We start from the raw sequence: 56,178 nt of genomic DNA, 5'->3' as shown, positions 1-56,178 counted from the left end.
CGCGCGCTTCCATGCCGCGTATTTGTCCTCGCGGGTGGCGTCGTCCATCGCAGGGTCGAACTGGCGCTCCAGCTCCCATGTCTTGGCGAAGCCGTCCATGTCCGGGTAAAGACCCGCCCGTTGGCCCGCCAGCCACGCCGCGCCCATGGCGGTGGTCTCCAGCACCTTGGGCCGGTCGACAGCCGCCCCGGTGATATCGGCAAGGAATTGCATGGCGAAATCGCTGGCGCTCATGCCGCCATCGACCCGCAGCGTGGGATCGTCGGCATCGGATGACCAGTCGGCGTGCATCGCATCCAGCAGATCGCGGGTCTGGTAGCCGACCGATTCCAGCGCGGCGCGGGCCATTTCGGCAGGGCCGCTGTTGCGGGTCAGGCCAAACACCGCCCCCCGGCATTCGGCGTTCCAGTAGGGCGCGCCAAGCCCGGTGAAGGCCGGCACCATGACAAGCGACTGCGACGGATCGGCGCTTTGCGCCAGCGGCTGGGATTCAGACGCGCTGCGGATGATCTTCAGCCCGTCGCGCAGCCATTGCACCACCGCGCCGGCAATAAAGATCGACCCTTCCAGAGCATAGGTCCGCTTGCCATCGAGCTGATAGGCGATGGTGGTCAGCAGCCGGTTCTTCGATGTCACCATCTCGTCCCCGGTATTGAGCAGCGCGAAACACCCCGTCCCATAGGTGGATTTGAGCATTCCGGGCCGGAAACACGCCTGCCCGATTGTCGCCGCCTGCTGATCGCCGGCGATGCCCAGAATCGGGATCTCGGCCCCGAACAGATCCGCCCGCGCCATGCCGAAATCGGCGGCGCAATCCTTGACCTCGGGCAGCATCGACATCGGGATGCCCAGCATCTCGCACATGGTCGAGGACCAGCGCCCGTGGCGAATGTCATACAGCATGGTGCGCGCGGCGTTGGTGGCATCGGTCACATGCACATGGCCTTCGGTGAGGTTCCAGACCAGCCACGAATCGACGGTGCCAAAGGCCAGCTCGCCCGCTTCGGCCCGCGCCCGCGCGCCCTCGACATTGTCGAGCAGCCAAGCAACCTTGGTGGCCGAGAAATACGGGTCGAGCAGCAGCCCGGTCTTGCGGGTCACCGTTTCCTCATGGCCCTGCGCCTTGAGCTTCTTGCAGAAATCGGAGGTCCGCCGATCCTGCCAGACGATGGCATTGTGGATTGGCTTGCCGGTCTTGCGATCCCAGACCAGCGTAGTTTCGCGCTGGTTGGTGATGCCGATGCCGGCAATGTCACGCGCTTTGACGCCATGCTTTTCCATCACCCCCCGGCAGGTGGCCGCCGTGCTGGTCCACAGATCCATGCAATCATGTTCGACCCAGCCTGAATCGGGGTAATGCTGGGTGAATTCTTCCTGACTGACGGCGGCGATCTTCAGAGTCTCGTCAAACAGGATCGCCCGGCTCGACGTGGTGCCTTGGTCGATGGCGAGTATATAGCTCATTGCGGTCTCCCCCCTTCAGACCCGTGCGCGACGGGCATCCATATAGTCCCCAAGCCGTGCCAGCCCCTCCTCGGGCATCGACAGGCCAAGCTTGGTGCGTCGCCACAGCACGTCCTGCGGCGTGCGGGCGTATTCGCGATCCATCAGCCAGTCTACCTCGGCGGCGGTCAGGGTGGCGCCGAAATCCTCTCCAAGCGCCTCGGCCCCGGTCGACACCCCAAGGATCGCCCGCGCGTCGGTGCCATAGGTTCGCATCAGCCGCCTCGCCCAGCGCTGATCAAGGAACGGATGTGCCTCGCGCAGCGATGCGATCAGCGCAGCCACCCCGTCGACCGGGAAATCGCCGCCGGGCATCGACGCCTCGGCGGTCCATTTTTCGGTGCTGCGCCCGAGCGCGGCGTCGATCTTGTCGAGCGCGCTTTCGGCAAGGCGGCGATAGGTGGTGATCTTGCCGCCAAACACGTTGAGCATCGGCGCGCCGCCGCTCGCCTCGACCTTGAGCGTGTAGTCCCGCGTCGCCGCCGTGGCGCTGCTGGCGCCGTCGTCATATAGCGGGCGCACGCCGGAATAGGTCCAGACCACATCCGCATCGCTCAGCTGCTGCTTGAAGTAATGATTGGCGAAATTGATCAGGTAGGATTGCTCTTCGGGGGTGCAGACCGGTGCCTCGTTGGCATCCGTGTGCTCGGCGTCGGTGGTGCCGATCAGGGTGAAATCCTGTTCATAAGGGATGGCAAAGATGATCCGCCCATCGGTGCCCTGAAAGAAATAGCACTTGTCGTGATCGTAAAGCTTACGCGTGACGATATGCGAGCCGCGCACCAGCCGTACGCCTTCGCGCACGTTCAGATGCACCTTTTCGTGAATGATGTCGCCAACCCACGGCCCGCCCGCGTTGATCAGCATCTTGGCATAGCGGGTCTGCGTCGCGCCAGTTTCTGTGTCCTGCAAGTCGATCCGCCACTGCCCGTCTTCGCGGGCGGCAGAGACCACCTTGGTGCGGGTCAGGATCTGCGCGCCCCGCGCTTCGGCGTCGCGGGCATTGAGCACCACGAGCCGCGAATCCTGTACCCAGCCATCGGAATATTCATAGGCCGTCTCGAACCGGTCCTGTAGCGGCGCGCCCTCGGGGGCGCTGCGCAGATCCAGCCGCGCCGTTCCGGGCAGGATCTTGCGCTTTCCCAGATCGAGATGGTCGTACATGAACAGCCCGAGCCGGATCAGCCACGCCGGGCGCCGCCCCTTCATCCACGGCATCACCGTGGTCAGCAGCTTTGAGGTGGGCGTGTCGTTTTCAAAGCGCATCGAGGGATGATAGGGCAGCACGAACCGCATCGGCCAGGCGATGTGAGGCATGGCGCGGATCAGCACCTCGCGTTCGGCCAGCGCTTCGTGCACGAGGCGGAATTCGAAATACTCCAGATAGCGCAGCCCGCCGTGGAACAGCTTTGTCGACGCCGACGAGGTCGCCGAGGCCAGATCGTTCATCTCGGCCAATGTCACGCTATAGCCGCGCCCGACCGCATCGCGGGCAATGCCGCAGCCATTGATGCCGCCACCGATGATGAAAAGATCGCTCGGATCCGTGGTCTGGACACTCACGCGCGCCTCCTTTCGATTGTTGCACATCCTTGATGCCAAGCGCGGGCGCCGGTCACAACTGCCGCACGCAGGATTTCGCAGGTTCGCGCCGCGATCTAGCCCGCAGCGCGCGACAATCGAGCCCTGCCGTCGCGACGGCATGCCACGCGGGCCTGTGTCTTGACACTCCGGGGCCTGCCGCCCATGAAGCCGAGGCGCATTTTGCGCATCAGACTGCGTGAAATCAGGGGCTGAGCTTCATGGCGAAAGAGAAAGAACAGGGCGGCATCGTCGAGACCATCAAGACGGTCGTCTATGCGCTGCTCATCGCAGGCATCTTCCGGACGCTGTTCTTTCAGCCCTTCTGGATTCCGTCCGGGTCGATGAAGGACACGCTGCTGATCGGCGATTTCCTGTTCGTCAACAAGATGACCTATGGCTATTCCTACGCCTCCTGCCCGTCGATCCGCCTACCGCAGATCGGCATCGACATCGACGCCAAGGACCTGTGCGGCTGGATGGGCGAAGACGGGCGGTTCCTTGGATCGGAGCCGGAGCGCGGCGATATCGTGGTGTTCCGCCACCCGGTGCACGGCTCGGATTTCATCAAGCGCCTGATCGGCCTGCCGGGAGACCGGATTCAGGTCAAGGAAGGGCTGCTCTATATCAATGACGAGCCGGTCAAGGTCGAGCCGAACGGCCTGTTCACCGAAACCGCCGCACCGCAGGGCCCGCAGCAGCTGCGCCCACGCTGCGCAAACGGGCCGGTCGGCACCGGCGGGCTGTGCGAAAAGGAACGCCTGACCGAAACCCTGCCCAACGGCGTCTCGCACGACATTCTGAACATCGCGATGCAGGGGTCGGACAATACCGGCGTCTATACCGTGCCCGCCGGCAAGTATTTCATGATGGGCGACAACCGCGACAATTCTTCCGACAGCCGCGTGCCCAATGCTGCGGGCGGCGTCGGCTTCGTGCCCGCCGCGAACCTGATCGGCAAGGCATCGCGCGTGATGTTCTCGTCTTCGGGCCGCTCGATGCTGTACTTCTGGACCTGGCGGGCTGACAGGTTCTTCCACAAGCTGCAATGAAACGATCCGCTGAAATTGCCGCGCTCGAAGAGCGTCTTGGCCACCGCTTCAAAGATCCCGAGCGGCTGCGCCGCGCGCTGACCCATTCGTCGATGTCCTCGCCCGGGCGCGAGGACAACCAGCGGCTGGAATTTCTTGGCGACCGGGTGCTGGGGCTGGTGATGGCCGAGGCGTTGCTGGGCTCGGATCGCCGCGCCTCCGAGGGCCAGCTTGCCCCGCGTTTCAACGCGCTGGTGCGCAAGGAAGCCTGCGCCGAGGTCGCGCGCGACGTCGATCTGGGCGCGGCGCTGAAACTGGGCCGCTCCGAGATGATGTCGGGCGGGCGGCGCAAGATGGCGCTGCTGGGCGATGCGATGGAGGCGGTGATCGCCGCCGTCTATCTCGATTCGGGCTTCGACAGTGCCAAGGCGCTGATTCTGCGACTCTGGGCCGACCGGATCGACCGGGTCGAAGATGACGCGCGCGATCCCAAGACCTCGCTTCAGGAATGGGCGCAGGCGCGTGGCATGCCGCCGCCTCAATATGTCGAGGTGTCCCGCTCGGGCCCCGATCACGCGCCGGTGTTTACCATCGAATCCCGACTGGCCACCGGCGAGAGCGCACAGGCCACCGCCGGCGCCAAGCGCAAGGCCGAGCAACAGGCCGCTGCGGCGCTGCTGGCCGTGGTAAACGGTGATTGACCGGCTGTCAGGCAATGCTCTGGGCGCACTGTTCATGTGCGTCTCGATGTTTCTGTTCGCGGTCGAGGACGCGCTGTTCAAATCCGTGACCCCCGGCCTGCCGCCGGGCGAAGCGACGCTGATCTTCGGCGTCACCGCGACGGCGATCTACATTGCGCTGACCCTACACGCGCGCGAGCCGGTGCTGCACCCGGCGATCTTGCGCCCGACACTGCTGATCCGCACCTTTTTCGAGATCATGGGCCGCCTGTTCTTTGCGTTGGCGCTGGCCTGGACGCCGCTGTCGGTGACCTCGGCCATTCTTCAGGCCGCGCCGCTGGTGGTCACGGCGGGGGCGGCGCTGTTGCTGGGTGAGCGGGTCGGCCCGGCGCGCTGGATCGCCATGGCGATCGGCTTTGCCGGGGTCATCCTGATCCTGCGCCCCACCCCCGATGCGTTCCGAATCGATGCGCTGCTGGCGCTTGCGGGCATGGTCGGCTTTGCCATGCGCGATCTGTTCACACGGGCGAGCCCTCCGGCGGTATCGGCGAACCAGCTTGGCGTCATCGGCTGTTCGGTGATCATCGTCGCCGGGCTGATCATGCTGCCGTTCGATCCAGCCCCGCCGCGGATGCCCGAGGCGGGCGAGCTGTTGCGTCTTGTGCTGACCGGCAGCGTCGGCGCCGCCGCCTATTTCGCGCTGACCCGCGCCATGCGCGCCGGAGAGGTGTCGGTGGTGGCCCCCTTCCGCTATTCGCGGCTTCTGGTGGCTCTCGGCTTTGCCTACGTGTTCTTTGGCGAGCGCCCCGACCTATGGACCCTCGCCGGCGGGCTGTTGATCGTAACCAGCGGGATTTACACGCTGCTGCGGGCGCGTCAGCCCTTGCCTTCGCAGATCACCTGAATGGCGTTGCCGCTGCCGGGCGCCGACATCGAATTGTCCGCCGCCTGAATCGCGGCGCGGTTCTTTTGAATCCAGCTGCGGGCCTGACGGTCGCAGGCGTCCCGGTCCATGCCATCCTCGGCGCCCTTGATCGGGTAGGACTTGTAGCTGCCATCCATCTGCCGCGCGTGGATGGTTGGCACAAAAAGATCCTGAGCCAAGGCCGCACCCGCCATGGTCACAAGAATTGCTGCTGTCAAAAGTGGTTTCATACCCGCGCTCCTTGCGCAAAATGCCCCCGGCCCGCTGATCAAACACGACTCGGGTCCGGAGCGTTCCTGCAGATATGGTGTTGCACCGCGAAAAGCACTATGTGCTGACGGATCTTTCAGCATCGGACCCATCACATGACCGAAACCACACAAACCCGCGCCGGATTCGTCGCCCTCATCGGCGAGCCGAATGCCGGCAAGTCGACGCTGACGAACCGCATGGTCGGCGCGAAGGTGTCGATCGTGACCCACAAGGTTCAAACCACCCGCACCCGCATTCGCGGCGTCGCGATGGAAGGCGACAGCCAGCTGGTGTTCGTCGACACGCCCGGCCTGTTCAAACCGCGCCGCAGGCTCGACCGCGCCATGGTCAAGGCCGCGTGGGGCGGCGCCGCCGATGCCGACATCACTGTTCTGCTGATCGAGGCGCATCGCGGCGTGACCGACGGGGTGAAAGCCATCCTCGAAGGACTGGGCGAACTGCCCAAGGGCAGCAAGGTCGCGCTGGCGATCAACAAGATCGACCGGGTCGAAGCCCCGCGCCTGCTGGCCCTGACCCAATCCCTGAACGAAGCCTACCCCTTTGCCGAGACCTTCATGATCTCTGCCGAAAAGGGCCATGGCGTTGAGCAGCTGCGCAAATGGCTGGCGCAAGCCGTGCCCGCCGGTCCGTGGCTTTACCCCGAAGACCAGATCGCCGATCTGCCCATGCGCATGATCGCCGCCGAGATGACCCGCGAAAAGCTGACCCTGCGCCTGCATCAGGAACTGCCCTACCAGCTGACCGTCGAAACCGAAGCGTGGGAGGAACGCGAAGACGGCTCCGCCCGCATCGACCAGATGATCTATGTGTCGCGCGATGGCCACAAGGGCATCGTTCTAGGCAAGAAGGGCGAGACGATCAAGGCGGTGTCGCAGGCCGCCCGCGCCGACATCGAGGAATTCCTTGGCCGCAAGGTGCACCTGTTCCTTCAGGTCAAGCTGCGCGAAAACTGGCTCGAAGAGGCCGAGCGCTATTCCGAGATGGGGCTCGATTTCAAGGACGGCAACTGATTGGCGCGCCTGACCACGCGGTTCTGGGTCGATGCCTATCTTGCGCGGCTGTCGCTGGCCCTGATCCCGGCCTACGTCACGGCCCATGGCGATGACACCGCGGGCGCGGTGCTGATCAAGCTCGCCACGCTTGACGGCAAGGCCCGCGCCTTCACCCGCGGCTTTGATCTGATGACCGGTGCGCGCAACTGGACAGAGCTTGCCAGCGGCGACGAGCGCGAGGTCGATGCGGCCATCGCGCGCCAGCGTGGCTTTGACACCGACCTGTGGGTGATCGAAGTCGAAGACCGCCAAGGTCGCCATCTGCTGAACGAAGACGGCCTGTCAGAGTAAGTTCGCCCAATTTTTAGGTGGCCTGAAAAGAATGCTTGCCCGACTCAGCCGTTGCGCGTAGGTAGCCCTTGCTGACCTCTATCTTTGTCGACCTCTGTCTCCCTTCAAACGGCGTTCAGGCTATCGATCCAGACTGACAATGCCAAGCTGCCGCATGTTGCGGGCAGACTACCAAGGAGACATCACATGGCCACTGGCACCGTGAAATGGTTCAACACCACCAAAGGCTTCGGCTTCATCGCACCCGACAACGGCGGCAAGGACGTGTTCGTGCACATCTCTGCTGTTGAGCGCGCTGGCCTGACCGGCCTGCGGGACGACCAGAAGGTGACCTTTGACATCGAATCCGGCCGTGACGGCCGTGAGTCGGCGTCGAACCTCGCCCTCGCCTAAGCCATTCCCGCCCCTCGGGGCATCGGAATTGATGAACGCGGCCTCCATTCGGGGCCGCGTTTTGCGTTTCAGCGCATAAGGCACGTAGAGCAGCGGCTAGACCACACCCCCAGCGCACCACCAAGGCGCAGCCCGTTCTTTGGCGCGGCGATCAGCCACCACGGCACCGTCAGCGCCGGGATCAGCGCGAACAGCCCCCAGTTGGCAATGGCATCAAGCCCGCTCAGCGGCTTGGCCAGCAGCAGCCAGTAGACAACGCCGACGATCCCGATCCACAACGCCAGACCGCCCTGCCAGAACGCGACGCCACCTCCCGAAGCCGGCCGCCACCATCGCATTGGTCAAAATGGTGAATTACCGCGCCATGCCCCCCCCTTACCCGCAGGGCCATCTCACCGGGATGATCCACCGATGTGGCAAGAGATTGCGCCGCCACCCCACCAAGGGCGGACAGGGAAACCATCGGGGCGACAAGGCCCACGACCGGCATCATCGCAAAACCTCGCCCCAACTTGCAGGGTCTCGCAAGGCAATGGATAACAGACCGATGGACTGGCGCGACACCGGCATTCTTCTCAAGGCCCGCAAGCATGGCGAGACCTCGGCCATCCTGGAGGTCTTCACCCCGCAGCATGGCCGCCACCTCGGGGTGCTGCGCGGCGGCACCTCGCGCCGCATTGCGCCCAGCCTGCAACCGGGCGCGCAGCTCGATCTGACATGGCGAGCCCGCCTCGAAGACCACATGGGCGCCTTCACCGTCGAACCCCAACGCAGCCGCGCTGCCACCGCCATGGCAGACCGGCGCGCCCTTGCCGGGCTGAACGCGGTCACCGAGCTGCTGTGCTTCTGCCTGCCCGAACGCGAACCCCACCCCGCACTCTATCGCCGCACCGAAGCGCTGCTCGACCTGCTCGGCGAACAATCGCTCTGGCCGTTGGGCTATCTGCGCTGGGAACTGGCGCTGCTCGAAGACATGGGTTTCGGCCTCGATCTCACCTCCTGTGCCGTGACCGGCGCCAGCACCGGCTTGGTCTACGTGTCCCCCCGCACCGGTCGCGCGGTCTCTGCCGAGGGCGCGGGCGCGTGGGCCGACCGGCTGCTGCCCCTGCCCGCTGTCCTGCTTGGCGAAGGCGAGGCCAGCGATGCCGACATCCTGATCGCGCTCACCACCACCGGCCATTTCCTGCACAGCCACCTCGCCCCCGCGCTGCGCGACAAGCCACTGCCCGCTGCCCGCGCGGCCTGGATCGACCGTCTCGCGCGGGCCTGATGCCCCGGTTTCTTCTGGCCCGAAATATCCCGGGGGGAGCGCGCCCCGGCGCGCGAGGGGGCAGCGCCCCGATCTTATCGCCGAGACCGCAGAACTATCGCGAAACCTGTCCTTCCCCCGCCCTGCAAACCGCGCTAACACTCTGGGCATGCGCTGGACCCTGCCAAATACCCTCACCGCACTCCGTCTGCTCGCCGCGCCCGGCGTGGCGGTGCTGTTCCTGTATTTCTCGCGACCACTCGCCGACTGGTTTGCCCTGCTGCTGTTCATCAGCGCAGCCGTCACCGATTGGTTCGATGGCTACATCGCTCGCACATGGGCGCTGGAATCAAAGCTCGGCGCCATGCTCGACCCGATCGCCGACAAGGCCATGGTGCTCATCGCGCTGATGGTCATCGTCGGCTATTCCTCGATGTCACCCTGGCTGGTGCTGCCCGCCACGATGATCCTCTTCCGCGAGGTCTTCGTCTCGGGGATGCGCGAATTCCTCGGCAGTGTGGCCGGCACCCTCAAGGTGACCCGGCTAGCGAAATGGAAGACCACCTTCCAGATGGTCGCCATCGCCGTGCTGTTCGCCCAAGGCGTGTTTGAACATTACCTAGCCGTCAGCATCGAAGGTCTGAACACGGAAACCGTCAGCGCCATTCTCAACCGCGAGTCTGCGGATCTGCACGGCTTGCTGTGGAAGCAGCAGGGCATGGTCTACGCTGGCCATCTCGGGCTGACGCTGCTGTGGATCGCGGCCCTGCTGACCCTCATCACCGGCTGGGACTATTTCAACAAGGCCCTGCCCCACCTGAAAGACGGCAAATGATCGACGTGCTGTATTTTGCCTGGGTGCGCGAGCGCATCGGCCTGCCGAAGGAACGGATCGAGACATCGGCCACCACTGTTGCCGATCTTGTCGCCGAACTGCGCGAGCGCGAAGAGCGCTACGAGGCCGCCTTTGCAGACCTGTCCGCTTTGCGCGTCGCGCTTGATCAAGAGTTGAGCGATTTCGATGCCCCGCTGGCTGACGTGCGCGAGGTCGCCTTCTTTCCGCCGATGACCGGAGGCTGACATGGCCATCGATGTGCGCGTGCAGGACGCCCCTTTCGATTTTGGTGCCGAGGCGGATTCCTTTGCCGCGGGCCGTAGCGATCTTGGCGCGGTGGTAACCTTCACCGGCATCGTGCGCGACACCGATGGCGCGCTTGATGGCATGGAAATCGAGCACTACCCCGGCATGACCGAAAAGGCGCTGCAAAAGATCGCCGCCGAGGCCGAAGCGCGCTGGTCGCTTGGAGAGGTGCTGGTGATCCACCGCTTCGGCAAGCTGGCGGCCGGCGAGCGGATCATGATGGTCGCCACCGCCTCGGCCCACCGCGCCCATGCCTTCGAGGCCGCAGAGTACCTGATGGATTACCTGAAATCCCGCGCGCCCTTCTGGAAGAAGGAACGTGCAGGCGGTGCAGAGTCGTGGGTCGCCGCAAAGGATGCGGACGAGACAGCCCTGAAGCGCTGGTAGGCTGGACGTTTCCGGGTTTTGGTCATATCATTTGACCAATTCACGCCAACTCGGAGCCCGACATGCCCTTTCGCCCCGTGCAATCCGAGAAACTTAGCGCCGCCGTGGTGCGTCAGGTCGAAGAGCTGATCCTGCGCGGCATCCTGCGCCCCGGCGAACGGCTGCCGTCAGAGCGCGAACTGTCTGATCGACTGGGCGTGTCGCGCCCCTCGCTGCGCGAGGCCGTTGCCGATCTGTCTGACCGGGGGCTTCTGGTCGCACGGGCCGGTGCGGGGATCTTTGTCACCGAGGCCTTGGGCTCGGCGTTTTCCGAAACGCTCGTGCAGCTGTTCGCGCGTCATGACGAGGCGGTGTTCGATTACCTCGATTTTCGACGCGACATGGAGGGGCTTGCCGCCGAACGCGCCGCCACGCTGGGCACCGACACCGACCTGAAGGTCATCGACGCCTTGTTTGCCCAGATGGAGGCGGCCCATGGCAAGCGCAATCCCAATGACGAAGCGCGGCTCGACGCGGAATTTCACCTTGCGATCATCGAAGCCAGCCACAACGTCATGATGCTGCACATGATGCGGTCGATGTATCAGCTGCTGCGCGAGGGGGTGTTCTACAACCGGCAAGTGATGTTCAAGCAGCGCACCACGCGCGAGGCCTTGCTGGACCAGCATCGCGCCATCAATGTCGCGCTGCAGACGCGCGACCCGATTGCTGCCCGCGCGGCTGTCGAGGCACATCTGGCCTATGTGGAAACCGCTCTGTCGGCGGATCGCCGGGCGGAGCGGGATGAGGACATCGCGCGACAGCGCTATGAGAGGGTCAGGAGCCGGAGCTGATCCTCCTCGCCGCCAGCATTTGCCAGATACGTGATGTTTCCCCGAAGAGGGGGCCAGCCCCCTCGGCCTTGCGGCCTCACCCCCGGAGTTTACCCGGCAAGATGAAGGGCGAGGCCGCGCCTTGCTTCGCGTGGATTCGGGCTGGGCAGCGCGCCGCGCTCTGAAGGCGCGGCGCGATTTTTCAGGGCAGTTTATAGGCGATCACCGCGTCTCCGACGGGCGTGTGCATGAAGTGATGACCGCCGGGGCCGATCAGCACATATTGCTCGCCATCCACTTCATAGATGATCGGATTGGCCTGACCGCCCTGATCCATCACGTCCGACCACAAGGTTTCGCCGGTGGTCATGTCGATGGCGCGGAACAGGTTGTCGGTGGCGGCGCCGATGAAGATCAGCCCGCTTTTGGTGATCGCCGATCCGCCATTGTTCGGCGTACCGATCTTGAGCGGCAGCATGGAGGGAATGCCGAACGGCCCGTTGCGGCGCGCGGTGCCGATGGGCGTGTCCCAGAGTTGCTCGCCGGTTTCGAGGTCGACGGCGGTGATCCCGCCATAGGGCGGCCGCGTGCAGGGCATCCCTGTCAGTTCCGACTGCCAGCCCGCGTTGACCTGGATGCCATAGGGCGCGCCGACCTGCGGATCGCCTGCGCCTTCAGCGCCACCGGAGCCTTCGTTTCCGGTCTCGTTGATCGGCTTCCAGCCTTGGGCGTCGGCAGTTTCACGCGGCACGAGACGGTTGTAGTTCGGCACGTCGTTATAATTCATGATCATCAGGCCGCGCTCGGGATCGATTGCAACCGATCCCCAGTCATTGCCGCCATTGTAGCCGGGGTACTGGATATACCAGTCGGTCGAGGGCGGCGTCAGGTAGCCATCGTAGCGCGCCTGCCGAAAGCGGATACGGCAGAAGAGCTGGTCAATCGGGGTGAAGCCCCACATGTCCTTTTCGGTCAGATCCGGCTTGCGGATGTTGAAGAACTCGGACACCGGCTGGCTGTCGGCGATGAAATCGGGTTCGATGTCGCCTTGGGGCGGATCGGTGATCTCGCCCACCGGGGTGATCGGCTCGCCGGTTTCGCGATTCAGGATGTAGACATCGCCTTGCTTGGACGCCAGCAGGATGGCCTTTTGCCCCTGATAGTCGAGCAGGCTCGCCTGACTGCCAAGGTCGTAATCCCACACGTCATTGCGCACGGTCTGGAAGGTCCAGCGTTCCTCGCCCGTGGTGGCATCCAGCGCGACCAGCGAGGTGGCGTAGGCGTTTTCAGCCTCGGAGCGGTTGGAGCCGTAGTAATCCACCGACGAATTGCCGAGCGGCAGATAGACCATGCCCAGCTCTTCGTCGCCGGTGGCGGTGGTCCACATGTTGGGAGTGCCGCGGGTGTAGGTTTCGCCTTCGGGCGGGCCGTTCCGCATTTCGTCGGGCGCGGCGAGATCCCACGCCCATGCCAGTTCGCCGCTGCGCGCATCATAGCCGCGGACCACGCCCGAGGGGGCGTCTTCGGCTTGACCGTCCTTGACCTGCGCGCCGGTGATGACCACGCCGCGCACGATGGCGGGGGGCGCCGTCACTGCGTACCAGCCGGGCACCTTGTCGCCGATGCCCTCCCACAGATCGACGTTGCCGTTGTCGCCGAAATCGGCGCAGGGTTCGCCGGTTTGGGTGTCGACAGCGATCAGGCGGGCATCGAGGGTCGCTTCGATGACGCGGGTGGCGCAGGCGTCGCCCTCGGCTTTCTCGGGATCGGTCCAGACCGATACCCCCCGGCAGGTGGCACCATAGGGGATCGCCTCATTGGGCACCTCGGGATTGTAGCGCCAGTTTTCCTCACCGGTTTTCGCGTCGATCGAGATCAGGATGTTCATCGCAGTGCACATCAGCAGGTCGTCACCGACCTTGACCGGGGTGTTCTCGGGCGAATATTTGCCGCTGGCGGTGCCGCTGGGCAAATCGCCGGTGTGGAATACCCAAGCCCGTTCGAGCGAGCCGACGTTTTCGGGGGTAATCTGTTCGAGCGGCGAATAGCGCTGCGCCTTTTCGTCACCGCCCCAAGCGGGCCAGTCGGCCCCGGTCTGCGCGATGGCAACCGGCGGCGCGGCATTGCTCGCCTCGGTGTCGTCGGTGTCATCAGGCGCGATCACCGGGGCATCGGGGCTGGCCGGCGCCTGCTCGGGCGAAACGGGGGTCTCTTGGGCAAAACCCGGCGCGGCGGCCAGCGCGGCGCAAAGAGCCAGCGCGGAAAGGTTTGGCGAAGAAAGCTGGGTCATCTTCTGTCTCCTGAAGCTCAGAGGGGGCGGCGCTGGACGCGGCGGATGTTCGGCAGGCACAGCAGCAGCAGCAGCAGGATCACCGTCGGCGCGACCATGCGCGGCACCTGCGCCCACCAATCCGCGCCGACCTCCCACCACGACCAGACCAGCGTGCCGGCCCAGATCAGCAGGTAAATCCAGAGCGCTGCGACCTTACCGTGGTTCAGCAGGATGCCTGTCACGATCAGCCCGGCCCCGGCGATGGCGTAATACCAGCTGCCGCCCAGAACGATCAGGTAGACGCCCCCCCCGAACAACACGAGCCCGAACAACACGCAGACCCAGCCCAGCAACAGGACGCCCCAGCCGGGTCGCGAAAGCCTCTCCTCGCCCGCGGCGGAACTGTCGCTGCGGGTGTCGAATGTCGTGGTGGCCATGGCGACCTCCTCTTGGTGATTTGCATGCGATGAAGGGCAGAAGAACTGCCCCACAGGAACAAAATGAAGCCAGCCGTCGGAAGGTTCCCGCCGACGGCCAACATTCGCGCGGATTTTACGAATAACCAAGGGAAGCGCGCCGATACCGGGCACGGAACACAAAAAACCCGGGCGCAAGCGCCCGGGCAGTTGGTCACGAAAGGCTGATAAGGAAGGAGGAAATCAGCCCTTGGAGAACTCGGGGTAGGCTTCCATGCCCAGCTCGCCCATGTCGAGGCCGGTCATTTCTTCTTCGGCGCTGACGCGGATGCCCATCACCAGCTTGAGAACAAGCCATGTCAGACCAGAGGCGACGATGGTGAAGATGCCAACCACGACGATGCCGTAGAGCTGCGTGCCGAAGGTCGCGTCACCGTTGGTGAAGGCCACCGCGATGGTGCCCCAGATGCCGCAGACGAGGTGAACCGGGATGGCACCGACGACGTCGTCGATCTTCATCTTGTCCAGCATCGGGACCACGAACACCACGATGATGCCGCCGATGGCGCCGATCAGGGTCGCTGCGCCCAGCGTCGGGGTCAGCGGTTCAGCGGTGATCGACACGAGGCCGGCCAGCGCGCCGTTCAGCACCATGGTCAGGTCGGGCTTCTTGTACATGATCTGCGTCAGGATCAGCGCCGCAAGCGCACCACCGGCAGCAGCCGTGTTGGTGTTGGCAAAGATGCGCGACACGTCGGCCACATCACCCACGGTGCCCATCGCAAGCTGCGAGGCGCCGTTGAAGCCGAACCAACCGAGCCACAGGATGAACGTGCCAAGCGTTGCAAGGGTCAGGTTCGAACCGGGCATCGGGACGGTCATGCCATCCTTGTACTTGCCGATACGCGGACCAAGGATCAGCGCGCCGGTCAGAGCCGCCCAGCCACCGACCGAGTGCACAACCGTGGAACCAGCGAAATCAAGGAAGCCAGCTTCGTCAAGGAAACCGCCGCCCCACTTCCAGGACGCCTGAAGCGGATAGATGATCGCGGTCAGCACGATCACGAAGATGAGGAACGGCCACAGCTTGATACGCTCGGCCAGAGTGCCCGAAACGATCGACGCGGTGGTGGCGCAGAACATCAGCTGGAAGAAGAAATCCGACCCGGTCGAGGCATAGCTGTAATCGTCGGCCGCATCTGCGGTCACGCCAACGGCTTCCAGCACGCCGGGGCCCCAGACGCCCGAAATCACGCCATCCATCGACCATGTGCCCAGCGGGTACATCAGGTTGTAACCGATCAGGTAGTAAAAGATCGCGGCCAGCGAAAACAGCGCGACGTTCTTCATGCACTGCATGGCAACGTTCTTGGAGCGCACGAGGCCCGCTTCGAGCATCGCGAAACCTGCCGCCATGAAGAAAACGAGGAAGCCGCCGACAAGAAAGAGAAGCGAATTGAGGATGAAGACTGTGTCGGTCGCCGCGTTCACGCCTGCGACGGGGGCGTCATCCTGTGCCAGGCCCAGTGTCGGCAGCGCGATCAGCGCGGCAACCGGGGCAAGTACCTTGAGAAATTTCATGTTCCTGATGTCCCTTGTATCCTGATGTCCCGAAGGATCAGATCGCGTCCGCGTCGGTCTCACCGGTGCGCACGCGTACCGCCTGTGCCACGTCCAGCACAAAGATCTTGCCGTCACCGATCTTGCCGGTTTGCGCGGTCTTGGTGATCGTCTCGACGACCTGATCGGCCATCGACGCGGCGACCACGATCTCAAGCTTGATCTTCGGCACGAAGTTCACCGCATATTCGGCGCCACGATAGATTTCGGTGTGACCGGACTGCGAGCCGAAGCCCTTGATTTCGGTCACCATCATGCCGCGAACCCCGATACCGGTGAGCGCCTCGCGCACCTCTTCGAGCTTGAACGGCTTGATCGTCGCAATGATCAGTTTCACCTTGGTCCCTTTCGTTTGGCAGACCGCTGCCTGCATCCCATGGGCAGAAAGACGCCGCGTCAGCGCGATTAGAAGTCGGGGGGGCTTGCAAGCCCCGCGACCCCACCCATGATGCACAAGATGTAACCAGAAAATCAGCAAACGCACAAAAATACAGCTTCCTAAAAAGACGATAATGTGACCCTTTCTGCGTCTACATCCCGACGCAAAACCGTTAACCTATGACAAAAGAGACAAGGCCGGGCAGGTACAGATGAGTGATTCAGGCCGGGGCAAGGGTCGGCTGGTGGCAGAGCGCCGATATTCCAGCAAAACAACCCAAAAGCCCCAGAAAACCGCAAAGAAACCCACGGCAAAGCGACGCCCCCGCAAGGCGGCGCCGCGACGGCGTGGCGGCATCTCGGGCTTCATTCTCGGCATCTTCCGCTGGGTCTTTGGCCTGATCTGGACCGTGGTCTGGCGGGTGACGGCGGTGATTGCCCTGCTTGTTGGGCTTGGCGTTGGCTATTTTTACAGCACCCTGCCACCGCTCGAGTCGCTGCTAGACGGGCGGGCGCGCGGGTCGGTCACCCTGCTCGACCGGCACGACCAGATCTTTGCATGGCGCGGCGATCAGTTCGGCGGGCCGGTGACGGCGGACAGCGTGTCGAAACATCTCAAGAATGCGGTGATCGCGACCGAGGACAAGCGGTTCTACCAGCATTTCGGTGTCTCGCCGCGCGGTGTCGCCGGGGCGATCCGCATCAACCTCTCCGAAGGGCGCGGGCCGCTGTCGGGCCATGGCGGCTCGACCATCACGCAACAGACCGCCAAGCTGCTCTGCGTCGGTCAGGAATACGATGCATCGGTCTGGAAGACCGAATCCGCCTACCTGTCGGATTGCCGTCAGGGATCGCTGGCGCGCAAGGGCAAGGAAGCGCTTTACGCCCTCGCGATGGAGCTGAAGTATTCCAAGGACGAGATCCTCTCGATCTATCTCAACCGCGCCTATATGGGCGGCGGCGCCTATGGGGCCGAGGCCGCATCCGAGCGCTATTTTTCGAAACACGCGGGCGAGCTGAATGCGCAGCAAGCGGCGATGCTGGCCGGCCTGCTGACCGCCCCGTCGACCTTGTCGCCGACCAACAACCTTGAACGCAGCCAAGGGCGCGCGGCCACCGTGCTGCGGCTGATGCGCGAACAGGGTTACCTGACCGCCGAACAGGAGGCCGCCGCGCAGGCAAACCCGGCCACCCTGTCGGACGAGGCCGAGCGCAAGCTGGGCGGCTATTTCGCCGACTGGGTGATCGACACGCTTCAGGACAACCCGATCACCGCCGACACCACCGAAGACGTGGTGATCAATACAACGCTCGACCCCAAGCTTCAGCGCGCCGCCGAGGCCGCAATGAACAAGGTCTACAGCGAAAAGGTGACCAAGCCCGGCTCGGTGGTCGAAGCGGCGATCGTGGTGATGTCGTCGGATGGCGCGGTGCGTGCCATGGTCGGCGGCAAGAAGACCGGCGTTTCGGGCGTGTTCAACCGCGCCACGCAGGCCAAGCGGCAGACCGGCTCCAGCTTCAAGCCGTTCATCTACGCCACCGCGCTCGACATCGGCTATTCGCCCTATGACACCGTCGTCGACGAGCCGTTCTGCATGAACATTCCCGGCTCGGGTCAATGGTGCCCCAAGAATTACACCAACAATTTCAAGGGCCGGGTGACGCTGACTCAGGCGCTGGAAAATTCGCTGAACATCCCGGCGGTGAAGATCTCGGAATCCGTCGGGCGCGATCTGGTGCAGAAGGTGGCGAACGGGTTCGGCATCCGCTCGGATCTCAACGACAGCCCGGCGATGGCACTTGGCACCTCCGAGGCGTCGCTGCTGGAAATGACCGGCGCCTATGCCGGGTTCCTCAACGGCGGGTCCGCCGTGCTGCCCTACGGGTTGCGCCAGTTGCGCCTGAAGGGCGACAACGAGGTGCTGGTGGGCTCGGGCGGCGGCATCCGCGAACGGGTGATCCAGCCCGAAGCGGCGGGCCAGCTGATCTGGATGATGGAAAAGGTGGTGAGCGAAGGCACCGGTCGCCGCGCCAAGCTGCCCGATGGGCGGCCTGCCGCGGGCAAGACCGGCACCTCGAACGATGCGCGTGATGCGTGGTTCATCGGCTTTACCGCCGATTACGTGGTCGGCGTCTGGATGGGCAACGATGACAACTCTCCGCTGTCCGGCGTTACCGGGGGCGGGCTGCCCGCCGATATCTGGCGCGAGACCATGACTCGCGTCTCCGAGGGGCTGCCGATCTCTCCGCTGCCCACGATCGCGCCCAAGGAGCCCGCGCCGCAGGTGGCGCAGCCCGCGCCCGCGCCGCAGCCGGCCCCCGCGCCAGAACGGCAGCGCCGCGACAACATCATCCAGCAGGTGCTGCGCGACCTGCTGGGCGGCGGCTGACGCCACGCTTGCGCGCGCGGGGGCTGGCATTCGCCGCCCTCGCGCGCTCTAATCACCCGTGACGCGGAGGAGCCCAGAGCATGAGCGTGAAAGAGATCTTCGAGACGATGGACTACGGCCCCGCCCCCGAATGCGCCGCCGAGGCCCTGACATGGCTGGTGGATCAGGGCGCCCGCTTTGGCCATTTCATCGACGGCAGCTTCACCGAGCCGGGCACCCTGTTCGACTCCCGCAACCCGGCGACGGGCGAGGTGCTCGCCTCGCTCACGCAGGCCACTCAGGATGATGTCGACAGCGCCGTCGCAGCCGCCCGTCAGGCGCAGCCCGGCTGGGAAGACATCGGCGGCGCGGCCCGCACCCGATTTATGTATGCGCTGGCGCGACTGTTGCAGAAACATGCCCGGCTACTGGCGGTTCTGGAGACGCTCGACAACGGCAAGCCGATCCGCGAATCGCGCGATATCGACGTGCCGCTGGCGGTGCGGCATTTCTACTACCACGCCGGCTCTGCCCAGCTGATGGACAGCGAAATGGACGGGCGCGCCGCCATGGGCGTCTGCGCCCAGATCGTGCCGTGGAATTTCCCGCTGCTGATGCTGGCATGGAAGGTCGCCCCGGCGCTGGCGATGGGCAACACCGTGGTGCTCAAACCCGCCGAATGGACCTCGTTGAGCGCGCTGCTGTTTGCCGATCTGTGCCGTCAGGCTGGGCTGCCCGATGGCGTGGTCAATATCGTCACCGGTGACGGCGCGGTGGGCGAGATGCTGGTGCGCGCCGACGTCGACAAGATCGCCTTTACCGGCTCGACCGAGGTTGGCCGCGCCATCCGCACCGCCACCGCGGGCAGCGGCAAGGCGCTGACGCTCGAGCTGGGCGGCAAATCTCCCTACATCGTGTTCGAGGACGCCGATCTGGACAGCGCCGTCGAAGGGCTGGTCGATGCGATCTGGCTCAATCAGGGGCAGGTCTGCTGCGCCGGTTCGCGCCTGCTGGTGCAGGAAGGCATCGCCGAGCGCTTTTACGCCAAGCTGCGCGCCCGGATGGATACGCTGCGCATCGGCAATCCGCTGGACAAATGCATCGACGTCGGCGCGATCATCGACCCCGAGCACCGCCAGCGCATCGCCCGGATGATCGGCAGCGAGGGCGACATCCATCAGACCCTCCCCTGCCCCGAGGGCTGCTATTTCCCGCCGACGCTGATCACCGGCCTCTCCTCCGCGCATCCGCTGATGCAGGACGAGATCTTTGGCCCGGTGCTGGTCGCCGCCACCTTCCGCACGCCCCAAGAGGCGGTGCAGCTGGCCAATGACACCCGCTATGGCCTTGCCGCCAGCATCTGGTCGGAGAACATCAACACCGCGCTGGATATCGCCCCAAAGCTGGCGGCGGGCGTGGTGTGGATCAACGGGTCCAACATGTTCGACGCCGCCGTGCCCTTTGGCGGGCTGCGCGAAAGCGGCTTCGGGCGCGAAGGCGGTCCCGAAGGGCTTGCCGCCTACACCCGCCCTGTGCGCACGCGCGAACCGCTGACGCCCATCGCGCCCTTTGCCGGCAGCAACGCCGACCCGCAGCCGGTGGACCGCACCGCCAAGCTGTATATCGGCGGCAAGCAGGTGCGCCCCGACGGTGGCCATGCGTCGGGTATCTACGATGCCGAAGGCCGCCTGATCGGTCAGGCCCCAATCGCCTCGCGCAAGGATATCCGCAACGCGGTCGAGGCGGCGCGCGGCGCCTCCGGCTGGGCCAACGCACCTGCGCACACCCGCGCGCAGGTGCTGTATTACATCGCGGAAAACCTGCAGGCACGCGCCGACGCCTTTGCCACGCTCAGCGACCGGCTGACCGGCATGGCGCGCGGCGCCGACGAGGTGTCGCTTGCGGTGGACCGGCTGTTCACCGCCGCCGCATGGGCCGACAAATATGACGGGCGCATCGCGCAGGCCCCTCTACGCGGCGCGGCGCTGGTGATGCGCCAGCCCTGCGGCGTCATCGGCGCGCTGTGCCCCGACGAGGCGCCGCTTCTGGGGCTGGTGTCGGTCATGGCGCCTGCCATCGCGATGGGCAACCGGGTGGTGCTTGTCGCCTCGCAGCCCTTCCCGCTGGCGGCACTGGAATTCACGCATATCCTCGAAGGCTCGGACGTGCCGGGCGGGGTGGTCAACATCCTCACCGGCCCGCATGCCGATCTTGCCCCCACGCTGGCGCAGCACATGGATATCGACGCGGTCTGGAGCTTTTCCGGCGCCGATGTCAGCCAGCCCATCGAACAGGGCGCGGCAGGCTCGCTCAAGCGCAGCTGGGTCAACGACGGGCGCGCCCGCGACTGGTGGGGCCCCGAAGGCACAGGCCCCGAATTCCTAGAACAGGCCACCGAGTGCAAATCGGTCTGGATTCCCTGGGGCGCGTAGGGTATGGCCCCGCAATCGGCGATGGACCGCCAAGACAGAAGCTCCTGACCTTGCGGCAGAATCGGGCAGATGCAACGCATTCTGCCTTTCCCGCAGGCGTGCGCTGGCCGGTCATCATTGAGAATTTACATCCGGGATGTTATCTTGTCCCTACGCCCGGCGCCGGGGTGACTTTCGGCGCTTGTCTAGAAGGAGGACGATGTCCTGTCACTTAACGCGAACGCGGCGCATGCCGCTGAGCCGGGGCTGGCGATGAACAGCGCGCCCCAATCCGAGGTCACCGGCGAGCAGATTCTCGCGGCGATCCTCACCAGTCTCGACGACATGAAGGCCGAGGAAATCGTGCAGATCGATCTGCGCGGCAAGACTGCTGTCTGTGATCAGATGGTGATCTGCTCGGGCCGATCGTCGCGCCAGGTCGCGGCCATCGCCGACAAGGTGGCCGAGGATCTCAAGCATCAGCTTGGCGTCATGTCCAAGATCGAGGGCCAGGACACCGGCGACTGGGTGCTGATCGACACGGGCGATGTCATCGTTCATGTCTTCCGCCCCGAGGTGCGGGAGTTCTATCAGCTTGAAAAGATGTGGGGTCCGCTCGGCCGCATCGCCAGCGCCTGATCGGCAAGACCTGAAAGGCCGCCCATGCGTGTGCATCTGTGCGTCGTGGGGCGGCTGCGGTCTGGCCCTGAAAAACCGCTGGTCGACGACTATCTCAAGCGCTTCGATCGAACCGGGCGCGCGTTGGGTCTTGGCCCGGCGCGCCTGATCGAAGTCGACGACCGCAAGGGCGGCGGCATGGCGGGCGAGGCCGAGCTGTTGCGCCGCGCCCTGCCGTCCGGCGCCCGGCTCTGCGTTCTTGATGAACGCGGCGCGGTGATGAGCTCGCCCGATTTCGCCCGAAAACTCGGCACTCTGCGCGACACCGGCACGCAGGATCTGGCCTTTGTCATCGGCGGGGCCGATGGTATCGACCCTGCGCTGCGTGCCGAATCGGATATGGCGCTGTCTTTCGGGCAAATGGTCTGGCCGCACATGCTGGTGCGGGTCATGTTGTGCGAACAATTGTACCGCGCTGCCTCGATTCTGGCCGGAAGCCCCTACCACCGCGCCTGAGGCGCAGCATTTCCCGGCCATTTTCCGCCGAAGCACAACCCTGTTTGGCGAAGTTCCGCCGCCGCCGGGCGCGCGGTATCTGGCCACCATTGCCACCGGCAATCCCCGTGATCTAGCTCTCATTTAGGGACGTGTCACGCTGCCCACGGGCGCGCTCCTCTGGTCCGGCAAGCCTGTCCCTATGCGGCCCGCCCGAGGCCGTTTACGGCCGGTTCAGATTCCACGCCCCGGAGAGCCACCCAACTCTCCGGGGTTTCTTTTTTCAGGTGTAGGCGTACCAGAGCAGGCCCGCCCCCAGCAGCACGCGGTAGATGACATAGGGCGTGAAGCTGACCGATTGCAGCAGCTTCATCATCAGCGTCAACGCCGCCAGTGCCGCGCCAAAGGCAAAGATCGCGCCGATCAGCCCGTCGATGGCCACCTGCGCATCGGCCTGTCCGGCCACATCCGCCGCCAGCAGCACGCCGGAGGCAAGGATCGTCGGGATCGACATCAGCATCGACAGCTTGGCCGCATCGTGCCGTGTGTAGCCCATGAAGCGCCCGCCGGTGATGCAGATGCCCGACCGCGACGTGCCGGGAATCAGCGCAAGCATCTGCCACAGACCCATTTTCAGCGCCTGCATCGGCGTCCAGTCGGCCTCGGTCCTGACCTCGGCGCCCTTCTGATCTGCCCACCAGAGTACCAGCCCGAAGCCCAGCATCGTCCAGCCGATCACCGCGACCGAGCGCAGCTGCTCGTCGAGGCCGGTGACCTTGAGCACCAGTCCGGCGATCACCACCGGGACGGTCGCGATCGCCAGACCGAGCGCCAGCTTTGCGCCCGGCGTTTCGCGGCGCCCACGCAGCAGATCGACAAGGCCCAACAGCGCCATCCGCACATCGGACCAGAAATACAGGATCACCGCCGCCAGCGTGCCCAGATGCACGGCAACATCGATGGCGAGACCCTGATCCGCCATGCCTGTCAGGCTTGGCAGCAGGATCAGATGCCCCGACGAAGAAATAGGCAAGAATTCGGTGATTCCCTGGATCAGCGCCAGTAGGATCAGTTGCAGCATTGGCATGGGGAGGTTCCTGCGACTAGGCTTTTTAAACTCTGTAAATCTGTGCGCAGTATCGCGACAGAAGGTCAATACCTCCGATCCGGACCTTTTTTCACCCGGTTTCGCGCCGAATTCACCTGCCCAAGGCAAAATAATGCGAATATAGGTCAGCACTTGTGACTTTTATTCCATTTCGCCTTTGTATATGACCCTCCTTGACCAAGGACTTGTTCGGAGACCCAGGAATATGGCGAAGCAGCCGATGCTCAAATTCGTGAAGATCTCGCGGGACATGCCCGAAAAGCGGGATGCAGAGGCCCGCAACACGGACTTCGACGAAATCTATGCCGGTTTCGCCGAGGCCAAGGCCGCAGAACAGGCCAGCCGCTGCTCGCAATGCGGCGTGCCCTATTGCCAGAGCCACTGCCCGCTGCACAACAACATCCCCGACTGGCTGAACCTGACCGCCACCGGACGCCTCGAAGAAGCGTACCAGCTGAGCCAGTCCACCAATACTTTCCCCGAGATCTGCGGCCGCATCTGCCCGCAGGATCGTCTGTGCGAAGGCAATTGCGTCATCGAGCAGTCGGGCCACGGCACCGTCACCATCGGCGCGGTTGAAAAATACATCACCGACACTGCGTGGGAAAAAGGCTGGGTCACCCCGGCCGCCCCGGCGGTCGAGCGCCGCGAGAGCATTGGCATCATCGGCGCGGGTCCGGGCGGGCTTGCGGCGGCGGATGTGCTGCGCCGGGCCGGTGTGCAGGTCACCGTCTATGACCGCTACGATCGTGGCGGCGGGCTGCTGACCTACGGCATCCCCGGCTTCAAGCTGGAAAAAGACGTGGTGATGCGCCGCATCAAGCAGCTTGAAGACGGCGGCGTGCGCTTTGTCTTTAACTGCAACGTCGGCGAGACCCTGTCCTTTGAGGATATTCGCGATCAGCACGATGGCGTGATCATCGCAACCGGTGTCTATAAATCGCGCGATCTGCGCGGTCCGGGCGCGGGCGCCAAGGGCATCGTCAAGGCGATCGACTATCTGACAGCGTCGAATCGCGCGTCGAATTTCGGCGACACCGTCCCCGAATTCGAAAGCGGCGAGCTGAATGCCAAGGGCAAGAAGGTTGTGGTGATCGGCGGTGGCGACACCGCGATGGATTGCGTGCGCACCGCGATCCGTCAGGGCGCGACCTCGGTCAAATGCCTGTACCGTCGTGACCGTGCCAATATGCCCGGCAGCCAGCGTGAAACCCAGAATGCCGAAGAAGAAGGCGTGATCTTCGAATGGCTGACCGCGCCGAAGGGCTTCAAGGGCGACACCGTCGAGGCGGTGATCGTCGAAAAGATGCGCCTCGGCCTGCCCGATGCCACCGGGCGCCAGTCGCCCGAGGTGATCGAAGGCTCGGATTATGAAGAACCCGCCGATCTGGTGATCAAGGCGCTGGGTTTCGAGCCCGAAGAGCTGCCGAGCCTCTGGGGCACACCCGAGCTGGAAGTGACCCGTTGGGGCACCATCAAGGCCGAGTTCACCAGCGGGCGCACCTCTCTGCCGGGCGTTTACGCGGTGGGTGACATCGTGCGTGGTGCCTCGCTCGTCGTCTGGGCGATCCGCGACGGGCGCGACTGTGCCGAGCATGTGCTGAGCGATCTCGACAAGCAGGCGGTGATCGCAGCGGAGTGACACCGGGCTGTCGCATCGCCCGCGCAGAGTTCGCCAGTTGAGCGCACCGCGCGCGGCGGATCAGGAGGCATCATGACGGAACGAACAGGCGGCTGCCTCTGCGGGGCGGTGCGATTCACGGCAAAATCACTGGGCGGTTTCGGCGTCTGTCATTGCGAGCAATGCCGCCGCTGGGCCGGATCGGCGCTGTTCGCCGCCACGGTGCCCGAAGCCGACATGATGATCGAGGACGTCCGATCGATCAGGACCTTCCGGTCATCGCCTTGGGCCAGCCGCGCGTTCTGCGGCACTTGCGGGTCGACGCTGTGGTATCGCTTTGATCACGGAGTCGATCGCAGCGGCAATTACGAGCTGGCCGTGGGGCTGCTTGACGATGCGAACGGGCTGACGCTTGAACGCGAGATTTTTTCCGACCAGCAGCCCGACTGCTGGCAGCTTGCCGGGGATCACCTGCGAATGACGCGGGCGCAGACCCTGGAAAAATATGGCGCTCAGCCCGAAACCGACTGAGCCCGCGCAACTTATCCGGACCCGTGCCGGACCCGAAGAATCCAGGCCGCAAGACGCGGCCCCGCATGGAGGTGCAATGCCATGACCAAGTATGATCAGACCTGGGCCACAGCCGAAGAAGCCAAGCGCAAGTGGATGGAAGAAAACGCGATGTTCCGCGAGGAGCACGAGCATTCCTCCTGCGGGGTCGGCCTTGTGGTCTCCATCAACGGCAAGCCGTCACGCAAGGTTGTCGAGGCGGGCATCACCGCGCTCAAGGCGATCTGGCACCGCGGTGCGGTCGACGCCGATGGCAAGACCGGCGACGGCGCTGGCATCCACGTACAGATCCCGGTCGATTTCTTCTATGACCAGATCGAGCGCACCGGCCACGCCCCCCGCAAGGGCGAGCTGATGGCCGTGGGTCAGGTGTTCCTGCCGCGCACCAACTTTGGCGCGCAGGAAACCTGCCGGACCATCGTGGAAACCGAAGTGCTGCGCATGGGCCATTACATCTATGGCTGGCGGCACGTTCCGGTGTCGGTCGACTGCCTTGGCGAAAAGGCCAACGCCACCCGCCCCGAAATCGAGCAGATCCTGATCTCCAACGCCAAGGGCGTCGACGAGGAAACCTTCGAGCGCGAGTTGTACGTCATTCGTCGCCGCATCGAAAAAGCCGCCGTCGCGGCAGGCATCAACGAGCTGTATATCGCGTCGCTGTCCTGCCGGTCGATCATCTACAAGGGCATGATGCTGGCGGAGCAGGTCAGCGAATTCTATCCCGACCTGCAGGACGAGCGCTTTGTTTCGGCCTTTGCGATCTATCACCAGCGCTATTCCACCAACACCTTCCCGCAGTGGTGGCTGGCCCAGCCCTTCCGGATGCTTGCCCATAACGGCGAGATCAACACCATCAAGGGCAACACCAACTGGATGAAAAGCCACGAGATCCGCATGGCATCCGCCACGTTCGGAGACATGGCCGAAGACATCAAGCCGATCATCGCCAACGGCGCATCGGACAGCGCCGCGCTGGATGCGGTGTTCGAGGTGCTGGTGCGCGCCGGGCGCAACGCGCCGATGGCCAAGACCATGCTGATCCCGGAATCCTGGTCGAACCAGGCGGTCGAGCTGCCGCAGGCGTGGCGCGACATGTATTCCTATGTCAACGCCGTGATGGAACCGTGGGATGGCCCCGCCGCGCTGGCGATGACCGATGGCCGCTGGGTCTGCGGCGGGCTTGACCGCAACGGCCTGCGCCCGATGCGCTATGTCATCACCGGAGACGATCTGCTGATCGCTGGCTCCGAGGCGGGCATGGTGCCCGTGGATGAGGCCACCGTGCGCGCCAAGGGCGCGCTTGGGCCGGGCCAGATGATTGCCGTCGACATGGAAGAGGGCAAGATCTACCGCGACACCGAGATCAAGAACCGCCTTGCCGCCTCGCAGCCGTTTGGCGAATGGGTTGGCAAGATCACCGATCTTGACGAGGCGCTGGCCGGGCTGTCGGAAAAGCCGATGTTCACCGGGACCGAGCTACGCAAGCGGCAGATGGCGGCGGGCTACACCATCGAAGAGCTCGAACAGGTGCTCTCGCCGATGGCCGAAGACGCCAAAGAGGCGCTGGCCTCGATGGGCGATGACACCCCGTCGGCAGTGCTGTCCAAGAAATACCGCCCGCTGAGCCATTTCTTTCGGCAGAACTTTAGCCAGGTGACCAACCCGCCGATCGACAGCCTGCGCGAATTCCGGGTGATGTCGCTGAAGACGCGGTTCGGCAACCTCAAGAACGTGCTGGATGAATCCAGTGCCCAGACCGAGATCCTCGTGCTGGACAGCCCCTTTGTTGGCAACGCCCAGTTCGACGAACTGGTGACGCATTTCAACGCCGATCTGGTCGAGATCGACTGCACCTTCCCGGCGGGCGCCGGCGAAGGCGCGCTGCGCGAGCATCTCGCCCGCATCCGCGCCGAGGCCGAGGATGCCGTGCGCTCTGGCGGTGGGCACATCGTGCTGACCGACCAGCACCAGTCGCTGGACAAGGTGGCGATGCCGATGATCCTTGCAACCAGCGCGGTGCATTCGTGGCTGACCAAGAAGGGCCTGCGCACCTTCTGTTCGCTGGGCATCCGCTCGGCGGAATGCATCGATCCGCATTACTTTGCCGTTCTCGTCGGCTGCGGCGCGACCATCGTGAACCCCTACCTCGCCGAAGACAGCCTTGCCGACCGCATCGAGCGCGGCCTGCTCGATGGCACCCTGACCGAGAACGTCCTGCGCTACCGCGAGGCGATCGATCAGGGCCTGCTGAAGATCATGGCCAAGATGGGCATCTCGGTGATCTCGTCCTATCGCGGCGGTCTCAACTTCGAGGCTGTCGGCCTGTCGCGCGCCATGGTTGCGGAATATTTCCCCGGTATGCTGAGCCGCATTTCCGGCATCGGTGTGCACGGCATCCAGCAAAAGGCCGAAGAAATCCACGCGCTTGGCTACAAGAGCAACCGGGATATCCTGCCGATTGGCGGCTTTTACAAGGCGCGCAAGTCGGGTGAGACCCATGCCTGGGGCGCGCAAACTATGCACCTGCTGCAGGCGGCCTGCAACAAGGCGTCTTACGAGCTGTGGAAGACCTATTCCAAGGCGATGCGGGCCAACCCGCCGATCCACCTGCGCGACCTGCTCGACATCAAGCCGATTGCCAAGGCGATCCCCATCGAAGAGGTGGAATCCATCACCTCGATCCGCAAGCGGTTCGTGACGCCGGGCATGTCGCTGGGGGCGCTGTCGCCCGAGGCGCACAAGACGCTGAACGTCGCGATGAACCGCATCGGCGCGAAATCCGACTCTGGCGAGGGCGGCGAGGATCCGGCACATTTCGTGCCCGAACCCAACGGCGACAACCCGTCGGCCAAGATCAAGCAGGTGGCCTCCGGGCGGTTCGGCGTCACGGCGGAATACCTTAACCATTGCGAAGAGCTTGAAATCAAGGTCGCGCAGGGTGCCAAGCCCGGCGAGGGTGGCCAGCTTCCGGGGATGAAGGTCACCGACCTGATCGCCCGCCTGCGCCATTCGACCAAAGGCGTGACGCTGATTTCGCCGCCGCCGCACCACGACATCTATTCCATCGAAGACCTTGCGCAGCTGATCTATGACCTCAAGCAGATCAACCCGCGCTGCAAGGTGACGGTGAAGCTGGTGGCCTCGTCCGGCGTCGGCACGATCGCTGCCGGTGTGGCCAAGGCCAAGGCGGATATCATCCTGATCTCGGGGCACAATGGTGGCACCGGGGCATCGCCCGCGACCTCGATCAAGCACGCCGGCCTCCCGTGGGAAATGGGCCTGACCGAGGCGCATCAGGTTCTGGCGATGAACAAGCTGCGCGACCGCGTGACGCTGCGCACCGATGGTGGCCTGCGCACCGGGCGTGACATCGTCATGGCCGCCATGCTGGGGGCCGAGGAATACGGCATCGGCACCGCGGCGCTGATCGCCATGGGCTGCATCATGGTGCGCCAGTGCCAGTCCAACACCTGCCCGGTGGGCGTGTGTACGCAGGACCCGGAACTGCGCGACAAGTTCACCGGCAACGCCGACAAGGTGGTGAACCTCATCACCTTCTACGCCACCGAAGTGCGCGAAATCCTCGCCTCGATCGGGGCGCGCAGCCTGAATGACGTGATCGGCCGCGCCGATCTGCTGCATCAGGTGTCGCGCGGCTCCGAGCATCTGGACGACCTCGATCTCAATCCGCTGCTGATCCGCGTGGATGGGGCCGACGACATCGTTTACGACCGCTACAAAGAGCGGAACCCGGTTCTGGATACGCTCGACGCCGAGATCGTCCGCGACGGCCACCGCTTCCTTGAAGACGGCGAAAAGATGCAGCTGTCCTATGCGGTGCAAAACACCCACCGCACCGTGGGCACGCGCACCTCTAGCCATATCGTCAGCAAGTTCGGCATGCGCAACGCGCTGCAACCCGACCACCTGCACGTCAAGCTGACGGGCAGCGCCGGGCAGTCGCTCGGGGCCTTCGCCGCGCCGGGGCTGAAGCTGGAAGTGTCCGGCGATGCCAATGACTATGTCGGCAAGGGTCTGTCGGGGGGCACCATCGTGGTGCGCCCGCCGATGATGTCGCCGCTCAAGGCCGAGACCAACACGATCATTGGCAACACCGTTCTTTACGGTGCGACCGATGGCTACCTGTTTGCCGCTGGCCGCGCCGGAGAGCGCTTCGCGGTGCGCAACTCGGGGGCCAAGGTCGTCGTCGAGGGCTGCGGCACCAATGGCTGCGAATACATGACCGGCGGCATCGCGGTGATCCTTGGCCCGATCGGGGCCAACTTCGGCGCGGGGATGACCGGCGGCATGGCCTATCTCTACGATCCCAAGGGCGAGGCCAATGACGTGATGAACCTTGAAAGCATCGTCACCTGCCCGGTCACCACCCCGCATTGGGAAACCGAGCTGAAGGGCCTGATCGAACGCCACGCCGCCGAAACCGGCAGCCGCAAGGCGCTCGACATTCTTCAGAACTGGGATCTGGAAAAGCAGAGCTTCCTTCAAGTCTGCCCGAAAGAGATGCTGAACAAGATCCCGCACCCGCTGGGCATCGATGAAGGTCTCGCCGTTCCCGCCGAGTGATCCACGCCCGGTCCGGCACAAAGACAAAGCGCCCGAGGGTTTCCCTCGGGCGTTTCCTTTTCAGGTGATCCGTCTTTCGATCCGCGCGGCGCAGTTCTGCCGCATCCGGTTTCCTTCGACGATTAACGGTTTGTTCTGACTTTCGTGAAAACCCTGTAAAGGTGTTCGGTAATTGGTAGCGTCCCGCCCCTTCTGGGGCATCGGACCCCGGCGCGTTTCGGCGCGCCGGGTCTTTCCTGCAAACCGCGCTCAGCTGATACTTTCATGGCACCGATTGGGCGTGTACATCTTTGCCCATGGCGCGAAACGCAAAACCCAAGACAGCTTCTGCAACCTCCGGCGCGAAATCCGCAAAGGCGCAGCCAAAGTCGCGCAAGCCGCAACGCCCCGGCCGCTGGCTGATGGCGCAATTGCTGCGGCTGGCGCTGGTGATGGCCGCGCTGCTGCTGCTGCTGGTCATCCTGTTCAAGGCGGTCAACCCGCCTGTCACCTACACCATGTGGTCCGAGGGCAAGCGCCTAGGCAGCCCCGTCGACCACAGCTGGGTCGATGCCGATGACATCGCCCCGGTGATGCTGCGCGCTGTCGTGGCCGCCGAAGACGCGAATTTCTGCACCCACTGGGGCTTTGACATGAAGGCGATCCGCGCCGCCATCGAAGAGGGCGGCAACCGCGGCGCATCGACCCTGTCGCAACAGACGGTCAAGAACGTCTATCTCTGGCAGGGGCGCAACTGGCTGCGCAAGGCGCTCGAGGCACTGCTGACCCCGGTGGTCGAGGCCGTCTGGTCCAAACGCCGCATTCTCGAAGTGTATTTGAACATCGCCGAATTCGACGAGGGTGTGTTCGGGGTGGCTGCGGCGGCGCGGCACTATTTCGGCGTGTCCGCGATAAACCTCAGCCCGACGCAGTCGGCGCGGCTGGCGGCAATCCTGCCCGATCCCAAGGGCCGCTCGGCGTCGAACCCGTCGAATTTCGTGCGCAAGCGCAGCAGCCAGATCATCAGCGGCGCCGCGACCATCAAGGCGGATGGCCGCGCCGCCTGTTTCGAAGGCTAGCGCATCGTCTCGTAATGGTCGAACTGGGCGGAACACATCCCAGCTAGGTTTTCGAACCCCAGCACCTGGCCTTTGCGCCCGCTGGCGATCTGCACGACATCGCCCGCAAACACCAAGGGCACCTCGATCATCACCTGCATGACCGATTGCTTGCGGCGGCGATAGTGAATCTCGCGCGGCCTTCAGCGTCTCGTGCAGGGCGGCGGAGCTGGCAACCATCTCGCGCGGCAGTTCGTCCAGCGAGGACGCTGCGCCCGGCTGATATTGCCACGCCCGCTCTGAGATCAGGTCGAAGGCGCCGGTGATCTGCCCGTCGCTGCACATCGGGATCTGGCGCAGCGCGATGCCGCGGCCGCAGCAATGTTGCGGCGCCGAGACGATCAGCGATACCCGGTCTGCAGCGGCGTCGATGCCGCTGACGAAGACAAAGGCGTGCAGCCCCCGTCCTTCAGGTCGGAGAAGGCCAATCGCCCGGCGCGCCGCCTTGACCTTACGCAAGCCGTGCAACGCAAAAGGCCCCGGATCTCTCCGGGGCCCTAATCGGATGCCGCGCGGCTTAGCGCCGACGGTCGCGGCGCGAGGACATCGGCTGGAACGCCACGCCCACATGCGCCTCGCAATAGGGTTTGCCCTGCTGAACCGGCAGACCGCAGAACCAGAACTGATCGGTCGCGGGGTCGCCCACCGGCCATTTGCAGGTGCGTTCCGTCAGCTCCATCAGCGTCAGCTTCTTTGCTTTTTTCTCGATCTCGGACACCTTGGCGAGCGCCTCGGGGCTGATCTCGTTCGCCGAGGGCTGCGGCGGCAGGGGCTGGCCCGCCGGGATGATCTTGCTGCGCGCCGAGTAAGGGGCAACGGGCACGACGGCGGTTTCCGTCGCCTCTTCCTCGGGCTCGGCTTCGACCGGGCGCGGGGCGGGGCGGGGCTTGATTGCCTCCTTGGGGGCGGGCGCCTTGGGCTTTTCAGCCGGGGCGGCGGCCGGAGTCGGCGCAGTGGCCGCCGAAGCGGGTGCAGGGGTCGGGCCGCCCGCGCCGCCGGTGCGGTTCGACAGGCCAAGGCGATGCACCTTGCCGATCACCGCATTGCGCGTGACGCCGCCCAATTCCTTGGCGATCTGGCTTGCGGACTGGCCTTCCGACCACATCTTCTTCAGGAGCTCGACGCGCTCATCGGTCCAGGACATCGTTCTTCCTCATTGAAAAAGGCGGCCCCCTCGGTCGGGCCGCCTGGAAATTCCGCGGGTCACGCTATTGTAGTCATCGCTATCCGAGTTACAAGCCGCGAGCAGCGATGAAAGGCTTCACAATGACCGAGATTCCGCACAGGAACCCCGCAGAGCGGCGCTTTGGCGCCGTCAACTGGATCGGGCTGTACACATTGTGCCGCCGCGAAGTGCTGCGGTTCACCACGGTCTGGACCCAGACGCTGCTGGCGCCGCTGGTCACGGCGGGGCTTTTCCTGCTGATCTTTACCATCGCCATCGGCCCGACGCGGGGCGAGGTGATGGGCGTACCCTTCACCCAGTTTATCGCGCCGGGCATCTTGATGATGACGGTCATCCAGAACGCCTTTGCCAACACCTCGTCGTCCATCGTGATCTCGAAGGTGCAGGGCAATATCGTCGACACGCTGATGCCCCCGCTTGCCCCATTCGAGCTGGTGCTGGGCTATCTGGCCGGCGGCGTGGCGCGCGGGATGGTCGTTGCGGTCTGCATCACGCTGGCGCTGGCGTTGACGACGGGGCAGATGCCCCAGCACCCGCTTGTGCTGCTGGTGTTCGTGATCCTTGGCGGGGCCTTCATGTCGGCGCTGGGAATGCTGGCGGGGCTGTGGTCGAACAAGTTCGACCAGATGGCGGCGATCACCAACTTCATCGTCACGCCGCTCGCCTTTTTGTCGGGCACATTCTATTCGGCGCAGGCGCTGCCGCCGCTGATGTACACGCTGACCCATTTCAACCCGGTGTTCTACCTGATCGACGGGGCCCGCTACGGGATGCTGGGCACCAGCGATGCCAGCCCGGCGATCGGCTTCGTCATCGCCTTGGGCGCGACGGCGGCGGTGCTGCTGGCGGCATGGGCGCTGATCCGGACGGGATGGCGGCTGAAGGCGTAACACCTGCCAGCGTCGGGGCCGGCTTGCGCCGTGCCTCGCGCCAGGCCAGCAGCCCGGCCCCGGCGACGATCACCGCCCCGCCAAACAGCGACACTCTGTCTGGCACCACGCCGAACAGCGCCGCATCATAGAGCGCGGCAAAGATCAGCGTCGCGTACCAGAACGGCGATACGAAACTGGCATCGGCGCGGCGCAGCGCCTGCACGAAACAGGTCTGCGCGCTGGCCATCAGCACGCCGATCCCCGCCAGCGCCGCCCATTGCCCCGGCGTTGGCATCTGCCACACGGCCAGCGCCGCAACCGACGCGATCCCGGTGCCGATCAGGTTGTTGACCAGCAAGATCTGAAACGCCCCTTCGCGGCCTGTCAGCCGCTTGATCACCACCAGCTCGCAGCCAAGGCATAGCGCCGCGCCCACTGCCAGCAGCGCAGCGGGCTGAAATGCTTCGGGCGTCGGGCGCAGCAGGATCATCGCGCCGGTGACGGCGATCAGCGCGGCGGCGATGCGCCATGGCCCGACCTTTTCGCCCAGAAACGGGATCGCCAGCAACATGCCCACCACCGGGTTGAGAAAGCTGATCGCCGTGGCATCGGCCAGCGGAATAAAGGCCGCGGCGGCGAACAGGAAGCTGATGCCGCCCCAGCCCAGCACCACCCGCCCAGTGTGCACCGCCCAAGCGGGCCGGGTGAAGCTTGGCCGCAACACCAGCGCGGCCAGCGCAAAGCTGCTTAGTGCAAAGACGAACCGCCCCTGACTGATCTGCAGCGGGTGCAGCGCCGGTCCCAGAACATCGGTGCCCAGCATCTTGGCCAGCAGCGTGGTGCCCGCGACAAAGGCCGAGGCGCTCAGGACCAGAAGGGCGGCAAAGGGCGGATTTTGTGTCATGCGCCCTGCCTGCGCCGCGCCTTTGGCAAAGGCAAGCGCTAACGCCTCGCGCGCATTCTAGCGCTGCCGAAGCAGAGAGCGCAAAATGATCGTTTCGCCGGGGTGCAGCGCGCCGCCGGTGCTGGTCATCTTCAACCTCGCTGTCGCGGTGGCGGCGCACAGGAGCTTGGCAGCGATGTGGCCTCGCCTGTCAGGCCTGATCACGCCCGACGCGGTTTCGCCATTGCCCGGTTCGGGCAGGGCATGCGCTCCGTCGGCAGCGCAACAAGGCAGGCGATGAGGGCGTGCAGCGGGCGGCCGTTGGTCGGAGTCCGTGTCAGGATTTTAGCAACTGGCGGATGATGGGCTGGCGCCTTGGCTTGTCCGAGAGCGACAGAAGCAATTCGCTCAGCTCCGGTTCGTGCACCCGCGCCGCCGCCGCCTCGGGCGAGAACCAGCGCCGCTTGCGCTCGCCGCGCTCCTTCCAGTTGCGTTTGAGCTTATCGACGATCATCGGATAGACCCGCACCGAGCAGGGCAGAACATTGCCACCCTCAAGCAGCTTGTCGTAATGATAGACCCCAAGCTCGTTGCACGAGATGCGCCCCTTTGCGCCAGCTTCTTCAAGCGCCTCGATCTCAGCCGCCGCCCATGGTTTGAGCCCGTCCATCTGCCAGCCCTTGGGCATGACCCAGCGACCGGTGTCGCGGGACGTCACCATAAGGACCTTGAGATCACCGTTGCGATCCCAGTGCAGGGGAAGGGCGGCGATCTGCTCGCCCTTGATCATTCTTGAAACGCGCACGTTCTGGGTACCATCGTCTAAAGATATGCAACTCTCGTAAATCAACTATGACGATTATGTTAAAAATCCGCTGACATTCACGTCATCTGCGCAAGTCGAGGCCGCTTTCCCCGATCTCGGGGCCCGATATTCAGAGTGAGCTTCGACAAGATCCCCCAGCCGCGCAAGGCGGCCGGGGGGGGGGAGGCTTCAGCGGCCCTGCTCGCCGCGCAGGCGATCAGCGTCTTCGACAAGGTTGGCATCGGCGCGCAGCTCAAGCCACATGGCGTTCAGAACCGCGAACAGGGCGGCCAGCGGCAGGCCGAGGATCCAGGCAAAATACCACATCAGGGACTCTCCTTAGTAAACGCTGTCGGAATTGCTGGTGACGTCGTCTTCGGTGACCTTGCCCCACAGCACCTTGTAGACCCACGCCGTGTACATCACGATCAACGGCACAAAGATCACGGCGGCCACCAGCATCACGAACAGGGTCAGATGCGACGACGAGCTGTCCCAGACGGTCAGCGAGCTGGACGGATCGACCGTCGAGGGCAGGATGAACGGAAACATGGTCAGACCAACGCTGGCGATGATGCCGGTGATGGCCAGCTTCGACCACAGCAGGGTCGAGACCTCATGCCCCTCACGCAGCCCGTTCACCGCCAGCGCGATGCCGGCAAAGCCCATGATCGGAGCGATGGCGATCCACGGGCGGTCGGCGTAGGAGGCCAGCCAGCTGCCCCCGTGCGCGACGGTTGAGAATAGCGGGTTGGACGGCCCGTCGGTGATCACCTCGCCGACGATCTGAAAGCCATCGACGCCAAATCCCAGCCACAGCCCTGCCAGCGCATAGGCCCCCGCGGCAACGATCCCTGCGACGATGCCGATGCCGCGCGCGCGCAGCTGCACCATGCCTTCGGTCTTCAGCGTCAGCCACGCCGCGCCATGCATCACCAACATCGACAGCGACACAACGCCCGACAGGATCGCGAAGGGCCGCAGCAACCCAAGGAACTTGGTCGCAAAGCTGCCGTCATACATCGGCATCAGGTCTTCGGTGAAATGGAACGGCACCCCAAGGAGCACGTTGCCCACCGCCACGCCGAACAGCAGCGCCGGCGCGGCGCCGCCGACGAACAGCGCCCAGTCCCAGTTGCTGCGCCAGCGCGCCGACGGCCGCTTGGACCGGTACTTGAACCCAACGGGCCGCAGGATCAGCGACGCCAGCACCGCGAACATCGCAAGGTAGAAACCCGAAAAGCTGACGGCATACAGCGGGGGCCACGCGGCAAAGATCGCCCCGCCGCCAAGGATGAACCACACCTGATTGCCTTCCCAGACCGGGCCGACGGTGTTGATCACCACCCGCCGTTCCAGATCGGTCTTGGCCACGAAGGGTAGCAGCGCCCCGGTACCAAGATCAAAGCCGTCGGTGATGGCAAAGCCGATCAGCAGCACGCCCAGCAGTGCCCACCAGATCACCCGCAGCAGTTCGTAGCTTACAAAGTCATGAAGGATCATTTGATTTACTCCGCGGGAGTTGTCGCAAGGGGGGCACGCAGCCGCGCTTCATGGCGCGCGTTCCACGCGTCGGTTTCGGCGACGTCCATGTAGGGGCCTTTGCGGATGTATTTGAGCATCAGCCCCATCTCGATGATGAACAGCACCGTGTAAAAGATGACAAAGCCCGCAAGCGTGATCAGCAGGTCGGCGATGCTCAGGTGGCTGACCGACAGTGCCGTCGGCAGCACGCCATCAACCGTCCATGGCTGGCGGCCGTATTCGGCGACGAACCAGCCCAGCTCGGCGGCGATCCACGGGGCGGGAATGACCGCAACCGCCAGCCGCAGCGACCAGCGCGGGAACTGCATGGTGCGGAAATTGGCGGTGACGAAGAAATACAGCATCACTGCGATGAACGAGAATCCAAGGCCCACCATGAGGCGGAACGCCCAGAACAGCGGGGCGACGCCCGGAATGGTATCGTTCGCCGCCATGACGATCTGTTCTTCGCTGGCATCGCGCGGATCGTCGACATAGCGCTTGAGCAGGAAGGCAAAGCCCAGATCGCCGCTGTGCTCTTCGAATGTCGCGCGGATCTCGGGCGACACCCCGGTGCGGTCGGCGCGGATCTGCATCAGCGCGTCATAGGCGATGATGCCCGAGCGGACCTTGTCTTCAGCCTCGGCCACCAGATCGTTGATGCCCGGAATCACGGTATCGAGCGAGCGGGTGCCGATCAGGCCCATCGCCCACGGGATCTCGATGGCGTAATGGGTTTCCCGCGCCTCTTTGTCGGGAAAGCCGATAGCGGTAAAGGGCGCAGGCGCGGGATGGGTTTCCCACATCGCCTCGATGGCGGCGAGCTTCATCTTCTGGGTATGCGAGGCGGAATAGCCCGATTCATCCCCCAGCACGACAACCGACAGCGATGCCGCAAGGCCGAAGGCCGAGGCCACCGCGATCGAGCGGCGCGCCAGTTCGATATGCCGCCCCTTGAGCAGATACCACGCCGACACCCCGAGCACGAAGACCGAGGCGGTGACATAGCCCGCCGATACCGTGTGCACGAATTTCGCCTGCGCGACCTCGTTGAACATCACCTCGAAGAAGCTGGTCATCTCCATCCGCATGGTGTCGGGGTTGAACTCTGCGCCCACCGGGTTCTGCATCCAGCCGTTGGCGATCAGGATCCACAGCGCCGAAAAATTCGACCCGATGGCGACCAGCCATGCCACGACCATGTGCTGCACCTTGCTCAGCTTTTCCCAGCCGAAGAAGAACAGCCCCACAAAGGTCGCTTCGAGGAAGAACGCCATCAGCCCCTCGATGGCCAGCGGCGCGCCGAAGATGTCGCCGACATAGTGCGAATAATACGACCAGTTCATGCCGAACTGGAATTCCATGGTGAGGCCCGTGGCCACGCCCAGCACGAAGTTGATGCCGAACAATGTGCCCCAGAACTTGGTCATCTGCCGCCAGATCGGGCGGTTAGTCATGACGTAGACCGTCTCCATGATCGCGACGAGGATCGACAGGCCCAGCGTCAGCGGTACGAAAAGAAAGTGGTACATCGCGGTCATCGCGAATTGCAGTCGCGACAACTCTACGAGATCGAAATCCATATCAGGTCTCCTTGCTTGCGGCAGGCGCGCAGTGCTGTGCCGCGGAACGTCTTCCTGAGCTTCACGCCGATTGCTGCGGCGCAGAGTCAGATTTGAGCCTCTGCTAGACCGGTCGGCCGGGATGCGGATTGATCTGCATCAAGGCCATCAGGAAACGTGAATGTAGCTTTCCAGCGAAAGCACATGATCGGCTGTTTCCAGCTCTGCCAGCCGGTGTGACGCGGTGACAATGGCGGCCTGCGGCAAAAAGTCTCGAATTCCGGCAAGGACTTGGCGCGCTGTCGCCCCGTCGAGCCCTTCGGTCGGTTCGTCCAGCAAAAGCAGTGCGGGGCGGCGCAGGATCGCGCGGGCCAGAACCAGCCGCCGGGCCTGACCGCCCGAAAGCCCGGCGCCGCCTTCGCCCAGAACCGCGCCAAGGCCACCGCGCGCCGCGATGTCATCGCCCAGCGCCACGGCGCGCAGCGCAGCCCATGCGGCATCTTCGCTCAGGCCGGGCGCGGCCAGCGCGAGGTTTTCGAATATCGTCCCCGACAGCAGCGCCGCGCGTTGCGGCACCAGCAGCAGGGTGTCGCGCAGCGCGCCGTGGCTTTCGACTGGCGTGCCCAGCAGCAGCGCCTCGCCCGCCGTGGCCGGTGCCAGCCCGGCCAGCACATCGAAAAGCGTCGACTTGCCCACGCCGCTTTCGCCGCGCAGCGCCAGCGTTTCGCCCGGCATGACGTGGAATGACAGATCGTGCAGCAACAGCCGCGTCCAGCCGGGCCGTGCCAGCGACAGGTTGCGCACCTCAAGCACCGCGCCCGGAACGGCGGGCAACGCCGGGCTGCTGCGCTGTGGCAAGGCATGGGGCGCAGGCTCGGCCATGACACGGGCGGCGGCGTCGCGCATCCGGCCAATCTCGGCCATGCCCCGGCGCAGGGGCACCAGCGTTTCCGCCAACGCCAGCGCGACAAAAACGCCAATCGCCGCCAGCGCCGGATCAAGCGCGTCGCGCGCCACCAGCAGCCCGGCCAGCGCAAAGGCGCTGGCGGTGACCAGCGCGACGATGGCGCTCAGGATCATCCCCGCCCCGGTATCGATGGCATCGAGCCGATCCATTGCGGCGCGGGCCTCGGCCTCGGTCGCATCCAGCCCGGCGCGCCAGCGTGGCAAGGTGCCTTGCAGGATCGCCTCGCGCCGTCCGCGAAACAGGCCGATCGCCCCCTGCCGCAGCGCCTGCATCGCCGTCTCGGCGCGGCTCGACGGGTCGAGAGTGGCGCGCCCGACACGCCAGAGCACCACCCCGCCGCCGATCAGATAGCCCAGCGCAACCGACGCGGCGATGGCGTGCGAGGTCAGCGCCCACAACGCCACGAACGCCCCCGCATGGGTGATCAGCGCCGCCGCGACCGGCAGCGCCAGCCGCAGCACCACGCCATCCAGCGCATCCACATCCGCGGTGATCCGGGTCAGCGCCGCCGCGCCGCGCAGGCGCCGCAGGTCCGGCATCGCGTAACCTTCGAGCCGCGCCAGCAGCGTCACCCGCAGCCGCGCCAGCGCCCGCAGCGTCGCGTCATGTGTCAATAGGCGTTCGCCATAGCGCGCCCCCGCCCGGCCCAGCGCCAGAAACCGCACCCCCGCCGAGGGCCGGAACACATCGAAGGCGATGCCCACAGCCACCCCGGCGATACCGGTCGCGGTGATGAACCAGCCCGACAGGCCCAGCAGCGCCGCGCCCATCCCCAGCACCGCCACGGCAAGCGCCGCCCCGCGCCACATCGCCCATGGTTCGGCCTTCCAGAGCAATCTCAGAACCTGCCAGAGCTGCCTCATGCGTCCTCTCCAAAGCGGATCACCCGCCCCATTGCTTCGGCCAGCGCCGGGTCGTGGGTGGCGACGATGACGGTGCGCCCCTGCGCCGCAAGTTCCACCAGCGCCGCGATGATTGCAGCGCCATTGGTTGCATCGAGATCGGCGGTCGGCTCGTCGGCAAGGATCACGTCTGCGCCGGTCAGAAAGGCGCGGGCGATCAGCAGCCGGCGCGCCTCGCCGCCGGAGACGCCCGCGCCGGTTTCGCCCAGCACGGTGTCCAGCGCTTCGGGCAGCGCCTCGACGATGCCGCCCGCGCGGGCCAGCCGCAGCGCCGTGCCCAGATCCGCGCCCGTCTGGTGCGGATCGAGAAACCGGCGCAGCGTCATGTCGGGCACATGCACCGCCTGCGGCACATAGGCGATCCGGGCGCGCCATGCGTCGGCGGTATCATCGCACAACGGCTGACCGGCGACCGCCACCGCGCCGCTGTCCGGGGTCAGCAGCCCTGCAAACAGATCGAGCGCGGTGGATTTGCCCACCCCGCTTGGCCCCCAAAGCGCGACGCTGCTTCCCGCCGCGATGTCGATATCCGGCAGCGTCAGCACCGCGCCACGCCGCACCGTCACGCCCTGCAATGCCACCGACGCAGGCCCGCCCAGCGGCGCAGAGCGCGCGCCCTGCCCCAGCACCGGCGCGGTGTCATCCTGCGCCAGCGCGTCAAGTTCATCGGCCACCGCCTCGGCAGCGGCCTTGTCGTGCCATGCGGCGGCCAGATCGCGCAGCGGCTGGAAATACTCCGGGGCGAGCAGCAGCAGGAACACGCCCTGTGTCAGGGTCAGCCCCTGCCCCCAAGCGCCAAAGCTCAACTCTCCGAGCAGGGTAAAGCCAACGTAAACCGCCACCAGCGCCACCCCAAGCGCCGAAAACAACTCGAGCATCGTCGAGCTGAGAAAGGCAACGCGCAACACCCCCATGGTGCGGATGCGCAGCCCCTCGGCCCGTGCCTCGAACGCGGCGCGCGAGGCCTCTGCGGCGTTGAGCAGCAGGATGTCAGGCAAGGCGGCGATGCGATCGATCAGCAGCGTGTTCATCGCGCCAATCTCGACCATCTGCTTTTCGCTGGCGCTTTTCGCGGCGATGCCGACCAGCGCCATGAACAGCGGGATCAGCGGGCCGCTCACCAGAAGGATCACCCCCACCGCCCAGCTTTGCCAGAAAGCCAGCGCAAGAATCACCGGCGGCACCAGCTGGCAGCGCGCCATGGCGGGGCGATAACGGGTGATCCACGGCCCCAGAAGCGCAAGCTTTTCCGTCAGCATCGCCGCCAGCGCCGCCGAGGACGCGCCGCCGGGGCGCAGCGATTCACGGCCGAGCAGATCGGCGCGCAGGCTGTGGATGACACCATCGGCGGTGCGAAAGGCAAGCCGCGCCGCCAGCCGGTCGATCAGCGCCCGGAGCAGCCCCAGCCCCGCGAACGCCGCCGCGCAGGCGAGCGTGTGCCCAGCGCCAGCACCCGACACCCAGCCGCCGATGCCGATGGCCAGCGCCAGCGCCTGCAGCGGCCACAACGCCGCGGCCAGCGCCGACAGCCGCGCCGCGCGCGACAAACCCGTTTGCGCCTCTGCCGTCAGCAGGCGGTCCGGCGATGATGTTCTGGCCAAGGCAGTCCCCGTACGCGCGTTCTTTGCTCCGGTCTTAGCCCGCGGCACACGCCGCGCGCAAATCGCCATGGTGCCGCACCCCCGCGTGAAACCGGTTTTCTCTGGCACGCTTCGCCGCTAGGGTTCGCCGCGCAGACCTGCGGAGACCGTAAGAATGACCGATTTCGCCGGACGCCTGAGGCTTGGCGTCAACATCGACCACGTCGCCACCGTGCGCAACGCCCGTGGCAGCGCCTATCCCTGCCCGCTGCGCGCGGCAAAGCTTGCGCAAGAGGCGGGCGCCGACGGCATCACCGCCCATCTGCGCGAAGACCGCCGCCACATCTCGGATGCGGATATCGACGGGCTGATGGAAACCCTCACGCTGCCGCTGAATTTCGAGATGGCCGCAACCGGCGAAATGCAGGCCATCGCCCTGCGCCACAAGCCACACGCCGTCTGCATCGTGCCCGAAAAGCGCGAAGAGCGCACCACCGAGGGCGGGCTGGACGTTGCCCGCGATGACAACCGGCTGGCGGCGTTCATCGCCCCATTGCGCGAGGCCGGCTGCCGGGTGTCGATGTTCATCGGCGCTGACGAGGCGCAGGTGACGGCCTCGGCCCGCATCGGGGCGCAGGTGGTCGAATTGCACACCGGGCATTACTGCGATCTGCATGCCGAGGGCCGCCTCGCCGAACGCGACGAGGAACTTGCGCGCCTGCGCGAGATGACCGCCTATGCCCATTCGCTCGGGCTCGAGGTGCACGCCGGGCATGGGCTGACCTACGAGACGGTGCAGCCGATTGCGGCATTCCCCGAGGTGATGGAGCTCAACATCGGCCATTTCCTGATCGCCGAGGCGCTGTTCAAGGGCCTCGCCCCGGCCATCACCGAGATGCGCCGCCTGATGGACGAGGCGCGCGGGCTGCCCGCACAATGATCCTCGGGATCGGCACCGATCTGGCCAATATCGACCGCATCGCCGGAACGCTCGACCGGTTCGGCGATCGGTTTCGCAATCGCGTCTTCACCGATATCGAACAGCGCAAGGCCGAGCGGCGCGCCGACGTGGCCGGAACCTACGCCAAACGCTGGGCCGCCAAGGAAGCGTGTTCCAAGGCGCTTGGCACCGGGCTGCGCATGGGCATCGCGTGGAAGGACATGGCGGTCAGTAACCTAGATACCGGGCAGCCGGTGATGGCACTGACCGGCTGGGCGCAAGAGCGGCTGGAGCAGATGACCCCGCCGGGGCACGAAGCCATTGTCCATGTCACCCTGACCGACGATCACCCTTGGGCGCAGGCTTTCGTGGTGATCGAGGCGCGCCCGGTTCGGCCCTAGCCGATCACAGTCCGGATGACGCCCGCCCTGACAGGCTGCTAGCGGCCCTGCCCGACGCAGCGCCTCGCCATTGCGGGGGCCGGACAGTCCACTGGACGCCCCGCCGCTTTCAGCGGTTCGCCCCCGGAACCCACAACACGTCGGCGCGGCCGTCGTCGTTACAAATCCGCGAGGCAACGAAGAACCAGTCGCTCAGCCGGTTGAGATATTTCACCGCGTGCTCGTTGGCGTCGTCCTGTGCGGCGAGTTCCACCGCGCGGCGCTCGGCCCGGCGTCCCACGGTGCGGCACTGGTGCAGATGCGCCGCCGCCGCCGATCCGCCCGGCAGCACGAAGCTGCGCAGCGGTTCGAGCCGGGCGATCATCGCGTCGATCTCGGCTTCAAGCCGCTCGACCTGTGCGGCGACGATGCGCAGCACCGGATATTCGGACTCGGCATCCTTCGCCATGTCCGGACGACCAAGATCGGACCCCAGATCAAACAAATCGTTCTGAATGCGCGACAGCGCCGCGTCCATGTCGGGGGGGCAATGCAGCCGGGTGATGCCGATCACCGCGTTCAGCTCGTCAACCGTGCCATATGCCTCGACGCGCGCGTGGTATTTCGGCACCCGCGCACCATCTACCAGCGCGGTTTCGCCCTTGTCTCCGGTGCGGGTGTAGATCTTGTTCAGAACGACCATCGGTCAGCCTCCCCTGCGCAACAGCACGAAGATCACGATCGCCACCACCGCCACGAATTGCGCGATGATGCGCCAGCGCATCGCCTTGTTTGCGTATTTCTTGTTGAACTCTCCGCCCCGGGCAAAGCTGCCGATGCCAAACAGCAGGATCGCGACGACGATCAGCATGATCGTCGCGATCACAAGGAACAGCGGGTCTTCCCTCAGCATGGCGTCTCCTCCCACGGGCGCTTTGCGCAGACATAACCCGGCGCGGCGCAAAAGCGAACCCGGCTTATCTCTGCCGGTCGATCAGCCAGTCCAGCGCCACCGTCGGCAGGATGCGCCGCAGCCGCCCCATCAGATGGGTTGGAAAGGTCACGTAATAGCGCGGCTTGGGGTTGGGATGTTCCAGCGCCGCCACCAGTTTCGAGGTCACCGCCGAGGGGTGCAGTTCGAATCTATCCTTCGCAGGCGGCGCATAAAGACGCGGCACCAGCGATGCCTCGTATTGCGCCGCGCGGACAGAGCCGCGCCAGTCGATCCATTTTTCGAAATGCGGCACGGAATTGGCGCGGATATTCGACGTAATCGGCCCCGGCTCGATCAGGATCACCTTGATCTCGGTGTCGCGCAGTTCAAGGCGCAGCACGTCCGTCAGCCCTTCGAGCGCGAATTTCGACGCCACATAGGCGCCGCGCCAATGCAACGGCACCAGCCCAAGCACCGACGAGCAGTTGACGATCCGCCCCTGCCCCTGCTTGCGCATCACCGGGATCACCGCCCGCGTCAGCGTGTGCCAGCCAAAGAGATTGGCTTCGAACAGCTCGCGCAAGGCCTGCGTCGGCAGATCCTCGACCGCGCCGGGGCAGGCAAAGGCTCCGTTGTTATACAGCGCATCCAGCCTGCCGCCGGTGGCGCTCAGCACCTCGTCTAGCGCGGCATGGATGCTCGCCTCGTCGGCGTAATCAAGGCGGGGGCTGTCGAACCCCTCGGCGCGCAGCCGCGCGCAGTCGGCGTCCTGACGGCAAGATGCAAACACCCGCCAGCCCCGATCCCGCAGCCCGTGCGCCGCATCATATCCTATCCCCGAAGAACACCCGGTGATCAGAACCGATCTTTCGGCCATGCCCCTGCCCCTTGTTGCGATTGCCTTCCGGCGTAGGGCAGGCCGACAGGCGGCGCAAGCGGATCAGTTGACGGCGTCAAGGAAGCGGTTCGACATCCAGCCGACCCGCGCGCCGTCGACGCTGCGCAGCTTGACCCAGCCATCGACATTCTCCGACACCACCTCGACCACGGCATTGCGGCGCAGCTGGTCGACCACGTGATACGCCGTTCCCGGACCACTGCGCATGTTCACCACCGAGCCGGTGACCCGGTGCAGATCGCGCATGGAGTCGGGGTTGGCGTCGCTCTTGGTCTCGCGCGCGGCAAGCTTGGCGATCATCGCATCCGACGGACGGGCCAGCGGAATGCGCGCCGCGGACGCCAGCGTCACATCAAGCTTTTGCGCGGCGGGGGCGGCCTTTGCCCTGTCGACGGCGGGCTCTGCCACAGCTTGCCCGGCAGGCACCGCGCGGGCCGAGGCCAGCACGACGCCCGCAGGCGGCGCGGCAACGCTTACCAGCGGCGCAGCGGAGGTATCGGCGCGGGCAACCTCGGGCGAGCGCGCCACGGCGGCGGCCGCGCTGCGATCGGCGTTGAAATCAGCGCCGCCGGACATCTGGTACCAAGCCAGAGCAAGAAAGGCGAAGGTCAGGAAAATAAAGCTTTTCATATCAAAAACCGCCCCCCAGCGGCAGGCAACCAACAAACGGGCCGCCAACCACAGGCAGACGGCAAAACATGGCCGGCATAGTACAGCACACAGGCTTGTGATCAAAGCCGCGTTCGGAAAAATCGTCACGCGCCGGTCTGGATCGCTTGTCCGCCCCGCCGCGCGCTTGTATCACAACCTCTATGAATGACATCGTCGATGACCCCAATATGAACCCCAGGAACGTGGCCGAGCCGCTGCGCCGTGCTATTGGCGAGCGCTACCTGACCTACGCGCTGTCGACGATTATGAACCGGGCGCTTCCAGACGCCCGCGATGGGCTCAAGCCCGTTCATCGCCGTATCCTTTATGCAATGCGCAGGCTTCGGCTTGGTTCCGCCGGTGGCTTCCTGAAATCGGCAAAAATCAGCGGAGACACGATGGGGGACTTCCATCCCCATGGTGACGCGGCGATTTATGACGCTATGGCGCGACTCGCGCAGGATTTCACCATCCGCTATCCGCTGGTCAACGGTCAGGGAAATTTCGGCAATATCGACGGCGACAACCCCGCCGCCTCGCGCTACACCGAAGCGCGCATGACCATCATGGCCGAGGCGCTGCTGGAGGGGCTTGACGAGAACGCCGTCGATTTCCGCCCCAATTACGATGGCCGCCTCGAAGAGCCGATCGTGCTGCCCGCCTCTTACCCGAACCTGCTGGCCAACGGGTCCAGCGGCATCGCGGTGGGCATGGCCACCAACATTCCGCCGCACAATATCGGCGAGCTGATCAATGCCTGCCTGCATCTGATCAAGCATCCCAATGCGGTGGACGATTCGCTGCTGCAGCACGTGCCCGGCCCCGATTTCCCCACCGGCGGCGTCATCGTCGAGCCGCCCGAGAACATCGCGCAGGCCTATAGCACCGGGCGCGGCTCGATCCGGCTACGGGCGCGCTGGTATGTCGAGGATCTGGGCCGCGGCCAGTGGCAGATCGTGGTCACCGAGATTCCCTATCAGGTGCAGAAATCCAAGCTGGTCGAACGGCTGGCCGAGCTGATCCAGACCCGCAAAGTGCCGATTCTGGGCGATATTCGCGATGAATCCGCCGAAGACATCCGCATGGTGCTGGAACCCAAGACCCGCAACGTCGATCCCGACGTGCTGATGAACATGCTGTTCCGCAATTCGGATCTCGAAATCCGCTTTTCGCTGAACATGAACGTGCTGATCGACGGGCTGACGCCCAAGGTCTGCTCGCTCAAGGAAGTGCTGCGCGCGTTCCTTGATTTCCGCCGCAATGTGCTGTGCCGCCGCTCGCAGCACCGGATGGAAAAGATCGACCACCGGCTCGAAGTGCTCGAAGGGCTGATCATCGCCTTCCTTAATCTCGACCGGGTGATCGACATCATCCGCTACGACGACGATCCGAAGGCGGCGCTGATGCGCGAGGATTGGGCCAAGACCCATGCCCGCGCCATGGACGAGAAAGACTACGTCGCGCCCGCCGCCGACCCATCGGCCGAGATCGTGCTGAGCGAAGTGCAGACCGAGGCGATCCTAAACATGCGCCTGCGCTCTCTGCGCCGCCTCGAAGAGATGGAGCTGGTGCGCGAGCGTGATGCGCTCAAGGCCGAACGCGAGGGGCTGGAAACACTGCTCGCCTCGGACGATCTGCAGTGGAAGCGCATCTCGGAACAGCTGCGCGAGGTCAGGAAAAGCTTCACCAAGGATTACGCGCGCGGCCAGCGGCTGACCTCGTTCGCCGAGGCGGGCGAGACCGAAGACGTGCCGATCGAGGCCCTGATCGAGCGCGAGCCGATCACCGTGGTCTGTTCGAAAATGGGCTGGATCCGGGCGATGACCGGCCATATCGCGCTGGACCGCGAGCTGAAATTCAAGGACGGCGACGGCCCGCGCTTTATCTTCCACGCAGAAACCACCGACAAGCTGCTGGTGTTCGCGTCGAACGGGCGATTCTACACCATCACCGCGGCCAACCTGCCCGGCGGGCGCGGCATGGGCGAGCCGCTGCGCCTGATGGTCGATCTGCCGAACGAGGCCGAAATCGTCGACATCTTCATCCACCAGCCGGACCGGCGGCTGCTGCTGGCCTCTTCGGCGGGCGATGGTTTCGTTGTTTCCGAAAACGACGTGGTGGCCCAGACCCGCGCTGGCAAACAGGCGATCAACGTCAAGGCGCCGGTGGTGGCAAAGGTCTGCAAGCCGGTCAATGGCGACGCGGTGGCGGTGGTTGGCGACAACCGCAAGGTGCTGGTATTCATGCTCGAAGAGCTTCCCGAAATGGCGCGCGGCAAGGGCGTTCGGTTGCAGAAATACAAGGATGGCGGGCTGTCGGATGCGACGACCTTCAACCTTGCGGTGGGCCTGTCGTGGCGCGACCCTGCCGGGCGCACCCGAACGGAAAGCAACCTTGAAGAATGGCTTGCCAAGCGCGCCACCTCGGGGCGCATGGCGCCGCGCGGCTTCCCTCGCGACAACACCTTCACCTGACCCCGCCTGACCGGGCGGGGCCGGGCCCGTTTGACCAGCGGCGGCCCCCGCCCGGAAAGGCAGTGCCATGACCGAAGCCCCCCCGGTGCCCGATAACGCCATTGGCGAGTACACCGGAGACGGCAAGACGCTGTTCTGGCTCGCCCTGCGCACCTCGCTGCTGACGCTGTTGACCTTGGGCATCTACCGCTTCTGGGCCAAGACCCGCATCCGGCGCTACACGTGGTCGGCAACCCGGCTGGATGGCACCCGGTTCGAATACACCGGCACCGGGCTGGAGAAATTCCTCGGTTTCCTGATGGCGGTGGTGATCCTTGCGGTCTACCTCGGGGTGCTGCAACTGCTGCTGGTCTGGTTCGGCATGACGATCTTTGCCGCCCCCGAAACACCCGAGCAGGCGGTGCTTCAGGGGATGGGCCTGTCGGTTTCGGCGCTGGCGGTGACGCCGCTGGTGTTCTTTGCGCAATACCGCGCCCGGCGCTACCGGCTGGCCCGCACCCGCTGGCGTGGCATCCGCTGTGGCATGGACAAGGCGGCATGGGGCTATGCGTTTCGGGCCATGGGCTACTGGGCGCTGACGCTTGTCAGCCTTGGGGCGCTGCTGCCGCTGATGACCTTCCGGCTGGAAAAATACATGACCGAGCGCAGCTGGTTCGGCGATGCCCGCTTTGAACAGCACGGCAGCTGGACCGGGATGTACCGTCAGATGACACATCTGCTGATCGGGCTGGCGCTGGTGCTGGGCGGGCTGCTGACCGGATCAATCGGGATGGCGACCGACCAGCCCGCGCTGATCATCGGTTATGCGGGCTTTGCCGTGGGTCTGGTGTGGTTTCCCATCGGCGTGATCTCGTGGCGGGTGCAGAGCTTTGCCTATCTGACCCGCCACAAAACGCTGGGCGGGCGCGTCACATTCGACGCTCAGCCCGAGACAAAGACGGTGATCCTTGCATGGGTGGTTGGCAGCATCGTTCTGGCCGTCGCGCTATCGGTCGCGACCGGGATCATCGGCGGCACGGTCGCAACCTTGCTGGCAGGCTCGGGCTTTGCGGTCGAGACAGGCAACGGTGAACACCTGTTCCTGCCGATCGTGCTGGCGGCGCTGGGTTACCTGCTGACTCTGGCGGCAACGCAGGCCGGGGCGCTGGCCGCCATCGTGCAGCCGATCCTGAAACATTACGTCACCACGCTGACACTCCTCAACCTTTCCGCGCTGGACGAGATCCACCAGCGCGCCGCCGATCCGGGCGCCGATGCCGAAGGCTTTGCCGATGCGCTCGATCTTGGCGGGGCGCTGTGATGCAAGGCGCGGCGCATCTCTATGACGGGCACTCGGCGCGCCGCCACGCGGTGACGGTCTCGCTCGCGCGCCACGATCTTGCGCTGCGGATCGATGGCAGCACCCTGCCCGCCCCGCTGCTGTGGCCGCTCGCCGACCTGCGCCGCCTGCGGGATCACGCCGACGCCGACCAGCTGGTGCTGACCCGTCATCAGGACAGCAAAGACGAGCAGCCACGCGATGCCGCCCGACTGGTGATCGACGATGCCCCACTGGCAGACTGGCTGCGGCGCACCCGCCCCGGGCTGGACCGGCGCGACGTAACGCGCGGCACCGGACGGCGCATCGCGCTGCGCGGCACGGCGGCGCTTGCGGCGGTGGCGCTGATGCTCTTCGTCATCCTGCCTGCGCTGGCCGGGACCATGGCGCGCCTGCTGCCGATGGACCGCGAGATCGCCTTTGGTCGCAGCGTCAAGGCGCAGATGGAACGGTTTCTCGGCGGCTCCGAGCTGGGCGGGCTGGATTGCACCGCCCCCGAAGGCCGCGCTGCGCTGGACGAGATGGTGACGCGCCTGACGCAGGGGCAGGATCTGGGCTATCCGCTCCAAATCAGCGTGATCGATCACGGCATGGTCAACGCCTTCGCGGTGCCCGGCGGGCAGGTCGTGCTGCTGCGCGGTTTGATCGAGGCAGCCGATTCGCCCGACGGCGTCGCTGCCGTGCTGGCGCATGAGATCGGCCATGTGGTGCACCGCGACCCGACGCGCGAGGCGTTGCGCGCCGCGGGCTCGGTCGGTCTTTTGGGGCTGCTGCTGGGTGATGTGACCGGCGGCGCGGCGATTGCGGGTGTGGCGCAGCGGCTGATCAATGCAAGCTACGGGCAGAATGCCGAAAGCGCCGCCGATGCCTATGCGCTCGACGCGCTGGCGCAGGCCGGGCTGCCGCCCTCGGCCCTTGGCGACATGTTCGAGATGTTCCGCGAGCGTCATGGCGACACCAGCGGGCCGGTGGCGCATTTCCTGTCGCATCCGCAGCTGTCGACCCGCATCGACGCCGCCAACGCGGCCGCGCCGGGCAAGGCCCTCGGCCCGGTGCTGGACGCGGCCCAGTGGCAGGCGCTGCGCAACATCTGCGGCTGAGCCGGGCGCGTCTGCACACGTATCGCAGGCCCGACAAACCGCGACAAAGGTCGCGCGAGAGTGCGACGCGGCGTCCCTTTTACGTTAACATGTCGTATTGGTACTGTTTTACCCGAGCCCGGTTCGCTATCAACCGTTCGAAGATTGTTTCGGGAGTCGCGCCCGCCGCGACGGTTATAGGGAGAAACTCGCCGATGAAGGTGCTCGTACCTGTCAAACGCGTGATCGACTACAACGTAAAGGTTCGCGTCAAAGCGGATGGTTCCGGTGTCGATCTGGCCAACGTCAAGATGTCGATGAACCCCTTCGACGAGATCGCCGTCGAGGAAGCCATCCGCCTCAAGGAGGCCGGCAAGGCAACCGAGGTGATCGCGGTGTCGATCGGCATCGACAAGGCGCAGGAAACGCTGCGCACCGCGCTGGCGATGGGCGCCGACCGGGCGATCCTCGTGGTGGCCGCCGATGACGTTCACAACGATATCGAACCGCTCGCCGTGGCCAAGATCCTTGCCGCCATCGTCAAGGAAGAAGAGCCCGGCCTCGTGATCTGCGGCAAGCAGGCCATCGACAACGATCTGGGCGCCACGGGGCAGATGCTCGCAGCGCTGACCGGCTATGCACAGGCGACCAACGCCAACACGCTGGCGGTTGAGGACGGCGCGGCGATTGTCGCCCGCGAGGTCGACGGCGGCTTGCAGACCATCAAGGTCACGCTTCCGGCCATCGTCACCGCCGACCTTCGCCTCAACGAGCCGCGCTATGCCTCGCTGCCCAACATCATGAAGGCAAAGAAAAAGCCGCTGGAGCAGAAGACCGCCGCCGATTACGGCGTCGATGTCTCGCCCCGGCTTGAAATCGTGACCACCGCCGAGCCCGCTGCCCGCGCCGCTGGCATCAAGGTCGGATCGGTCGACGAACTGGTCGGCAAACTCAAAGATGCGGGGGTGATCTGATGTCTGTTCTTCTTCTTGCTGAAATCACCGATGGCGCGCTGTCGATGGATGCAACCGCCAAGACCGTGACGGCCTGTGCGCCTCTGGGCGATGTCACCGTGCTGTGCATCGGCTCGTCGGCCAAAGACGCTGCTGCCGAGGCCGCGACCATCACGGGCGTGGCAAAGGTGCTCTGCGCCGAGGATGCGCTTTACAGCCACCGTCTGGCCGAGCCGGTGTCGGCGCTGATCGTGTCGCTGGCAGGCGATTATTCGCATATCGTCGCCCCGGCCACGACCGACGCCAAGAACATCCTGCCGCGCGTCGCCGCGCTGCTGGACGTGATGGTCATCACCGATGCGACCAAAGCCATCGACGCCGACACGTTCGAACGCCCAGTCTACGCCGGCAACGCCATGCAGACCATCAAATCCAAGGATGCGACCAAGGTCGTGAGCTTCCGCACCTCGACCTTTGACGCGGCAGCCACCGGCGGCGCGGCACCGGTCGAAGACATCGCGGCGGGCGAAAACCCGGCGCTGTCGGAATGGATCGAAGACAAGGTCGCCGCAAGCGATCGCCCCGAGCTGACCTCGGCCAAGATCGTGGTGTCCGGCGGACGCGGCGTTGGCTCTGACGAGAACTTCAAGATCATCGAAGCGCTGGCCGACAAGCTGGGCGCGGCGGTGGGCGCCTCGCGCGCGGCAGTCGATTCGGGCTTTGCGCCGAACGACTGGCAGGTCGGCCAGACCGGCAAGGTCGTGGCGCCGGACCTGTATGTTGCCTGCGGCATCTCGGGCGCGATCCAGCACCTCGCCGGGATGAAGGACAGCAAGGTCATCGTCGCGATCAACAAGGACGAGGAAGCGCCGATCTTTCAGGTCGCCGATTTCGGCCTTGTCGCCGACCTGTTCGCAGCCGTGCCGGAGATGACCGACAAGGTCTGATCCCTGCCGATCACGATACAAGGGCCCGCCACTGCGCGGGCCCTTTTGCGTTTTCAGATGTCTTCCAGCGCCGGGTCGTCCTTGATCTCGACATGCTGAATATCCTCGGCGCCAAGCCCCTTGATCAGCGAGGGGATCATCATGAACACCAGCGCAAAGATCGGCAGCCCGATCACCGTGATCACCTGTTGCAGCGCGTTCAGCCCCGCATCCCCGGCCAGCCAGATCAGCATCCCCGCGATGGTGCCCTCGGCGACGCCCCAATAGACACGCTGGTGCACCGGGCCGGGGGTTTCCTCGCCGGTGCACAGCATGTCGACCACCAGCGAGGCGCTGTCCGACGAGGTGGCGAAAAAGATCGCCACGATCACCACGGCAAAGCCCTGGATCAGGGTCGTGTAGGGGAAATGTTCGAAAAACGCGAACATCGCCAGCGGAACGGATTCGGCCACCGCGCGGCTCAGCTCACCGGCGCTGTCGCCCATGGCGGCGCGAGCGGCCTCCCCGATGCCGTCGATCTGCATCGCCTGCCAGCCAAAGATGGCAAACCAGATCAGCGTGAAGGCCGACGGCGCCAGCAGCACCCCCATGACGAATTCGCGGATCGTCCGCCCGCGTGAAATCCGCGCCACGAACAGACCGATGAAGGGCGACCATGTCACCGTCCACGCCCAGTAGAACACCGTCCAGCTGCCCTGCCAGCCCCAGCCCTCGCCGCTGGGATGGGCATAGGCCAGCATGTCGTTCCAGAACGCCAGCTGCGGCAGGTTGCCGAAATAGATGCCCACGGTCTGCACGATGCCGCGCAGCAGGAACAGCGTTGATCCGGTCACCAGCACAAAGACCAGCAGCGCCACGGCCATGCCGATGTTGATGTTCGACAACAGCTTCACCCCGGAATCCATCCCCGCGACGATGGACCCGACCGCAACGCAGGTCAGCACCGCGATGATGCCGATGCGCATCCATGTGGTGTTTTCCATGCCGGTCAGTTCCGACAAGCCCGCCGCAATCTGGCTGGACCCGAGGCCAAGTGAAACCGCAACGCCAAACAGCGTGCCAAGGATCGCCGCCACGTCGATGGCCTTGCCGATCGGTCCGTGAATGCCGTCCTTGAGCAGCGGGTAGAACACCGATGACACCCGCACCGGCAGATCGTAGCGGTGAATGAAATAGGCAAAGGCCAGCCCGGGCAAGGTAAAGATCGTCCAAGTGTGCAGGCCAAGGTGATACAGCGCAAAGGCCATCGCGTCCTGCGAGGCTTCGATGCTGTAGGGCACGACCCCCTCGCGCGGCGGCGATGAGAAATGCGAGATCGGCTCAGCGACGCCCCAGAACATCAGCACCGTGCCGATGCCCCCCGCGAACAGCATGGTGAACCATGACAGGTTATCGAAATCGGGCTTGGTGTCGGTACGCCCGAGGATGATGTGGCCGTGCCGCGAGCAGGCGACCCAGATCAGAAAACCCAGCCAGACGTTGACCCCAAGGATGAAAAACCAGCCAAGGTTCGTCACCACCCAGGCCCGCCCACTTTCGAAAAAGGCGCCGATGGCCGTGGGGGCGATGATCAGCGCGCCGAGGAACAAAACCATCAGCGCCGAGGCGCTGAAAAAGATCGTTGTGTCGGTGCGTAGACGTAGCGCGCGTGCCAATCCGGTCATGACTGTCCCTGCCTTTTGCAATGCAATTTTCACCCAACGCAGGGTTGCAAAGGATGTTCCTTGCCGAATTCGCCTGTGCAGCGCTGCATGTCGGCTGTGCGGCCCCGTGGATTGCGACAGCCCGGCAGAAGCTTAGGTGTTTGGCAACCTCTCACCCTGCAAGGATTTCCCGACATGGCTTTGAAGCTCAAGATCGTCACCGCCTCCACCCGCCCCGGCCGCATCGGTCCGATCATCAGCAACTGGGTTGCCGAGCAGGCCAGCGCCCATGGCAAGTTCGAGGTCGAGATCCTTGACCTCGAAAGCTTCAACCTGCCGCTGCTGGACGAGCCGAACCATCCGGCCATGCAGAACTACACGCAGGACCACACCAAGGCCCTGAGCGCCGCCGTCGCCGATGCCGATGCGTTTGTCTTCGTGACACCGGAATACAACGGCTTTCCGCCCGCCGCCGTGGTCAACGCGCTTCAGGCGCTGGTGGTGGAATGGAATCGCAAGGTCGCGGGCGTCGTGTCCTACGGCGGCATTTCGGGCGGGCTGCGTTCAGCGCAGGAGCTGCGGATGCTGCTTGCGAATATGGGGATCATGCCGCTCAAGCAGGCGGTGCCGATGCCAATGGTGTTTGGAGATCTCACCAAGGAGGGCACGCTGACCCCCAATGTCGAGGTCGCCAAGGGCACCGCCGGAATGCTCGACGAGCTGCACGTCTGGGCCGGCGCGCTAAAGACCATCCGCTGAAACGCCCGGGGCGGGGCCATCGCGGCCCCGCGCCTTTTCCCCTTAGCTCGACACCTGCTCGCGCAGGATCGACGCGGTCAGCGAGAACATCAGGTAGACCCCCGAAAAGATCAGGAACGCGAGGATGGTGTTCTCGAACTTGCGCGGATAGCTCGGGTCTTCGGAGGCGACCGGCACCACCGAGGTGGTCAGATAGCGCGCCTGACTGTCGGCATCCCGTCGCGCCTGTTCCAGCCGTTCCAGCGCCGTCTGAAGCATCAGGTCGCGGGTCGACAGATCGGCCTCGGCCAGCTTGATCTGCACCGCGATCTCGGCCAGCGAATTTTCCCCGGTTGTTGCCTGCGTCATCTGGTTGTTCAGCGTGGCCAGCAGCGCCTCAAGCCGGCGCACATCGCCACGCGCCCCGTCGACCTTGGCCTGGTTCGGACGCGCGTTGTCGAGCAGCGCCTGAAGCGCAAGCTGCTTTTCCTGAAGCTGGATTTCGATGTTGTTGACCTGCCCGCGCAGCGCGGCAATGCGCCCTTCGGGGTCGATGACGGCGCCGTCCTGCTGCAAGCGCACCAGCTTTTCCTGCGCCTGCGCCCGCGCCGCCTCGGCATCCCTGAGCCCGACCTCGGCATCATCCACCGCGTTCGAACGCTTGCGCATCGACAGGTTGTCGACGCGGGCTTCGGCATATCCGATCAGCGCACGGCTGAACCGTGCCGCGGTCTCGGGGTCGGCGGCAAGGATCTGCATTTTGATGACACCTTCGGTCGGGTCATAGCCGATCTCGATGTTGCGCTTGTACAGCGCATAGGCCGCCTCGTTCGAGGCACCGGGATCAAGCCGCTGGATCGGGTCGATCCAGTCCTGTTCGAAATGGGTCTTGAAGCCTTCGTCCCGGTCGAGCCGCAGCATCGCATCCTTGGACATCAGGTAGCTTTGCACCGCGATCGCGTCCTGATTGGTGGCAAATTGCGTGCCCGAGAACAGCGAGCCCATCGAACTGGCCGAACTTTCGGCCTTGAGAATAAGGAATTCCGACTTCGTGGCAAACATCGGCGTCGCCATGATGTAGAAATAATACCCCGCAAGGATCGTCGGCAGAAACACGAAGAACGCCAGCCGCGTCAGCAGCAGCAGCAGCTTCTTGCGGCGCCGGGCGGCCAGATCCTGCTGGATCTGCATGATCTCGGCGGCGCGCCGTTCCGACGGGCTGGCCATCTGGGTCGAGGGCAGCTGCACCTTGCCGGTCTCGACCTTCTGCGGCAGCTGCACCTTGCCGCCCGGGGCGGGCGCTTCGGCGGCGGGGCTGTCGGTGCCTTTGTCCGGCACCACGAGTTCCAGCATGTTCGCGCGCTGAAACGGGTCGATGCCGCGGACCCGCAAGAGGCGCACCGCATCGAAATCCGAGGTCGGCGCCATGCCGTGCTTTTGCGCCACGCGCCGCGCCATGCGCAGTTGACGCCCGGTCAGGCCTTCGTTGCGGATCGCGTCCATGTCGGTCTTTGCGTCCCTCGCAGCCTCGGCAGTTGCCGGCTGCGAGCGTGGCGCAGGCTGAACCGGCGGGCGCAGATCTTCGGCGTCCTGCGCTTTGCCCGGCTGCGACACCGGCGCTGGCCTGGCTGGCTGCGCAGGCTCTGCCGGAGGCACCGGGGGCGTCGCGTCATTGGTTGCCGCCCCGGGCAAAGCGCCGCCCGCCTCCATCTCGCCGCTGCGGCGGACACGGAATTTCTTAGCCTTGGGTTTCGTAGTCATAGAGTCGCTTCGCCTCTTCCAAGGTTTCAAACATGTGCAGTTTGCCGTCCATCAGGACCGCCGCCTTGCGCGCGAAGCGTTCAAGGATCTGTGGCTGGTGCGAGACGATCACGATGGTCGTCGTACGCAGCCGCTCTGCGAGGAGTTCGCCCGCCTTCTTGTTGAACTCGACGTCGGTGGAATTGGGCATCCCCTCGTCGATGAGATAGATGTCGAAATCCAGCGCCAGCATCAGCGCAAAGGTAAAGCGCGAGCGCATGCCGCTGGAATAGGTGCCCAGCGGCTGATCGAAATATTCCCCAAG

53 protein-coding genes (2 of these 53 only partly in view) are annotated in these 56,178 nt (G+C 65.0%); 28 read left to right on the top strand and 25 right to left on the bottom strand.

The window, feature by feature from the left end:
* On the bottom strand, positions 1–1,464 hold the 5' portion of the coding sequence (gene glpK / locus KO516_RS02935; protein ID WP_216002313.1) for a glycerol kinase GlpK. 24 nt of this gene lie to the left of the window's left edge; only the first 1,464 of its 1,488 coding nucleotides appear in the window; its start codon is at positions 1,462–1,464; the stop codon falls past the left edge of the window.
* Positions 1,465–1,479: 15 nt separating this feature from the next.
* Entirely contained in the window at positions 1,480–3,066 is a 1,587-nt protein-coding gene (glpD, locus tag KO516_RS02930; protein WP_371742019.1) for a glycerol-3-phosphate dehydrogenase, read from the bottom strand.
* Positions 3,067–3,305: 239 nt separating this feature from the next.
* Between glpD and lepB the strand changes: the two genes are divergently transcribed.
* Genes lepB through KO516_RS02915 form a run of 3 tightly spaced genes read left to right on the top strand, consistent with a single transcriptional unit; the run spans position 3,306 to position 5,699 of the window.
* Positions 3,306–4,136, top strand: a complete 831-nt coding sequence (gene lepB, locus KO516_RS02925) for a signal peptidase I (protein WP_216002311.1) — start codon at positions 3,306–3,308, stop codon at positions 4,134–4,136.
* Positions 4,133–4,816 carry a ribonuclease III gene (gene rnc, locus KO516_RS02920; protein WP_216002310.1) on the top strand — a complete coding sequence of 228 codons (684 nt, stop codon included), beginning with the start codon at positions 4,133–4,135 and terminating at the stop codon, positions 4,814–4,816. The genes lepB and rnc overlap by 4 nt, the downstream gene beginning before the upstream one ends.
* A 4-nt stretch (positions 4,817–4,820) precedes the next feature.
* Entirely contained in the window at positions 4,821–5,699 is an 879-nt protein-coding gene (locus tag KO516_RS02915) for a DMT family transporter (protein WP_256444142.1), read from the top strand.
* Here the strand turns inward: KO516_RS02915 and KO516_RS02910 are convergent.
* Entirely contained in the window at positions 5,672–5,950 is a 279-nt protein-coding gene (locus KO516_RS02910) for a hypothetical protein (protein ID WP_216002309.1), read from the bottom strand. The genes KO516_RS02915 and KO516_RS02910 overlap by 28 nt on opposite strands.
* Positions 5,951–6,085: 135 nt before the next feature.
* Between KO516_RS02910 and era the strand changes: the two genes are divergently transcribed.
* From era to KO516_RS02895, 3 genes are all read left to right on the top strand, one after another.
* Positions 6,086–7,003 carry a GTPase Era gene (gene era / locus KO516_RS02905; RefSeq protein WP_216002308.1) on the top strand — a complete coding sequence of 306 codons (918 nt, stop codon included), beginning with the start codon at positions 6,086–6,088 and terminating at the stop codon, positions 7,001–7,003.
* On the top strand, positions 7,004–7,336 hold the full coding sequence (locus KO516_RS02900) for a DUF1491 family protein (protein ID WP_216002307.1): 333 nt from the start codon (positions 7,004–7,006) through the stop codon (positions 7,334–7,336).
* A gap of 186 nt (positions 7,337–7,522) precedes the next feature.
* Positions 7,523–7,729 carry a cold-shock protein gene (locus KO516_RS02895; protein ID WP_009505711.1) on the top strand — a complete coding sequence of 69 codons (207 nt, stop codon included), beginning with the start codon at positions 7,523–7,525 and terminating at the stop codon, positions 7,727–7,729.
* Positions 7,730–7,797: 68 nt separating this feature from the next.
* On the opposite strand, the gene KO516_RS02890 is transcribed toward KO516_RS02895, so the two are convergent.
* Positions 7,798–8,007, bottom strand: a complete 210-nt coding sequence (locus KO516_RS02890; protein WP_216002306.1) for a hypothetical protein — start codon at positions 8,005–8,007, stop codon at positions 7,798–7,800.
* A gap of 269 nt (positions 8,008–8,276) precedes the next feature.
* Between KO516_RS02890 and recO the strand changes: the two genes are divergently transcribed.
* From recO to KO516_RS02865, 5 genes are all read left to right on the top strand, one after another.
* Positions 8,277–8,999 carry a DNA repair protein RecO gene (recO, locus tag KO516_RS02885; protein WP_216002305.1) on the top strand — a complete coding sequence of 241 codons (723 nt, stop codon included), beginning with the start codon at positions 8,277–8,279 and terminating at the stop codon, positions 8,997–8,999.
* 148 nt (positions 9,000–9,147) lie between these two features.
* Positions 9,148–9,813 (top strand): CDP-diacylglycerol--glycerol-3-phosphate 3-phosphatidyltransferase, encoded by a 666-nt coding sequence (gene pgsA, locus KO516_RS02880; protein ID WP_216002304.1) that lies wholly within the window; start codon positions 9,148–9,150, stop codon positions 9,811–9,813.
* Entirely contained in the window at positions 9,810–10,058 is a 249-nt protein-coding gene (gene moaD, locus KO516_RS02875) for a molybdopterin converting factor subunit 1 (RefSeq protein WP_216002303.1), read from the top strand. Before pgsA ends, moaD begins: the two co-directional genes overlap by 4 nt.
* A 1-nt stretch (position 10,059) precedes the next feature.
* Positions 10,060–10,506 carry a molybdenum cofactor biosynthesis protein MoaE gene (locus KO516_RS02870; RefSeq protein ID WP_252737357.1) on the top strand — a complete coding sequence of 149 codons (447 nt, stop codon included), beginning with the start codon at positions 10,060–10,062 and terminating at the stop codon, positions 10,504–10,506.
* 62 nt (positions 10,507–10,568) lie between these two features.
* On the top strand, positions 10,569–11,339 hold the full coding sequence (locus KO516_RS02865; protein WP_216002302.1) for an FCD domain-containing protein: 771 nt from the start codon (positions 10,569–10,571) through the stop codon (positions 11,337–11,339).
* Between the two features lie 181 nt (positions 11,340–11,520).
* On the opposite strand, the gene KO516_RS02860 is transcribed toward KO516_RS02865, so the two are convergent.
* The 4 genes from KO516_RS02860 to KO516_RS02845 form a co-directional block, all read right to left on the bottom strand.
* Positions 11,521–13,608, bottom strand: a complete 2,088-nt coding sequence (locus KO516_RS02860) for a pyrroloquinoline quinone-dependent dehydrogenase (protein WP_216002301.1) — start codon at positions 13,606–13,608, stop codon at positions 11,521–11,523.
* Positions 13,609–13,625: 17 nt separating this feature from the next.
* Positions 13,626–14,027 carry a glucose dehydrogenase gene (locus tag KO516_RS02855; RefSeq protein WP_216002300.1) on the bottom strand — a complete coding sequence of 134 codons (402 nt, stop codon included), beginning with the start codon at positions 14,025–14,027 and terminating at the stop codon, positions 13,626–13,628.
* A 222-nt stretch (positions 14,028–14,249) separates the two neighbouring features.
* A complete protein-coding gene (locus KO516_RS02850) occupies positions 14,250–15,587 on the bottom strand; it encodes an ammonium transporter (protein ID WP_216002299.1) in 1,338 nt (445 codons plus the stop codon).
* Positions 15,588–15,624: 37 nt separating this feature from the next.
* Positions 15,625–15,963: a P-II family nitrogen regulator gene (locus KO516_RS02845; protein ID WP_007794645.1), complete on the bottom strand. Its 339-nt coding sequence runs from the start codon at positions 15,961–15,963 to the stop codon at positions 15,625–15,627.
* A 253-nt stretch (positions 15,964–16,216) separates the two neighbouring features.
* Here KO516_RS02845 and KO516_RS02840 point away from each other — a divergent pair, with 253 nt between their 5' ends.
* The 4 genes from KO516_RS02840 (at position 16,217) to rlmH (ending at position 21,918) form a co-directional block, all read left to right on the top strand.
* Positions 16,217–18,394 carry a transglycosylase domain-containing protein gene (locus tag KO516_RS02840; RefSeq protein ID WP_216002298.1) on the top strand — a complete coding sequence of 726 codons (2,178 nt, stop codon included), beginning with the start codon at positions 16,217–16,219 and terminating at the stop codon, positions 18,392–18,394.
* Positions 18,395–18,474: 80 nt separating this feature from the next.
* Positions 18,475–20,805, top strand: coding sequence for an aldehyde dehydrogenase family protein (locus KO516_RS02835; protein ID WP_216002297.1), 2,331 nt, complete (start codon positions 18,475–18,477; stop codon positions 20,803–20,805).
* Positions 20,806–21,057: 252 nt separating this feature from the next.
* Complete coding sequence (gene rsfS / locus KO516_RS02830; RefSeq protein WP_216002296.1) at positions 21,058–21,423, top strand: ribosome silencing factor; 366 nt, start codon at positions 21,058–21,060, stop codon at positions 21,421–21,423.
* Positions 21,424–21,447: 24 nt separating this feature from the next.
* The gene (gene rlmH, locus KO516_RS02825) at positions 21,448–21,918 is read left to right on the top strand and encodes a 23S rRNA (pseudouridine(1915)-N(3))-methyltransferase RlmH (protein WP_216002295.1); all 471 of its coding nucleotides are present in this window, start codon (positions 21,448–21,450) and stop codon (positions 21,916–21,918) included.
* A 262-nt stretch (positions 21,919–22,180) separates the two neighbouring features.
* On the opposite strand, the gene KO516_RS02820 is transcribed toward rlmH, so the two are convergent.
* Positions 22,181–22,984, bottom strand: coding sequence for an undecaprenyl-diphosphate phosphatase (locus tag KO516_RS02820; protein ID WP_216002294.1), 804 nt, complete (start codon positions 22,982–22,984; stop codon positions 22,181–22,183).
* A gap of 226 nt (positions 22,985–23,210) precedes the next feature.
* On the opposite strand from KO516_RS02820, the gene KO516_RS02815 reads away from it, so the two are divergent.
* The 4 genes from KO516_RS02815 to mtgA all read left to right on the top strand — a co-directional run bounded on the left by KO516_RS02815 (position 23,211) and on the right by mtgA (position 30,838).
* Entirely contained in the window at positions 23,211–24,647 is a 1,437-nt protein-coding gene (locus KO516_RS02815) for an NAD(P)-dependent oxidoreductase (RefSeq protein ID WP_216002293.1), read from the top strand.
* Between the two features lie 72 nt (positions 24,648–24,719).
* Positions 24,720–25,157, top strand: a complete 438-nt coding sequence (locus tag KO516_RS02810) for a GFA family protein (protein ID WP_216002292.1) — start codon at positions 24,720–24,722, stop codon at positions 25,155–25,157.
* Positions 25,158–25,238: 81 nt separating this feature from the next.
* Positions 25,239–29,780, top strand: coding sequence for a glutamate synthase large subunit (gene gltB / locus KO516_RS02805; protein WP_216002291.1), 4,542 nt, complete (start codon positions 25,239–25,241; stop codon positions 29,778–29,780).
* Between the two features lie 401 nt (positions 29,781–30,181).
* Positions 30,182–30,838 carry a monofunctional biosynthetic peptidoglycan transglycosylase gene (gene mtgA / locus KO516_RS02800; RefSeq protein ID WP_252737356.1) on the top strand — a complete coding sequence of 219 codons (657 nt, stop codon included), beginning with the start codon at positions 30,182–30,184 and terminating at the stop codon, positions 30,836–30,838.
* On the opposite strand, the gene KO516_RS02795 is transcribed toward mtgA, so the two are convergent.
* Positions 30,835–30,978 carry a hypothetical protein gene (locus KO516_RS02795; protein WP_216002289.1) on the bottom strand — a complete coding sequence of 48 codons (144 nt, stop codon included), beginning with the start codon at positions 30,976–30,978 and terminating at the stop codon, positions 30,835–30,837. The genes mtgA and KO516_RS02795 overlap by 4 nt on opposite strands.
* A gap of 416 nt (positions 30,979–31,394) precedes the next feature.
* Entirely contained in the window at positions 31,395–32,021 is a 627-nt protein-coding gene (locus KO516_RS02790; protein WP_216002288.1) for a GcrA family cell cycle regulator, read from the bottom strand.
* Between the two features lie 122 nt (positions 32,022–32,143).
* On the opposite strand from KO516_RS02790, the gene KO516_RS02785 reads away from it, so the two are divergent.
* Positions 32,144–32,953: an ABC transporter permease gene (locus KO516_RS02785; RefSeq protein WP_216002287.1), complete on the top strand. Its 810-nt coding sequence runs from the start codon at positions 32,144–32,146 to the stop codon at positions 32,951–32,953.
* Here KO516_RS02785 and KO516_RS02780 read toward each other — a convergent pair.
* The 7 genes from KO516_RS02780 to KO516_RS02750 form a co-directional block, all read right to left on the bottom strand.
* The gene (locus KO516_RS02780; protein WP_216002286.1) at positions 32,874–33,839 is read right to left on the bottom strand and encodes a DMT family transporter; all 966 of its coding nucleotides are present in this window, start codon (positions 33,837–33,839) and stop codon (positions 32,874–32,876) included. The two genes, KO516_RS02785 and KO516_RS02780, sit on opposite strands and share 80 nt — an antisense overlap.
* 316 nt (positions 33,840–34,155) lie before the next feature.
* Positions 34,156–34,608 (bottom strand): NUDIX hydrolase, encoded by a 453-nt coding sequence (locus KO516_RS02775; RefSeq protein ID WP_216002328.1) that lies wholly within the window; start codon positions 34,606–34,608, stop codon positions 34,156–34,158.
* Positions 34,609–34,812: 204 nt separating this feature from the next.
* Complete coding sequence (gene cydX / locus KO516_RS02770; protein WP_216002285.1) at positions 34,813–34,950, bottom strand: cytochrome bd-I oxidase subunit CydX; 138 nt, start codon at positions 34,948–34,950, stop codon at positions 34,813–34,815.
* Positions 34,951–34,962: 12 nt separating this feature from the next.
* Positions 34,963–36,126, bottom strand: coding sequence for a cytochrome d ubiquinol oxidase subunit II (gene cydB / locus KO516_RS02765; RefSeq protein ID WP_216002284.1), 1,164 nt, complete (start codon positions 36,124–36,126; stop codon positions 34,963–34,965).
* A gap of 5 nt (positions 36,127–36,131) precedes the next feature.
* Complete coding sequence (locus tag KO516_RS02760; protein WP_216002283.1) at positions 36,132–37,730, bottom strand: cytochrome ubiquinol oxidase subunit I; 1,599 nt, start codon at positions 37,728–37,730, stop codon at positions 36,132–36,134.
* A gap of 147 nt (positions 37,731–37,877) precedes the next feature.
* Positions 37,878–39,539, bottom strand: a complete 1,662-nt coding sequence (locus KO516_RS02755; protein ID WP_216002282.1) for an amino acid ABC transporter ATP-binding/permease protein — start codon at positions 39,537–39,539, stop codon at positions 37,878–37,880.
* Positions 39,536–41,179, bottom strand: coding sequence for an ABC transporter ATP-binding protein/permease (locus KO516_RS02750; protein ID WP_216002281.1), 1,644 nt, complete (start codon positions 41,177–41,179; stop codon positions 39,536–39,538). The genes KO516_RS02755 and KO516_RS02750 overlap by 4 nt, the downstream gene beginning before the upstream one ends.
* 154 nt (positions 41,180–41,333) lie before the next feature.
* Between KO516_RS02750 and KO516_RS02745 the strand changes: the two genes are divergently transcribed.
* Positions 41,334–42,098 carry a pyridoxine 5'-phosphate synthase gene (locus KO516_RS02745; RefSeq protein ID WP_216002280.1) on the top strand — a complete coding sequence of 255 codons (765 nt, stop codon included), beginning with the start codon at positions 41,334–41,336 and terminating at the stop codon, positions 42,096–42,098.
* Positions 42,095–42,499 carry a holo-ACP synthase gene (gene acpS / locus KO516_RS02740; RefSeq protein ID WP_216002279.1) on the top strand — a complete coding sequence of 135 codons (405 nt, stop codon included), beginning with the start codon at positions 42,095–42,097 and terminating at the stop codon, positions 42,497–42,499. The genes KO516_RS02745 and acpS overlap by 4 nt, the downstream gene beginning before the upstream one ends.
* A 109-nt stretch (positions 42,500–42,608) precedes the next feature.
* On the opposite strand, the gene KO516_RS02735 is transcribed toward acpS, so the two are convergent.
* The 4 genes from KO516_RS02735 to KO516_RS02720 form a co-directional block, all read right to left on the bottom strand.
* Entirely contained in the window at positions 42,609–43,181 is a 573-nt protein-coding gene (locus KO516_RS02735; RefSeq protein WP_216002278.1) for a cob(I)yrinic acid a,c-diamide adenosyltransferase, read from the bottom strand.
* A gap of 3 nt (positions 43,182–43,184) precedes the next feature.
* Positions 43,185–43,388 (bottom strand): twin transmembrane helix small protein, encoded by a 204-nt coding sequence (locus tag KO516_RS02730; protein WP_216002327.1) that lies wholly within the window; start codon positions 43,386–43,388, stop codon positions 43,185–43,187.
* A 67-nt stretch (positions 43,389–43,455) separates the two neighbouring features.
* Positions 43,456–44,289: an SDR family NAD(P)-dependent oxidoreductase gene (locus KO516_RS02725; RefSeq protein ID WP_216002277.1), complete on the bottom strand. Its 834-nt coding sequence runs from the start codon at positions 44,287–44,289 to the stop codon at positions 43,456–43,458.
* Between the two features lie 63 nt (positions 44,290–44,352).
* Positions 44,353–44,940, bottom strand: coding sequence for an SH3 domain-containing protein (locus KO516_RS02720; protein WP_216002276.1), 588 nt, complete (start codon positions 44,938–44,940; stop codon positions 44,353–44,355).
* Between the two features lie 182 nt (positions 44,941–45,122).
* Between KO516_RS02720 and KO516_RS02715 the strand changes: the two genes are divergently transcribed.
* The 5 genes from KO516_RS02715 (at position 45,123) to KO516_RS02695 (ending at position 51,732) form a co-directional block, all read left to right on the top strand.
* Entirely contained in the window at positions 45,123–47,435 is a 2,313-nt protein-coding gene (locus tag KO516_RS02715) for a DNA topoisomerase IV subunit A (protein ID WP_216002275.1), read from the top strand.
* 67 nt (positions 47,436–47,502) lie between these two features.
* Positions 47,503–48,735: a DUF898 family protein gene (locus KO516_RS02710; RefSeq protein ID WP_216002274.1), complete on the top strand. Its 1,233-nt coding sequence runs from the start codon at positions 47,503–47,505 to the stop codon at positions 48,733–48,735.
* Positions 48,735–49,853: a M48 family metallopeptidase gene (locus KO516_RS02705; RefSeq protein ID WP_216002273.1), complete on the top strand. Its 1,119-nt coding sequence runs from the start codon at positions 48,735–48,737 to the stop codon at positions 49,851–49,853. Before KO516_RS02710 ends, KO516_RS02705 begins: the two co-directional genes overlap by 1 nt.
* A 194-nt stretch (positions 49,854–50,047) precedes the next feature.
* The gene (locus KO516_RS02700; RefSeq protein ID WP_216002272.1) at positions 50,048–50,806 is read left to right on the top strand and encodes an electron transfer flavoprotein subunit beta/FixA family protein; all 759 of its coding nucleotides are present in this window, start codon (positions 50,048–50,050) and stop codon (positions 50,804–50,806) included.
* Positions 50,806–51,732, top strand: a complete 927-nt coding sequence (locus KO516_RS02695) for an electron transfer flavoprotein subunit alpha/FixB family protein (protein WP_216002271.1) — start codon at positions 50,806–50,808, stop codon at positions 51,730–51,732. Before KO516_RS02700 ends, KO516_RS02695 begins: the two co-directional genes overlap by 1 nt.
* Positions 51,733–51,785: 53 nt before the next feature.
* Here KO516_RS02695 and KO516_RS02690 read toward each other — a convergent pair whose 3' ends face one another.
* Positions 51,786–53,396, bottom strand: coding sequence for a BCCT family transporter (locus KO516_RS02690; RefSeq protein ID WP_216002270.1), 1,611 nt, complete (start codon positions 53,394–53,396; stop codon positions 51,786–51,788).
* A gap of 174 nt (positions 53,397–53,570) precedes the next feature.
* Between KO516_RS02690 and KO516_RS02685 the strand changes: the two genes are divergently transcribed.
* Positions 53,571–54,134, top strand: coding sequence for an NADPH-dependent FMN reductase (locus tag KO516_RS02685; protein WP_216002269.1), 564 nt, complete (start codon positions 53,571–53,573; stop codon positions 54,132–54,134).
* A gap of 42 nt (positions 54,135–54,176) precedes the next feature.
* On the opposite strand, the gene KO516_RS02680 is transcribed toward KO516_RS02685, so the two are convergent.
* On the bottom strand, positions 54,177–55,874 hold the full coding sequence (locus KO516_RS02680) for a capsule biosynthesis protein (RefSeq protein WP_216002268.1): 1,698 nt from the start codon (positions 55,872–55,874) through the stop codon (positions 54,177–54,179).
* On the bottom strand, positions 55,852–56,178 hold the final stretch of the coding sequence (locus tag KO516_RS02675; protein ID WP_216002267.1) for an ABC transporter ATP-binding protein. Its footprint extends 333 nt past the window's final position; the window shows 327 of its 660 coding nt (coding positions 334–660); its start codon lies off the right edge, out of view — the gene reads right to left on this strand; the stop codon is at positions 55,852–55,854. Before KO516_RS02675 ends, KO516_RS02680 begins: the two co-directional genes overlap by 23 nt.

Origin of the sequence: Citreicella sp. C3M06 (genome assembly GCF_018860705.1) — a bacterium.
Classification (GTDB): domain Bacteria; phylum Pseudomonadota; class Alphaproteobacteria; order Rhodobacterales; family Rhodobacteraceae; genus Salipiger.
The sequence above is the reverse complement of the archived record's forward strand: the minus strand, read 5'-3'. Positions and strand labels throughout refer to the sequence as shown.

Excerpts from the sequence above, each read along its gene's own strand:
- lepB (WP_216002311.1), top strand. The coding sequence starts at position 3,306 with ATGGCGAAAGAGAAAGAACAGGGCGGCATCGTCGAGACCATCAAGACG.
- KO516_RS02720 (WP_216002276.1), bottom strand. The coding sequence starts at position 44,940 with ATGAAAAGCTTTATTTTCCTGACCTTCGCCTTTCTTGCTCTGGCTTGG.
- KO516_RS02835 (WP_216002297.1), top strand. The coding sequence starts at position 18,475 with ATGAGCGTGAAAGAGATCTTCGAGACGATGGACTACGGCCCCGCCCCC.
- KO516_RS02715 (WP_216002275.1), top strand. The coding sequence starts at position 45,123 with ATGAATGACATCGTCGATGACCCCAATATGAACCCCAGGAACGTGGCC.
- KO516_RS02870 (WP_252737357.1), top strand. The coding sequence starts at position 10,060 with ATGGCCATCGATGTGCGCGTGCAGGACGCCCCTTTCGATTTTGGTGCC.
- mtgA (WP_252737356.1), top strand. The coding sequence starts at position 30,182 with ATGGCGCAATTGCTGCGGCTGGCGCTGGTGATGGCCGCGCTGCTGCTG.
- KO516_RS02860 (WP_216002301.1), bottom strand. The coding sequence starts at position 13,608 with ATGACCCAGCTTTCTTCGCCAAACCTTTCCGCGCTGGCTCTTTGCGCC.
- KO516_RS02700 (WP_216002272.1), top strand. The coding sequence starts at position 50,048 with ATGAAGGTGCTCGTACCTGTCAAACGCGTGATCGACTACAACGTAAAG.
- cydB (WP_216002284.1), bottom strand. The coding sequence starts at position 36,126 with ATGATCCTTCATGACTTTGTAAGCTACGAACTGCTGCGGGTGATCTGG.
- KO516_RS02690 (WP_216002270.1), bottom strand. The coding sequence starts at position 53,396 with ATGACCGGATTGGCACGCGCGCTACGTCTACGCACCGACACAACGATC.
- KO516_RS02735 (WP_216002278.1), bottom strand. The coding sequence starts at position 43,181 with ATGGTCGTTCTGAACAAGATCTACACCCGCACCGGAGACAAGGGCGAA.
- KO516_RS02790 (WP_216002288.1), bottom strand. The coding sequence starts at position 32,021 with ATGTCCTGGACCGATGAGCGCGTCGAGCTCCTGAAGAAGATGTGGTCG.
- KO516_RS02810 (WP_216002292.1), top strand. The coding sequence starts at position 24,720 with ATGACGGAACGAACAGGCGGCTGCCTCTGCGGGGCGGTGCGATTCACG.
- KO516_RS02695 (WP_216002271.1), top strand. The coding sequence starts at position 50,806 with ATGTCTGTTCTTCTTCTTGCTGAAATCACCGATGGCGCGCTGTCGATG.
- moaD (WP_216002303.1), top strand. The coding sequence starts at position 9,810 with ATGATCGACGTGCTGTATTTTGCCTGGGTGCGCGAGCGCATCGGCCTG.
- gltB (WP_216002291.1), top strand. The coding sequence starts at position 25,239 with ATGACCAAGTATGATCAGACCTGGGCCACAGCCGAAGAAGCCAAGCGC.
- KO516_RS02775 (WP_216002328.1), bottom strand. The coding sequence starts at position 34,608 with ATGATCAAGGGCGAGCAGATCGCCGCCCTTCCCCTGCACTGGGATCGC.
- KO516_RS02710 (WP_216002274.1), top strand. The coding sequence starts at position 47,503 with ATGACCGAAGCCCCCCCGGTGCCCGATAACGCCATTGGCGAGTACACC.
- KO516_RS02795 (WP_216002289.1), bottom strand. The coding sequence starts at position 30,978 with ATGCAGGTGATGATCGAGGTGCCCTTGGTGTTTGCGGGCGATGTCGTG.
- KO516_RS02815 (WP_216002293.1), top strand. The coding sequence starts at position 23,211 with ATGGCGAAGCAGCCGATGCTCAAATTCGTGAAGATCTCGCGGGACATG.
- KO516_RS02685 (WP_216002269.1), top strand. The coding sequence starts at position 53,571 with ATGGCTTTGAAGCTCAAGATCGTCACCGCCTCCACCCGCCCCGGCCGC.
- KO516_RS02760 (WP_216002283.1), bottom strand. The coding sequence starts at position 37,730 with ATGGATTTCGATCTCGTAGAGTTGTCGCGACTGCAATTCGCGATGACC.
- KO516_RS02785 (WP_216002287.1), top strand. The coding sequence starts at position 32,144 with ATGACCGAGATTCCGCACAGGAACCCCGCAGAGCGGCGCTTTGGCGCC.
- KO516_RS02895 (WP_009505711.1), top strand. The coding sequence starts at position 7,523 with ATGGCCACTGGCACCGTGAAATGGTTCAACACCACCAAAGGCTTCGGC.
- rnc (WP_216002310.1), top strand. The coding sequence starts at position 4,133 with ATGAAACGATCCGCTGAAATTGCCGCGCTCGAAGAGCGTCTTGGCCAC.
- KO516_RS02680 (WP_216002268.1), bottom strand. The coding sequence starts at position 55,874 with ATGACTACGAAACCCAAGGCTAAGAAATTCCGTGTCCGCCGCAGCGGC.
- era (WP_216002308.1), top strand. The coding sequence starts at position 6,086 with ATGACCGAAACCACACAAACCCGCGCCGGATTCGTCGCCCTCATCGGC.
- KO516_RS02840 (WP_216002298.1), top strand. The coding sequence starts at position 16,217 with ATGAGTGATTCAGGCCGGGGCAAGGGTCGGCTGGTGGCAGAGCGCCGA.
- KO516_RS02780 (WP_216002286.1), bottom strand. The coding sequence starts at position 33,839 with ATGACACAAAATCCGCCCTTTGCCGCCCTTCTGGTCCTGAGCGCCTCG.
- KO516_RS02865 (WP_216002302.1), top strand. The coding sequence starts at position 10,569 with ATGCCCTTTCGCCCCGTGCAATCCGAGAAACTTAGCGCCGCCGTGGTG.
- KO516_RS02910 (WP_216002309.1), bottom strand. The coding sequence starts at position 5,950 with ATGAAACCACTTTTGACAGCAGCAATTCTTGTGACCATGGCGGGTGCG.
- KO516_RS02755 (WP_216002282.1), bottom strand. The coding sequence starts at position 39,539 with ATGAGGCAGCTCTGGCAGGTTCTGAGATTGCTCTGGAAGGCCGAACCA.
- rsfS (WP_216002296.1), top strand. The coding sequence starts at position 21,058 with ATGAACAGCGCGCCCCAATCCGAGGTCACCGGCGAGCAGATTCTCGCG.
- rlmH (WP_216002295.1), top strand. The coding sequence starts at position 21,448 with ATGCGTGTGCATCTGTGCGTCGTGGGGCGGCTGCGGTCTGGCCCTGAA.
- KO516_RS02705 (WP_216002273.1), top strand. The coding sequence starts at position 48,735 with ATGCAAGGCGCGGCGCATCTCTATGACGGGCACTCGGCGCGCCGCCAC.
- acpS (WP_216002279.1), top strand. The coding sequence starts at position 42,095 with ATGATCCTCGGGATCGGCACCGATCTGGCCAATATCGACCGCATCGCC.
- pgsA (WP_216002304.1), top strand. The coding sequence starts at position 9,148 with ATGCGCTGGACCCTGCCAAATACCCTCACCGCACTCCGTCTGCTCGCC.
- KO516_RS02855 (WP_216002300.1), bottom strand. The coding sequence starts at position 14,027 with ATGGCCACCACGACATTCGACACCCGCAGCGACAGTTCCGCCGCGGGC.
- KO516_RS02725 (WP_216002277.1), bottom strand. The coding sequence starts at position 44,289 with ATGGCCGAAAGATCGGTTCTGATCACCGGGTGTTCTTCGGGGATAGGA.
- KO516_RS02820 (WP_216002294.1), bottom strand. The coding sequence starts at position 22,984 with ATGCCAATGCTGCAACTGATCCTACTGGCGCTGATCCAGGGAATCACC.
- KO516_RS02745 (WP_216002280.1), top strand. The coding sequence starts at position 41,334 with ATGACCGATTTCGCCGGACGCCTGAGGCTTGGCGTCAACATCGACCAC.
- cydX (WP_216002285.1), bottom strand. The coding sequence starts at position 34,950 with ATGTGGTATTTTGCCTGGATCCTCGGCCTGCCGCTGGCCGCCCTGTTC.
- KO516_RS02850 (WP_216002299.1), bottom strand. The coding sequence starts at position 15,587 with ATGAAATTTCTCAAGGTACTTGCCCCGGTTGCCGCGCTGATCGCGCTG.
- recO (WP_216002305.1), top strand. The coding sequence starts at position 8,277 with ATGGACTGGCGCGACACCGGCATTCTTCTCAAGGCCCGCAAGCATGGC.